This window comes from Dictyoglomus sp. NZ13-RE01, assembly GCA_002878375.1.
Classification (GTDB): Bacteria; Dictyoglomota; Dictyoglomia; order Dictyoglomales; family Dictyoglomaceae; genus NZ13-RE01.
The window spans coordinates 173014-230684 of record NIRF01000001.1; the positions used below are offsets into that span (position 1 = coordinate 173014).

The window sequence follows — 57671 nt, forward strand, 5'->3', positions numbered from 1 at the left end:
GTTATCTTTATTATACCTTGTACTAATAGTGATACATCAATTTTCTGATATACTTTTCCAATAGCAATTTGATGATTTGTTCCTATTAATATATTATCTCCTTCTGTATCAACTTCGAGAAGTTTTTTAGCTAAGCTATTTATAATACTTGAATGGGAGTCCTTTCTAATAATTATTACAGGATGAGAAGGAAAATGTTTATCCAATTCCTCAATTGTAATATTCCTATTTTCTATTACTCTCTGAAAATCAAACTCCTTTGCTATTATCCATTCTTTTTCTGGTAAACTATCTCTAATAGCCTCTAAAGCTTTTATTATTTCTTTAATCGATGTAAAATTGCTTAGATCAAGAGAAACTTCTGTAATAGCTGAATTTGCAAGATGTACGTGGGAATCTATAAAACCTGGTAAGCCAAAGTATTGAGAAAAATCTAATATATCAAAATTTTCGTTTATAGGAGGATCATGTAATCCAAGATCTACTATCTTACTTCCCTCAATTAGGACCCACTTTACTATTTCCTTATTCTTGTTTTGAGTATAAATATTATTTCCAATAACTAATAATTTATTTTTCATGGTAAAATTATATCATAAATTTTGACAAGACAAAAAATTTAAATTAAACTATGTTTGAAAGGAGAAAATGATGTTCAGGGAAACAAAACAGAGAAAAGTTATATTAGATATAATTAAAAATACAAAGGAACATCCAGATGCTTTGTGGGTATTCCAAAAAGCCCAGGAAATGGGCACAAAGATAAGCTTGGGCACCGTATACAGAACTTTAGAGCTTTTGGCAAAGGAAGGTAAGGCTAAAAAGTTTTATGATACCCATGCAGTGGCACGATACGATGGAGATGTTTCTCCACACCACCACTTAATATGTAAAGTTTGTGGGAAGATTATCGATTGGGAAAATAATGATTTAGATAAGATGATTTTAGAAATTGGTTCAAAAAGTAACTTTAAGGATATTTCTTATGAAGTAATAATATATGGTATTTGTCCAGAATGCCAAAGGAGAAATCAAAAATGAGTAAGAATAGTATTTTTATAATTTTATCTTTGTTATTACTTTTTATTTTGTTCTACAAAAGCTTTTGGCTTTCTATAGTAGGTGTTGTAATATTGGGTATAATGAACTATCTATATTTTAGGAAACCAAAAGATTATCCATTGCTAAATAAAGACTTTATTTATGATCCTACCACCAATTTAGTCTCCGCTATATATTTTAGGCATCATTTAACTGAAGATTTCCAAAAGGCAAAAAGAAATAATAAGCCTTTATCAATCTTAGTATTTGATATAGACCATTTCAAAGAAATAAACTTAAATTTAGGTTTTAGATTTGGCGATCTATTACTTTATGAGATCGCTCAAATTGTAACCTCCTGCTTGAGAACCTCTGATGTTCTCTCTTATTTTGGTGGAGATGAATTTGGAGTAATCTTAGCAGATATTGATAAAGAGAATGCTGTTAAGGTAGGAGAAAGAATTAGAAATAGGCTTACATCTTCCCCTCTAACTATATCTGTGGATGGAAGAGAAGAAAAAATTCATTTCACTATAAGTATGGGAGGGGCTACTTTAACTCCTGAAATGGAGACCCCTTTAGACCTTTTAGATAGAGCAAGACTTAATCTCGAAAAGGCAAGAAGACAGGGAGGAAACAACTTTATATTCGAATAAATGGAGTTAACATCCAAAGACACCGTATTTCTCGTAGAAGAATTCAAAAACTATATAAATTATCTACCTCTAATTGCTGATTTAATTGCATCTGATATTTACCTATATCAACCAGCGGTAGATATATCCGCAGGTATATTAGTAGCAGAAGCAAGACCGCGTGTTGTGCCACCTCTTTCTATACGTCAAGAAATTGGTAAAATTGTCTATTTTGAAGAGGACGAAGGATTAAGAGAGATATTTCAAAATAATAAGAGTACCTTTAAAAAGGCAGGAATTATGGTAGGAGGTTTTCCAGCAGAAGAAGAGATCATTGCACTAAAAAAGAGAACAAAAATTATAGGAGCAATAAAGATAATTCGTAATTTATTAATTCATAATGAATTTCCATATAATGTAAGGGCTTTCAAAGAATCTTCTTATTGGTTAATCAGATCTCTAATAAAAGGTGAGCTACAATGGAAAGAATATGTAGAGCCTATTAAGGAGCAGGAAAGTATTTTGATTTTAGATAGAGATGGAATTATATTATTTTCAAATCTACCTGGTATGAGGTTATTTAGAAGTTTAGGAGAAATAGGAAACATTTGGGGGAAGAAAATAAAAGATGAGTTTTTTCAAAAATATGTTGAGGAAAAAGGGAAAACGCTTTCTGCCTATGGAGAAGAGACTTACGAGGAAGTAGATGAGGAGAGAAGAATTTTTTATAAAAGAATTCTACCAATAACAAGGGATGGGAAAAATCCTTGGAGGTATTACTATATAATAAAAGAAATAACAGAGATTAAAGAAAAAGAGAAGGAACTAAGGTTTAAATCTGTATTGTTAAAGGAGATACATCATAGAGTAAAAAATAATCTACAGACAATAGCAAGTCTTTTAAGATTACAAATGAGAAGATTAGACTCTGAGCCAGCCCGATATATAATTCAGGAAAGCATAAATAGAATTAACAGTATTGCTTTAGTTCATGAATCTTTATCAAGGTTTGAAGAGGATAGAGTGAATATAATTGAAGTGGCGGAAAAACTTTTGCAAGCATTTAAACAAACCTATGCAGAACTTCCTTGCGAATTTCATTTTGTTAAAACAAGGAAAAACTTATTTTTATCATCTAAGTACGCAACATCCGCCAGTTTGATAATAAATGAGCTTTTGCAAAATGCAGTAAAGCATGGATTAAATAAGGATAAGAATGTGTCTATAATCTTGAAAATTGATGTAAATAATGATTATGTAACAATAGAGGTTGTAAATAAAGGAGAAAATTTATCAAACATAAGTACAGATACAAAAGGAAGCTTAGGATTACAATTAATACAACTTTTAACAGAAGAGGAACTAAAAGGGAAATTGGATATAATAATATTAGATGATAAGTTTAGAGTTAAAGTAACATTTCCAAGAATAGAAGGAGAGGAAAATGGCTAAGTATTATATATTAACTTATGGTTGTCAAATGAATAAGTCAGATTCAGAGAAATACGCAGGAGTATTTGAATCTATGGGGCATACACCTGCAGACTCCATAGAATCTGCGGATATTATTTTGTTAAATACATGTTCTGTTAGAAAAAAGGCAGAGGAAAAAGTAATTGGAAAGTTAGGAGAACTTAAAAAAATTAAAAAGAAAAATCCGAAGGTTATTATAGGTATTGCTGGATGCATGGCGCAAAGAGTAAAGGGTGAATTTATTGAGCAATTCCCATATGTAGATTTTATCCTTGGAAGTTATGCCTATACTAAACTTCCTGATGTTATTAAAAAATTAGAGGAAGATAAAAGACCTCAGGTTGCAGTAGAAGAGGAACCAATTCCTCAAGATATACCATGGTCCATGATAAGAAGAGAATCTTCTTTTCAAGCCTGGATCCCTATAATCTATGGTTGCAATAATTTTTGCACCTATTGTATTGTTCCATATCTTAGAGGTAGGGAAAAAAGCAGACCCTTAAACGATATTGTTGAAGAAGCAAAGAGCTTGGCAGATAAAGGAGTTGTTGAGATTACATTATTAGGACAAAATGTAGATTCTTATGGAAAGGATCTTGGGAATGTAGATTTAGCGGATCTCTTACAAGAGTTAAGCAAGATAGATGGAATAAAAAGGATTAGGTTTTTAACCTCTCATCCAAGAGATATGAGCTTAAAGCTAATAAAAACAGTTGCAGAGTTAGATAAGGTCTGTAAGCATTTCCATATACCACTTCAAGCTGGATCAGACCGAATCTTACAAAGAATGAATAGAGGCTACACATATGAACAGTATAAAAAACTTATAGAGACTATAAGAGAATTTATTCCATCTGCAGCGTTTTCTACCGATATTATTGTTGGATTTCCTGGAGAAGAGGAAGAAGACTTCCTAAAAACAAGAAAGGCTATAGAAGAACTTAGGTTTGATACTGTAAATCTTGCTATTTACTCAAAAAGACCAGGCACTTTGGCAGAAAAATTTGAGGATTACGTACCCTTAGAGAAGAAAAAGGAGTGGTTTGAAGAAATTGAGAATCTCCAAAGAAAAATAATTTTAGAGAAAAATCAAAGCATGGTGGGAACTTCCGTAATTGTTCTTGCAGAATCTATAAATCCGAAAAATAAAGAGGAATTGATGGGAAGAAGTGAAGGGTATAAATTAGTATTCTTCAAAGGAGATAAAAATAAAATTGGAAAGTTCTTTAAAGTTAGAATAACTAAGGCAGGACTCTGGTCGTTAAAAGGAGAAGTTATAGAGGAGTTGATGTAAGATGGAAAACATGACTCCTCTTTATAGGCAATATAAATCTATAAAGAGCAAATTTCCAGACTCTATATTACTTTTTAGATTAGGCGATTTTTATGAAGCCTTTGAAGAAGATGCCAAAATTGTTGCACAAGAATTAGATATTACATTAACTTCTAAAGAGATAGGAAAAGGACAGAGAATTCCAATGGCTGGAGTTCCATACCATGCAGTAGACAGCTATTTGGCAAAATTGGTAAACAAAAAGTATAAGGTGGCAATATGTGAGCAAATGGAAGACCCATCAAAAGCCAAAGGTCTTGTAAAGAGAGAAGTCGTTAGAATTATAACTCCAGGAACAGTCTTAGAAGAGACCATTTTAGATGAGAAAACTAACAATTATCTATCATGCTTATATAGTAAGAGTTCAAATAATATTGGTCTTTCCAGTATAGATATATCTACAGGAGAATTTATCTCAACTCAATGGATTGGAAATGATGCAGAAGAAATTATACTTTCAGAGCTAATTAGATTAAAACCTAAAGAAATTATATTAAATATAGATTTTTCAGAATATCATTACCAATTTTTAGAAGAGATTAAAAAAAGCCTTGATCCTAAGATTGTTTTAATTTCTGAGGAGTATTTTACAAATGCACCAGAGAATAATATAGAAATTGACTTTGATTATGAATTGGCTTTAAAAGCAACGTATGCAGTTTTAAATTACGTAAAAGATGTTATGTTTATAATACCAACCCATATAAAAAAAGTTACATATTATCAACCCCAACAGTACCTAATATTAGATAGCACAGCCATAAAACATTTGGAGCTTTTAGAAACTGTAAGAGAAGGACAAAGAAAGGGAAGTTTGCTATGGGTTTTGGACAAAACAAAAACCTCAATGGGATCAAGACTTTTAAAGAAATGGATCCTTCAACCATTATTAAATATATCTCTCATTAAAGATAGACAATCCGCAATAAAGGAATTTATAGAAAAAGAGAGTTTGAGAAGAGAGTTTGAAAATCTATTAGAATCCTTCCCTGATTTAGAAAGACTTAATTCAAGGATTAATTATAATACCGCATCACCGAAAGAATTGATTTCATTAAAGCAAGCTTTATCCTATCTATCTCCCATAAGAAAACTCATGGAAAAATTAGAATCTAAAAGATTAGTTGAAATGAAAAATGAGCTTCCTAATTTAGAATTTCTATATGAATTATTAGATAAAGCTATTGTAGATTCACCACCCTCTACATTAAAAGAAGGGGGATATATTAAAGATGGATTCTCTAAAGAGCTTGATGAGATTAGAGAAATATTGAAAAATAGTCAGAAATGGCTCATAGATCTGGAAAATAGAGAAAGAATTAAAACAGGAATAAAGTCCCTTAAAATAGGTTATAACCAAGTCTTTGGTTATTATATTGAAGTCACAAAGCCAAACTTAAATTTAGTCCCTGATTATTATATAAGAAAACAAACCTTGACGAATGCTGAAAGATTTATAACTCCTGAACTAAAGGAGTTGGAGAATGAAATCTTAAGAGCTCAAGAAAATGTACAAAAACTTGAGGAGGAGATTTTCAATAATATAAGACAAGAGGTTATTAAATACTCGAATGATATTATGAAATTAGCACAAATAGTCGCGGAAATAGATGTATACATCTCATTAGCAAAATGTGCCTTAGAATATGAATATATATGTCCTCAAATAACTAACGATTATGACATTATAATTAAAAAGGGAAGACATCCAGTTATTGAAAGAATGTTACCGCCTGGTGCCTTTGTACCAAATGATACTTACTTAACAAAAGATAAATTTATTAATTTGATAACTGGACCAAACATGGCAGGAAAATCAACATACATAAGACAAACCGCTCTAATTGTTATTATGGCTCAAATGGGCTCATTTATACCTGCAGAAGAAGCTAAAATAGGAGTTGTAGACAGAATATTTACGAGGATTGGAGCATGGGATGACATATCTTCTGGAGAAAGCACTTTCTTTGTAGAAATGAAGGAAGTAGGGAATATAATTAAGAATGCAAAAGAAAGAAGCCTAATAATTTTAGATGAAGTAGGAAGAGGGACAAGTACCTATGATGGTATAAGTATTGCTTGGGCTGTCGTGGAGTATATTCATAATAAAATAAAAGCAAAGACCCTTTTCGCTACTCACTATCATGAACTTACAGAACTTGAAAATGAACTAAAAGGATTAAAAAATTTAAGTGTTCTTGTACAGGAAAAGGGGAAAGAAGTCATCTTTTTACATAAGATTATAGAAAAGCCAGCAGATAAAAGTTATGGTATCTATGTGGCTCAACTTGCTGAACTTCCCACAGAAATTATTGAAAAAGCATATAAAATTTTGGGACAATTAGAAAAGAAGAGGGAAGCAAGTAAAAAAGAGATAGAGCAATTGCCACTTTTTAGTCTTTATGAGAATAAAAGCGCCATAGAGAAAATTAGAAAGGAAATAGAGGAGCTTGACATAAACAGTCTTACTCCTCTTGATGCCCTTTTAAAACTAAATCAATGGAAAGAGATCCTGAAAAACAATGGGTAAGATTCAAATTTTACCAGAAAATATAAGAAATAAGATTTCTGCAGGAGAAGTTGTAGAAAGACCAGTTTCTGTAGTAAAAGAACTGGTTGAAAATTCAATAGATGCAAAGGCAAAAAAGATAATAATAGAGGTAAATTCTGCAGGAGAAGAGTTAATTGCTGTTACAGACAATGGTGAGGGAATGACTGAGGATGATGCTATCCTTGCTATTAAACCTTTTGCTACAAGCAAGATAAAAACTGAAGAGGACTTAAATTATATAACTACCTTAGGTTTTAGAGGGGAAGCTCTTTCAAGCATTGCAAGTGTTTCAAAAATGGAACTTAGAACAAAAACAGAAAGTAGTCCTGGGGTATATCTTAGAATTGAGGGGGGAGAAATAAAAGATAGTAGACCATGGGAAGGAAAAGTAGGAACTTCTATTAGGGTTTATGACCTATTCTATAACGTTCCAGTAAGAAAGAAATTTCTTAAATCTCCCTTAACAGAGGGAAGATTAATACAGGAATTTATAGAAAGAATCTCTTTGGCTTATCCAGAAATATCTTTTCAGTTTTTTGATGATGGTAAAGAAAAGTTATTTACCTCAGGGAATAATAATGTAGAAGATGTTATTTTGGAAATATTTGGAAAAGAAGTTTTGGAGAATTTAATATTTTTTGAAAAAGAGGAAGGAAATTATAAAATTTATGGATATATATCAAAACCAGGCAAACTTGTTGCAGTTAGAGCTCAAGATATTATATTTCTTAACAGAAGAATAATTAGAAATATTTCAATATCACAAGCCATAAAGAGTGGATATAAACATAGATTAAGAGAAGATTTCTATCCCTTCTCCATAATAAATCTTTTCGTTCCATATGAAGAAGTAGACGTAAATGTTCATCCTACAAAAAGAGAGGTCAAATTCCATAATGAATCAAAAATAATGTCCTTTATATCAAGCTCTATACAAAATGCTTTAGAAAAATACGAAGAAAACTTAAGAAAAATTATTTTACCAAGTAAAGAAGTTAAGGAGGAAAAGGAAGAAATAAAGTTAGATTTCTCAAATAAATATGAAAGTCTGAGTCTTCCTCTTAAAGAATCAGCTACATATGTTGAAAAAACGCCTCATAGATTTTATTCATATTACGATATTAAAATTATTGGTCAAGCCTTCAATAATTACCTGATTTTGGAGTATAAAGATAAATTATTGATCATGGATCAACATGCAGCCCATGAGAGAATTCAATATGAGAATCTCAAAAAGCAAAAGAACACTATAAAAGGAAATGAAATCCTGTTTCCACTAATTATTAAAATCTCACAGATGGAAAAAAAGCTCTTAGAAGAAAAGAAAGAAGTTTTAGAAAAATTTGCCTTTTATTGGGAAGAATTCGGAAAAGATCATATAAGGATTATAAGTCTTCCCAAAGAGATCTCTAAATTGGACAATTACTCCATTGAGATGTTTTTTAGAGAATTAATAGAAGATTTGGGAGAGAAAAATTTGGAAGAGATGGAGGATAAATTAATAAAAACTATAGCCTGTCATAGTGCAATTAGAAGCGGTGAAATATTAATTGATGAAGAAATTTATGCTTTAATTAAAACTATTGTTGAAGAGAAAATACCCCTTGCTTGTCCTCATGGAAGACCAATAATTTGGGAAATAAGTAAAGAAGAATTAGAAAAAAAGTTTCATCGATGAAAATTCCCATAGCTGTAATATTAGGTCCCACAGGAGTAGGTAAGACAAAATTATCCATTAAATTAGCTCCAAAGCTAAGAGCTGAAATAGTTTCTGTGGACTCCATGCAAATTTATAAAGACATGAACATTGGTACCGCAAAGCCAACAGAGGAAGAAAGAAAAAAGATACCTCATCACTTAATTGACATTGTTCCTCCAGAATATCCCTTTACAGTAGCTGAATTTAAAAGTATTGCAGAAAAAACTATAGAGGATATTTTTTCAAGAAGAAAAATACCCCTTCTTGTAGGTGGTACAGCCTTATACTTTAAAGTGCTTTTTGGACATTTTTCTCTTCCTAATATACCTCCAGATTTCGAATTGAGAAAAAAATTGAGAGAAATTATTGAGAAAGAGGGAGAAGAAGTATTACATAAAAAACTCATGGAAATAGATCCTATAGCAGGAAGAAAAATTCATCCTCATGATCACAAAAGGATAATAAGGGCTCTTGAAGTATATCTAAAAACAGGAAAAACAATAAGTGAATTAGCAGGTTCAGAAAATGAGAAATATTTGGCAGTAAAAATAGGTCTTTTTATGCCAAAGGAGCTACACTATAAGATTTTGGAGGAAAGAATAGAAAAAATGATAGATTCGGGTTTAGTTGAAGAAGTAAGGAGTTTGTGGGAGAGAGGTATTGACGAAAATTTTGTCTCAATGCAAGGCATAGGTTACAAAGAAATATTAAAATACTTAAAAGGAATCTACACTCTTGAAGAAGCTAAGGCAGAGATAGTAAAAAGAACAAAACTTTTTGTAAAGAGACAATTCACATGGTTTAAAAAGGATAGCGAAATACATTGGATAGACGTCTCTAAACATGATGAGAATGAATTAGTTAATATGGTGTATGATATAATCATAAAAGAATGGAAGGAAAAAGGATTTGACTACTATAAATTTTGAAGAAAGGCGGTGTTATTAAATGTTTAAAAAAGCAAAAAGAATTGAGAACTTACCACCATATCTTTTTGCAAGAATTGATCAATTAAAAGAATCTGCAATCCAAAAAGGAATTGATGTTATAAGTTTAGGAATAGGAGACCCAGATAACCCAACTCCTCTTCCTGTTGTAGAAAAACTTTGCGAAGAAGCTCTAAAGCCAGAAAATCATAGATATCCTTCTTATGAGGGCTTATATGAATACAGAAAAGCTGTAGCGGATTGGTATAAATATAGATTTGATGTAGATTTGGATCCTAAGAAAGAAGTTTTATCGTTGATTGGATCAAAAGAAGGCTTAGTACATATGTTGTGGGGAGTAGTTGACGAGGGAGATATTGTACTTTGCCCTGATCCTGGATATCCTGTTTATAAAATTGCTACAATTCTATCTGGTGGTATTCCTTATTCCATACCATTGAAGGCAGAGAATAGATTTCTTCCAAAATGGGAAGATTTAGATAGCGAGATTGTTAAAAAAGCAAAAGCAATGTTTCTAAATTATCCAAGTAATCCAACGGGCGCAGTGATGGACTTAAAAGATTTAGAAACTGCAGTAGCTTTTGCAAAAGAAAATGATCTCATTATATTTTATGACAATGCCTATTCAGAGATAACCTTTGATGGTTTTGTTGCACCAAGCATTTTACAAGTAAAAGGGGCAAAGGATATTGCAGTTGAATTTGGCTCCTTATCAAAAACATTTAATATGACGGGTTGGAGGATTGGTTATGCAGTAGGAAATGCAGATTTAATATCTATATTATCAATAGTAAAGACCAATGTAGATTCTGGAGTTTTCCAGGCTATTCAATATGCAGGGATTAAAGCTCTAAATGAATTAAGAGATTTTCCTAAGGAAAGTTGCAAGATTTATCAAAAGAGAAGGGATATGGTTCTTTCTGCTTTTGAAGATCTGGGAGTTCCTATAATCCCACCTAAAGGAACTTTCTATGTGTGGGTACCTGTTCCCGAGGGCTTCACTTCTACTGATTTCTCCGCATTACTTCTTGAGGAAGTAGGAGTTTTAGTAGTACCAGGTATTGGATATGGAGATTATGGGGAAGGTTATATTAGAATTTCAACAACAATAAAGGAAGATAGATTAGTAACAGCTTTAGAGAGAATTAGAAACTTCTTAAGGAGGGACGATTGGAGATCGAAAAAGCCATCCTTGTTGCTAAAGTAGATGATTTTGAGGGATTAGAAGAATTAAAATTACTTTCACAGACAGCTGGAGCCAAAATTGAAGATATTGTTTTTTATAGAAAGGGATCTATAAATCCTGCGTATCTTATCAGTGAGGGAAAGGTAAAAGAACTTTCTGAAAAAGTTCTAAGATTACATTGCGACGTAGTTATATTTAATGAAGACCTAACTCCTACGCAACTTAGAAATTTAGAAAGGGAGATCCTATGCAAAATTGTTGACAGGACCACATTAATTTTAGATATTTTTGCACAGCATGCCCACACAAAGGAAGGAAAAATACAGGTGGAACTTGCTCAACTCGAGTATCTATTACCAAGACTTGTAGGGAGGGGGGAGGTCTTTTCCCGTTTAGGAGGAGGAATTGGTACAAGAGGTCCAGGAGAGACTAAACTTGAAATTGATAGGAGAAAAATAAGAGATAGAATCCATTTTTTGAAAAAAGAATTGGAGGAAGTTAAAAAGGAAAGAGATATTCAAAGAAAAAACAGAAAAGATATATATAAAGTTGCTCTTGTGGGATATACAAATGTTGGAAAGTCATCCTTATTCAATCTTCTAACAAAATCTAATGTAAAAGTAGAAAATAAACTTTTTGCTACATTAGATCCAACTGTAAGAAAAGTAAGATTGGAAAATAATTGGGAGTTTCTTGTAATTGATACGGTAGGGTTTATTAAAAATCTTCCACCTCCTTTAATGACTGCTTTTAGAGCAACATTAGAAGAGGTTGTATACGTTGATTTAATTGTACATGTAATAGATATATCTAATCCAAACTTTGAAAAACAAGTGGAAGTTGTTGAAAGTTTGCTTGAAGATATTGGAGTAGAAAATAAAACCATTATTAGAGCATACAATAAAATTGATTTACTATCAAAAGAGGAGTTGTCATTTCTTAAAAAGTCTTTAGATTTTAGACCAGGAGTTTTCATATCTGTACTTAAAAATATTGGTATTGATAAATTAAAAAACTTGATAGTAAAAAATCTTTTAAAAGGGACAAGACGCTATATTTTAAATATTAGTTATGATTCCTGGATAGACTTTCAGAAGTATTCAAATAGGATCTACATAGAGAAACAGGAATTTAACGAAAGAGAAGCTAAAGTAATAGCAAGGGTTCCTAAGGAATATAAAAAATATTGCAGTAAATATATAAAAAGGGAAGAAAAATTTGGAGTCTTTTAGGATGAGATCAAAGGTACTTTTATAGTAATAACTGTACCAATTCCAAGCTTGCTCCAAATTTTTAAAGAAAAGTTATCATTATATATTAATCTTAATCTTTCATAAGTATTAATTAATCCAATGTGTTCTGAAAAATCATTATTGCTATTAAGTCTAAAATTAATTTCTTCAAGCTTTTCTCTACTCATTCCAATACCATTATCTATTACTACTACTTTTAATGCGTTATTATCAATCTCCATTATTTTTATTTTGATGCCACACTTTCTCTCACTTGGTTTAATTCCATGATAAATAGCATTCTCTATTAATGGCTGAAAAAGGAGCTTCATTATCTTCTTATCTAATACACTCTCTTTGTATTGCCACTTAACATAAAACTTATCTTTGTATCTTGCTTTCGCTATATTTATATAACATTTTGTGTTTTCTATCTCCTCTTTAACTGAGATAAGGGTTTTAGGATTACTTAGAGAATATTTTAGGATGGTCGCTAAATTTTCAATCATTTCCGTTATCTCATTGGGTTCCCCGGTAAGGGCTAAGGTCTTCAAATATAAAAGCTCCAAAGTATTAAATAAAAAATGGGGATTCATTTGAGACTGCAAAGCTAATAATTCTAATGCTTGCAATTTCGTTTTTAAATAGTGCTGTTCTATAAAATTTCTCACAATATTATACATAATATAGCCATACTCATCATTTGGAGTTAAGGATACATCAGGTAATGACTTATTTGAAGTTGCTGAATTTATAATGTCAATAATCTTCTTTATACTTCCATAATTTATCTTTGCTATTACATATGAGGTAAAAAGTGCAACAATTAGAAATACTAATAGTAAAATTGAAATTAACTTCAATAGTTTTAAAGGGACATTATAAAGATATTTATTGGGAATTATTGAAAGATAGCTTATATTGTAAGCGTCAGATTTTAGTTCAGTTATCAAATAGTTTTTATTCTCTTTCACATACTTTGAATAAAGATCCTTTTCATCCTCATCTAAATTTGAGCATAGAATATTTTTGTTTTCATCTAACACAAAAATCACTTGTTCCGGAAAAAAAGTAGATAAATTAAGCAGATTTTTTATATAGTTCAAATACAGGTTAACCACAATAACACCTTCATCTACTTTTGAAAATGCGGGCTTTATTTTTCTATATAATGTTAAAACCTCAATTGGATTTTCTAAGAAATTATATGGGTTGATTCTTCTTCTTTCTATCCAAATTAACTCACTTTTATTATTTTTAAAATTCTTAAACCAATCTTTATCAAAGTAATTATCAACTTTAGTAATCCCATCAGGTGTAACTATAAAGTTTTGGTTAGAATTCTCGAAATATACATAAATAGAATATATATAGGGTTTTGAATAGGAAATTGAGTTTAATATACTTTTTATGCTCTCAAGCTCTAACACATCTTCCAACTTATATATGTTAGCATTTAGGATCCTTCTTAGTCTTAATGCAGTATCTTTGTTAATCCCAAATATCATATATAAATAATCAACTTCGTTTAGTATAAGCTCCAGGTTATTTTTATTTTGAGAAAGAAGAGTCAAAGCATTCTTATTGATCTCGTTTTTAATATATTGTTCAATCAAAACATAAGACAAAAACCCAAAAACAATGATAATAACAACTGGCAAAATAGATATTAAGGCAAAATTTTTTAAAAATATCTTACTTCTTTGTACTTTCATTTAAATGTGAAAATCCACTTGGCGATTTCCAAAATATTTCTTAAAAGCTCTTGTAAAGTTTTTTGGATTTTTATATCCTACCATTTCTCCTATCTCATATATTCTATATATTGGTATTTTCAAAAGCTCCATAGCCTTCTTCATCCTGATTTCCGTTAAGTAATCGGAAAAAGTTCTTCCTGTTTTTTGTTTGAATAATCTACTTAGGTAATATGGGTTCATATAAACTAATTTGGCAGCGGACTCTAAAGTAGCTTCTTTATAATTATGCTCAACATATTCTTTTACGATACCAATCACTTTATCTACATTATTCAAATCTGTTAGTTTGTTTTCTTCTAAGGAATTTGAATATTCTAATTTATTGGTTCTTTCATTATCAAGTTCTTTTTTAATAATTGTAAATATTTCTATGATCTCATTGTATCTTGCTGGTTTTGTTATATAATATCTTACACCGTATTTCATACCTTTTTGCGCATATTCAAATTCCTGATAACCACTAATAAAAACAACCTTCATAGGAAATTTATAGGTATATATAACATGTGCCAAATCAATTCCAGACATAAAAGGCATTTTAATATCGCAAAGAACCACATCTACAGAATTTTTCATTAAAAAATCCAGTGCCTGTTTTCCATTTTCAAAGAGACCTACAACTTTAAATCCAAGCTTTTCCCAAGGAAAACATTTACATAATCCTTCTCTTATTTCATTTTCATCTTCCACTATTATTAAACTGTACATACAATATTATTTTATCCCTTAATACCTGTGGTTGCTATACCTTCAACAAAGTATTTTTGAGCAGAGAAAAAGATCAATGTACATGGAATCAAAGAAATGACAGTCATTGCCATAATTTGATTCCAATTTACCTCTGTAGTACTATCAATACACATTCTTAGACCTAAAGAAACTGTATATTTGTCTACACTGTTAATATAAATAAGAGGATTTAGAAAATCATTCCATGTCCATATAAATTGAAATATAGCCATTGATATAATAGCAGTCTTAGAAAGAGGTACAATAATCCTTAATAATATTTGTAAAGAGTTACATCCATCTATTTTTGCAGCCTCTTCAACCTCTTTTGGAAGTGTTCTCATGAATTGGATCATCATAAACACAAAGAAGGGTGTTACAGCAAAAAGGGATGGTATAATAAAGGGTTTATAACTATTTAACCATCCGAAAGAATTGAAAAGTATATATCTTGGAACCAAATTTACAACATCAGGTAACATTAAAGTAGCAATTAAAACACCAAACATTACATTTTTCAATGGAAAGTTAAATCGTGAGAATCCATATGCAACAAAGGTAGATGAAATTATAGTAAATAAAACAGTAGGAATGACCAGAATAAATGAGTTCAACATAAATCTACCAAATGTATACTGACCAGTCCCTTGCCATCCTTTAATATAAGAGTCAGTTACAATTTCATGAGGAATTAAGCTAAAAGATGTAAAAATCTCTCTGTTTGGCTTAAAAGAAGCAGAAAATACCCATAGTAAAGGATAAATCATTAAAAAGCCAAATGTTGTTATAAAGAAATATTTTAAAAATAAAATAATTTTTTTCTTCATTCTAAAATCCTCCCTCTTCATATTCATAGTATGTCCAATACTGGGATGATTTAAAAATTAAAGCGGTAAAAATAAGTATAACAATAAATTGGATCCATGATAGGGCAGAGGCATATCCCATTCTAAAGTATCTAAAGGCATTGTCATATATATGCATACTTAGTAGATATGTTGAATTTACAGGTCCTCCTCCTGTAATAATAAAAGGTCCTGTAAATTCTTGGAATGCATTAATACTCTGCATCACTAAATTAAAAAAAAGAATAGGAGATACCATTGGTAAAGTTATCTTTGTAAAAATTTTAAACCTTGATGCTCCATCAACTAATGCTGAATCAATCAATTCGGAAGGAATCTCTTTGAGTCTTGCTAAAAATAGTACCATAGAGGAGCCAAATTGCCATACTGCTAATAAACTAACTGTAAATAATGCAATTTTTGGATCTCCAAGCCAACTTATTGGTCCTAAACCAAAAAATTTTAGAATGTTATTAATAACTCCATCTTTCATGAATAAAAACCTCCATATGAAAGAGACAGCTACGCTTCCTGCAAAAATAGATGGTAAATAATAAATTGTTCTATACATGCTTATTCCTTTAAGTTTCGAATTTAAAATAAGTGCAACAAAAAAAGCAAAAGCTAATTTTAAAGGTACAGTTATAACAACATACTTTAAAGAATTTAGAAGTGATTTAATAAACAGTTCATCCTTAGTAAAAATATAGATGAAATTATATAGACCATTAAATCTTGGGGGACGTATCATACTAAAATCAGAAAAAGAATAAACAAATGACATTATAAATGGATATAGTTTGAATATTAAAAAACCAATTATCCAAGGTAATACATATAAAAGACCAATCAATTGTTTTTTATTATATTTTTTCAAATTTATTCACCTCCAAGTTTTAAATAAGAGGGGAGCTACTTATGTAGCTCCCTTTTAATTAATTTTCAATTATTTTGTGGATTGTAGTCTCTTTATTTCAGCAAGTCTTTGCTCATATAGGGTTATTAATTTTTCAGCTGCCTGTGCAGGAGTAAGCTGTCTATATCCTAATTCTTGAATCACATCAGTAGAAATTTTCTCAATCTCTTGGTTTTGAGAAATAGCATTTTCCGGCTTTGCAGCTCTTTTCATGGCTTCATTAGTAACCTTTGATAAAACGGGGTCAATCTTATTTTCCTTTGAAAGGGCATATCTTGCTAAAGAACTTGCAGGTATTCCTCTCACATCTCCTAATATTAATGCAGCCTCCCTATCATTTAGTAGCCAATTAATAAACTTAACAGCTTCATTTACATATTTAGAATACTTATAAACTGCAAATAATTGGGAAGGTCTTACTACTATAGCAGTACTTTTTGCATTCTTATGAACTGGTGGAAGAGTTAAGGATAAGCTTGGAACAACTGCCTTATTTGCAGGATAGGTTGATGCCCAATTCCACAATATTCCAAGTTCTCCTTTTATCCACTTTGGATTTTGTTCTGGTTTACCATGAAAAGGAGCACTTTCCTCAAAAGGTTGAATACCTCCAACTTTAAATAGTTTGTCCATATATTCGAAAGCTTCTGTTAGAATATTCTTATCAAATCCTAAAGTATAGTCATCATTTATCCAATTACCACCGGTTTTTTGTAAAATATAAGCTTTTAGCATGTAGTAACAGACTGTAGGATCAAAGTTTAGTAAATAATAGTTTTTATCCATCTTATGAACTTTTTCTGCAGTTTCTAATAGATTATCCCAAGTCCAAACTGTATTTTCATTTATTCCAAATTTTTTGAAGAAATCTCTGTTATACTGTAAAACTGAGCAGTTAACACCTGTTGGAAGTCCTACTAATTTATCTCCTACATAACACCAATTATTTAAAAAGTTTTGATCAAAAGCTTTAATGTTTAATCCCTTAACAGTCTTTAAATCAACAAAGAAGTCTCCCTGGGCAAACAATTCGCCGAGCCAAGTAACATCAATTTGAACCACATCAGGTGCTGTTTTACCAACAAGTTGAGTTATTAATTTTTGCAAATATCCAGTTACTCCTCCATATTCTGCAGTTATTTTTACATAAGGATATTTCTTCATATATGCATCAATAGCAGATAATGTAGCTTTATGTCTTGCTTCGCCTCCCCACCACATAAACCTCAGATTTACCTGTTCTTTTGCTACTGCGTTACCATTGAAAAATATCAAAATAGAAATAATAAGGGAAAGGAAAAGAATAGAGGCTCTTTTTGATTTTTTAGACATAAAAATTCCTCCTCTCTCTATTTTTTAGGCTCCTATTTATAGCTTATATTAAGAGTGGAAGAGGAGAAAGGATTTGAATTTTACAAAAGGTATCAAAATTTTACTTTTTAATCATTATAATTTTGAAAATAATTCAACCATAAGTTTTCCGTTTGGTAGCATTCCTGTATCATTATTAAAAAATATGTATACTTTTTGAGGGGAAATTTTCTTTATTTTATTGACATATTCCTTAAGCTCTTCTTCTGAGTAAACATACGAATACCACTTTTCTTTTCCATGGAATCTTACATATAAAGAAGAGGTGGTTAAAATTAAATCATCTGGAAGGGTAGGGGCATTTACAGAAACAAAGGTTATTTTATTTTCTCTTAGTTTTTCATATATTTCTTCTTTGAACCAATCTTTATCCCTTGGTTCAAAAGCAAATCTTTCTCCTAATGAAGTGAACTTTGCAAAGTCAATAACCCTATCAAGATTTTCTGACCTAAAGCTTGGAGGCATTTGAAATAAATAAAAGTCAATAAAATTATCTAATGGTTCAAAATAACCTTTAAATTTTTGCCAATCTCCCTTTGCTTGTTCATTTAACTTATGTATATGAGTGATGGATCTATGAACTTTTATAACAAATCTTAATCTATCTCCAAATTTTGACCAAGATTTTATATAACTTTCAAAAGGAAAGCGATAAAACGTTGAATTCACCTCAACGGCATTAAAAGGTGTGTTATCAACATACCATTGAAGATTTTTCTTCGGATTCCAAAAGTAACTCCATCCAGAAGTGCCAATATAAACTTGCATATTTTAATTATAACATTTTTTGAAATAAATTTTTCCACTTTTCAACTTCCGATAATGTTTATTATGTTAAGTTATTATGTTAAGTTAAAATTAACTTAATAGTTATAATTTTTCTAACATTGTGGTATAATAGCTTAAAGGAAAGATTGGAAGGGGGAGCTTATAATATGAAAATCCATAAAAGAGAAAAAGGTGATTTATCCATTATAACTGCAATTACCTTTGCTTTTCTTTTGACTTCTTTAGTATTTTTATTTCTAACTTCTTCGGTAGAAGAGAATTTTTTTGTTAGAAGAGACCAGGCTAAAGATCAAGTAATGATAATTTAGCTAATAATATAGCTACTATTTACGATGCAACAAAACAAGTTGACCCTACCACCTCTTATACTATAATTTCTTATTCCTTTTCCTTAGCGTAATACACTACTAATTTAACTGGTATAACAACATGGGTCTCATATACCTATGTTTATACAATCACATCAAGAGGTTATAAGACATCCCCACCCCTTCTTTCTCTTACTATTACAACCTCTGGAAAAATTGAGGGAAGTGTATACATAGAAAATTTTGCAAGATTTGCACTTTTTACAAATATTCACTTAATGGAGGATGGTACAAGAGTTTGGTTTACGAGTAATACGAGATTTAATGGACCAGTTCATTCAAACGGTGAGCTTTCCTTTGCCTATACACCTACTTTCTTAGATGAAGTATCATCATATTCAACAACTGCATGGTTCTATAATAACGGTAATAATAAACGACTAAGTGCGGATAGTAATCCCCCTTATGACACCCCAATATTTGCAAAAGGATTTAAAAGAGGTGCAACATACATAAATATGCCTACTGTTACATATACCCAAGTTGCTGCTACTTTAGGTATGCCAAATGCAAATATACAAAACGATAATCAAATGTATCAAACAATAAGAAGTGCCTTAGGGTTACCCTCAGGAACAACCCCTCCACCTAATGGAATATACACTCAAACCATTTTAAATGGTGGAGGTATATTTGTACAAGGTGATGCATCAATTAATTTTGGTATAGATTCCCAAGGAAGAGCAGTTTATACAATTACACAAGGTTCTACAACATATGTATTCACCATAGATAGAGCCAATAATAGAACATATGTAAATACTGGTACAAATACCATTACAATTAATGCTATTCCTAATGGAATGATTTATGTAAACGGAAATATAACTGGAATTAGTGGATTGATTCAAAAGGATGAACAACTAACAGTCACTGCAAACGGTAGTATTACTATTACCAACGATATAATTTACCAAGAAATATCAGATCAAAGCTATTATAATACCTATACTTCTCTCACACAAACCCTTACTCAACAGGGTAGATATTACTCATCTGTATCATACAATCCTAATGCTCAAAATGTACTCGGATTATTGGCAAGAAGTGGAAATATTATAATTAATCCACCTCAAAATGTTGGAAATAATATTAAATATACTCATCCCTTTATAACTGCAGTTTTAATGGCTCCAAGTGGAGTTGTAAAAGTCCAAGATTATAATACAAGACCTGAGGCAGGACAGGTCCACCTATTAGGTGGAATAATATCAAACAGGTACGGTGCTTTTGGTACCTTTAGTGGTACTTCAAATAGTACAGGTTTTGGAAGAGATTTTTACTATGATTATCGCATGAGATCAGGTTTTTCTCCTCCCTACTTCCCAACTACAGGAAGAACGATGCTCCAAGAGGGGACAGTAAATAATCCAAAATGGCTAAATGTAGAAAAATGGGAGGAGAAATGGGAATAAAATGAGAAAGTTAAAACTTATAGATATAATTTTAATAATCCTTGCAATCATAATATTAGTTATTGCTTTTACGAATAAAGCTCCTAATAAAAGTAAAAAAATAGAGAGCATTAAAGTAGAGGAGGATTTAAATAAGGAATCTAATAATATAAATATTAATGATATTGAGGAGCCTAAAGAAGAACCACCAAAAACTTTAGATACTTATGAGGAAAGAGTAAAAAAGATGTATGAGCTCTTGCCTCTTTTAATTAAGGATTTAACAACTCAAAATCCAAGTTCAGAAGTAGTGGCAAAAAAAATTAAAATTAGGATATATTATGCAAACTCTCAAGGTGATTATGTTGATACAAATTTTCATAAAGAACCACCAGGCTCTGGATATATAAAAAGATTTGAAAATCCATTAGCAGAACTTTCGGAGGTTATTGAAAGACCATGGTAAAAAGGATAAAGGGAATCACTTTAGTTGAATTATTGATATCCATAACAGTATTTTCTATCTTACTTCTTATATTATCCCAAGTATGGATAAGCATACAGAGAGATACCTTTATTCAAAAGACTGATATTGAGCTTGAAAGGAGTCTATCAAACGTTATTACAAATTTAAGATCCTCTATTCAAAGGGCAATAGTAATATATACTCCTGGAATGACAATCTCTATTAATGATACATCAGGAAGCAAATACAGTGTAGGAAATTATTCTTTTGATACAAGTACCCAAGGAATTGTTTTAGTTTCTCCAATAACTAATAATAATTATAGATTTGATATTTTTGTAGTGAGATCAAGAACAGGCTCTCTTTATGATCCTGCAAATCCAAATGCAAAAATACTTTTATATTATTCAAAAGTAATTTCCTGGACCCCCAACTATAACCAAGGAAACATAACAAATTTTGTTAAAAACTTCACCTTTACATCCTCAGAATCTCCAAAGGTACTTGCGGATTACATAGCCAGTAATGGCTTTAAATACAAATACCTTTATTTAGATTCTCAATCAGGCACTTATAGCTTTTTTGAATTAACAAGTGCAACATATACTCCTGGAAAGAAGGTTCAGCAATTAGAAGTTAGTATAAAACTTCAAAAAAGGTGGGGACAATTTATAAGAGAAAAGAGCACTACTTTAAGATTTTCCCCAATTACATTTTAATATTAAATATTTTTCCTTTTTTATCTCTAAAAATGATCATACCTTTAGTTTCGTCAATCTTTTCTATTTTATAATCCCCTACTCTATCCCCTTCTCCACAAACAATGCTTTTGTCCTCATTTTTTGACTCTAATATAGCAAGCAAAGTTTTCTCACTTTTTAATATCCCCCTTAGATAATAAGGTAGTTCTTTTGACTCCTCCCTTTTTTCTATATAGATTACTCCCTCCTGCTTTAAGGTTGGTTTAGGTTCTTCTCTTGAAATCTCCTCTTTAACTAATGGCAAGAAAGGATTTGCTCTTCCTAATTTTAAACTTTTTATATCCACAAATTCACTTTCTACAAAGCTTGATAATGTACTATCTTTTTCTTTATCGGTTTTATCTTGGATGTAAGATACAGGTTTTGCTGGAATAGGTTCAATTTTGTATATAATTTCATCCTGTTTCAACAAGGTATAAGTATTTAAGGCTATTGATAAGGAAGAAGCTATTAATATTAGTCCACCCCAAACCTTTTGTCTCATTTTTATTCCCCCTCTAAAAGATAAATTTCAATTTTTCCTTGGAAGTTAAGAGTTCCATTATCATCCACAAGACTCATTCTATAATTTGTAAATCTTATAGGATAATTTTGTAGTTCTAAATCCTGAAAGAATGTCATAAAATCTTGATATTTTCCAATAAACTGGAAATTTACAGGTATCTTTTTAACCTTGAAGGGAAAAGATGGAGGAAGATCTTGAACCTCTACTCCCTCTTCAGGTGTAATTGAGAAGGACACTATATTATGCTTTTTAAGGAGAATAGAAAGCTCCTTAAGAAATATTGAAAAGCTTTTTTTATCAAAAATCCTTCTTCTACCTTCCAACATGAGATTTTCTCTTTCCTTTGAGAGCATGTTTAGAATATCTTTTAGTTTGCTAAGCTCCTCAATACTATTTGTTAACTCTAATCTCATTTCTTTTACCAAGCTTTCCTCCTTCTTAAGAGACGAATACGATGGATATAGAAAAAGTACTACGCCTAATATGAGGACTATAAAAAAAATCAAGACATCTATTCTTTCTCTCATTTAATCACTCCCACAATTCTAAAGTTTTGAATAGACTTATTTCCAATATTAACGAGGCTTGAATTTTGCAAATTAACATCCTTAAAAATTTTAGAGTAGGTTAATGCAATCATGAAATCCGCAACCCCTTCACTATCCAAACTATAACCCTCAAAAAGTATTTTATTATCATTGTTAAACTCTAAGTTTGAGAGCCAAACCTTAACTGGAGTTATTCTACTTAAATCTCTAAGAAAATATGATGGTGAGATAAGTCTATTTTCATCTAATTCCTTAATCCAATTTTCCAATCCTTTATTTAAAGAAATTCTCTCTTCTACAGTTTTTCTTAACCATCCTATCTCCGCTCTTCTCTCATTTAGATTCTGCTCTAAATATATTCTCTCCTTTTTAATATCTCTTATTCTGAGATTTAAATACATATTTCCAGAAAGAACAATTATCAAAGCCAAAGCTCCAGCCAAAACAGACCTTAATAAAACTTCCCTTTCAATTTTTAAACCTACTTTCTCCCTTCCAATAATATTAATAGTAGGAATTGATGGGATTTTTTGATTTGCCAAAAGCACTCCCATATTTCCCAGCCACAAATTCTGATTTACAGTTAAAGGAATATTAGAGAAGTTTTCGGAAAGGTAGGAACTTAAAGGGATAAATTTTTCCTCTTCCCCAATAACTATTATCTCATCCAGCAAAAAAGAAGTAGAAATATAAGTTTTTATTTCATCTATCCATGAAAGAAGAGTTGAATTTATTGGAGAGCTTTCTAAAAGAAGATCTGAAGTACCAATACTTAAATTGTATAAATTATACAAATTCCCTTTTTGGAAAAGATAAATATCTGTAACATCATTTCCTAAAAATATGATTGCAATATTCTTTGAGAAGTCATAATTTTCTAAGGTAAGTCCTCTTATAAAGGAAAGAGATGAAATTTCCATATACTTTAAGTTTAACGATAACCTTTCAGAAAGTTCTTTCCAAAATTTTACAATGGATTTTGGATAAGTTACAACCAATGCCTTTATTTTATCTTTTTCAGAAGGAAGGAGAGAAAAAGAAAGATCCATATCTTTTTCTCTAAAGGAGTAGAATTCCTCAAGCTCATCTATAATATTTTCTCTTAATTCCTTAATAGGCATGGTTGGAAATTCCATAACTCTCAACATGAAATCTTTCGTCTCTAAGGTTAAATATAAATCCTTCTCTTTTACATTATTTTTCTCCAACTCCTCTTTTATAATATTAGAGATCTTTTCGCCCTCTCCCCTACTTCCAAAATCTACAGAGAAAAGATCTATTGCAAAAGATTTTTCAATCTTGAAATTTTTCTTTTGAAAAGAACCTTCTAAAACTTTTATTCTTCCATTTGCAAAATGAAAGCTAAGCATCTTTACTCCTCACTCCATAAAGTTATATTAATAATATAAGGGGTATATGTTCCACTTCTTTGACCTTCTATTCTTAATGTTCTTGACCAAACACCTACTGTACCAGTAGATACAATTTCAAAAGTTGGAGAATACCAAAAAAAGGAGACAGTATATCTTCCTAAAGAACCTGTTTCAGTAACATTTGCTGATATAGTGAAGGAAGTAGGATTATCAGTCCAAATAGCACTACAAATACCAATCTCTGCTCCTCCCTCTGCAATATATAGAGCCTGTTTTTCTCCTATTTGGGCTCCCACCTTTCTTATATTTTGCTCCCAAATACTAAGAACCCCAGCCATAACTAAGCTGAGTATAACAAATATTAATAAAACTGCAATAATAATTTGACCTGATTTCATGGCGAAGGAGGTAGACAATAGACTGTAATTTGAGATACTCTATAATTTGTATATGTACAACTACCCCAATTTGATGGATCCTGAGATGCTCCTTCAATTGATTTCCTTAAAAGTGAGAAATAATCATTTCCAGAATGAAATCCTCCCCATGTGGAAGTATATTGAACTATATCTACAACTCTATTAATTGTATTTTTAACCTCAACAGTATCACCTTTATTATTTAGAATCGCCCCATTACTACCTAAACCATCACTATTCGTCTCAAGAACAATTGTATTATTTGGAATATTATAATGAGATGGAAGATTTGAACCATTAGCACCTATTAAGGCGCACCAACCAGGAGGAAGATTAAAACTTCCTGACCTTACACTACTTATTATATTCCCATTAACCTTCCAATTTTGTAGATTTATTGTATATGTTGTTCCATTATAAATTTTAATAAATTCCATATAAGCCTCCTTTGGATTATTACTATTTTTATCCTTTGGGGGAAGATCATACATAATTTCTGTAATAAATATAGAATAAGTGACGGGAACAATTTCTGATCTCATACTTATGTATGTAGAATATTTCTTTTCATTATCCATTACTACAGTAATAGATAAGGTTCTTATGGCGGATGCCAAGGTTGTATAGGTTCCTTGGGCATCAAGACCTACAAATCTTAGCTCTTTAATAGGTCCTGCCTGAATTTCATTATCTACAGTGAAATAATACTTTCCATTGTATAAAGTATAGGAATATGAAACAGAATCTCCTGATGAAAGATTCAAGGTTAAATACCCAAGGGTTTGAGTAGATGGACTTATATCTAATACTTGAGAGCCCTGTCTTATCTCCCTTGTTAATCTATCAAAAATGATCTGAACATTTGAAAGCCTTTCTTCCTCTTCAAACTTTGCATTATATATATCAAAAACCCTTGGAAGAATATTTACAAGGAGCAAAGCCAATAAAGCTAATATAGAGACAGCAGTGAGGATCTCAATAAATGTAAATCCCCTCTTCATTTTTATCTTCTCCTTGATATTATTGAAACAAGTATACTTCTCTCCTCACCGGAATCTAAAATACCATTATTATTTGTATCTTCCCCTACTTTAACTGTCACCTGTTTTAGCTTATCAGTTAACGTTGGATCAGGTAAAATCGTATAAGTTAACGTCGTATATGTTATTGAATATAAATAATTTGTCCAGCCCTCAGAAGAAAAATTTCCAGATAATGTAAAGCTTGCTGTCCAATTATTTATTATTGCCTTCCTATACTCTTCAAGCTTTTTTTCTGCCAAAATTAATGCTTGACTTTCTGCGGTTATTAATGAATCTTCTATTAATATATTTGAAATTCCCATCCAAAAATAAGTAAGAATTAAACTTAATAATAAAATAGAGACAAGAACTTCTATAAGGGTAAATCCCCTTTTCATGGGACATTTACCTCAATAAATCCTTTTTTGTTTACATTAATCCAAGAAGTATAAGTATTTAGAGTAATAGTTATGGTAACAGAATCTGTAAGATCTCCATCATTAAACTCTATTGTATTATCAGATGTAAAAATTCTTCCCTCTGTAAAAGTCCCTGAAAGTGTTCTTCCTAAATCATCCATAAAAGTATAAGATGTATAGACATTTGGAAGAAAAACATGGGGAATAAAAGTTAAAGTAGAAGTTGCATGAAGTAAAATAGATCTTTGCCTTACATATCTTAAATCTTCTTTAAGTTTATTTGTAAAATTTCTAATGAGAAGTAAATCATCAGAACTACTTCTAAAGGAAGTATAGGCAATAAAGAATACTACTACCAAAATTCCAACCGCAATTATCACTTCCAATAAAGTAAACCCATTTCTCATAGCTATATTTTAACAAATTTTAAAATTTAAATCAAAAAAATTGAAATTTTACTCAAACCCAACCTTTCCATTCCTATTAAATTTTATGATTCTTTTTCCAAGATATGTGGAGACTGTAATTTCTCCCTCAGGATATAAATTTCCATTTTCAAAATAAAAAGTGTAAGTATTTGTAGGGCTTGTTATTTTTATGCCAGAGGGAACAAGCTGGGGAAGAAGATATGATTTTTTGGAATTTTCTCCATAAATCCAATAATAAAGAGCGGATTTATATTTTGGTGAATATTCAAAGCTATAAACTATCTTTTCCTGCTTTAAAATAGAAAGCTCCAAGGCGTATCTTGCATTTATAATAATATCATGAGAAATAATAAAGGCTTGAGCTCTTAGAAGGATGAAAATATGAATAAGCATGTATAAAAGAAGAGTAAGGATAGATATTAGAATAATATAGATGATTACTCTATCAATCTTTTGGAGACTATCTTTTAAAATTTTTAATTTCTCTCTCAATTTTTTATCTAAAAATTTTTAAAAGAAAAAGCCCCGAAGGATTTCCTTCGGGGCAAGAATTTTTAAAAGTTTTATGGTTTGTAATAATCTAAACTATAAGAGTTTCCTGTTTTTGTATAGTTTAATATATGTGGATTATTTTCATCGGGAGTTATATTATTATCTACAGTATAATATTTATCATTATATGGACAACGAGGACGCTCTGCAAAATATGTAGTATCTTGCAAAAAAGCATTAAATGCAGCAGCATCTGCAGGATACGAACCGGTTTTATTTCTATAATACTCTAAACTAGTTTGAATAATAGCTATATTTGCTCTATGGGCGTTCTTCTTTGCATCATCAACTGCTTCAAAATATCTTGGTAGTGCAATTGCTGCTATTATTCCTAAAATAGCGATCACTACTAAAAGTTCTAATAGGGAGAATCCTTTGCTTCCCTTCACTTAATTCACCTCCTTTCTTTTAGAATTATTTTACTTTTCAAATTATATCACAAACTATTTCTTTTACAAAGAACTTTTCCTTCTTTTAAAATATTACTAAATAAAATCTTTTCTTCTTTTGTAATTACAATTATGTCCACTGCAATTTTTAATTGTTCTGAGAAGAATTTGAAATAGGGCTTAATCCTCAGAATAAAATCTTCCTCCTTCTTTTCCTTTTCAACTATTAATAAGTCCACATCAGAAAGCCCATGAAAGTCTCCTCTTGCAAGAGAGCCAAAGAGAATTATCTCATCAATATTGGGAAAAAGCTCCATTGCAGTTTTGCATGATTCTTCCAACTTTTTAAAAAGCTCTTCTTTATCTAAATAAATGGCTTTCACAGAACCTGATGATATTACTCGCCTCACTTATTGCCTCCTGAGCTTTTGATCTATTAAAATAATCTGCAGGTTTTCCAGATACAAAACCGTTTGGATATCTCGTTGAGATATAGAAGATATCTAAAAATTGGGCAGATTCTTTTATTTTTTCTGGTATCTCTATATGATCTTTTAAAAGTTCCAACATTTCTGTTAATGAATGTCCCCATAATTCATATCCAATTTTTAGACCTAAAGCTTTAATAATTTTTTCCGCTGATTGCTGGGCAGAAAAACATGCCCACTCATAAAAACCATTCTCCATATCCAACTTTGCTTTTTCTAAATCTCTAATACCTTGCTCATACCAGTCTTTCCATCTACTTTTCATCCATCTCTCACCTATCGTCTAAAGAGTCTTACCATATTAAACATGGGTAGGTACATAGAAAGAGCTATAAAGAATACAATTCCACCAAGAACCAGAGTGATGAGAGGCTCAATGAGAGAAGTCAATCTTTTTGTTTGATTGTCAAGCTCTCTTTGAGAAAATTTTGAGTATTCCTCAAGCATTTCATCCACTCTTCCACTTCTCTCCCCTACTCCAACCATTCTTACAAGCATAGGGGTAAACATCTCCTCCTCTGCCATTGCTTCAGAAAGACTCCTTCCTTCCATTATAGCTCTATAAATTCTTTTAAGTCCATCTGCAAAGTATAGGTTTCCTACAACATCCTGAAGAATTTCCAAGGAGTGGGTAACAAGAATTCCACTGGAAAGGAGAATGGCAAAAGTAGATGCAAATCTTGTTAAAATTAACTGTCTCCACATTTTACCAATTCTGGGTATGTTTAGCTTTTTCTCATCCCACCATCTTTTCACTTTTGGATTTGAAAGTAAAATTCTTGTAAGAATAAAAAGTCCTATAAAAATAATGAATAAAAATAGGATATTGTTTTTTACAAAGGCACTTATTCCTAAAAGCATTCTTGTGGGAAGTGGAAGAGGGACATTCATCCTTCCATAAATTCTTTGGAAGGTTGGAACTACAAAGGTTAAAAGAAAGATTACAACACCAATTGCAGCAATAATTACTATGGTAGGATAGGTTAATGCGGATTTTATTTTCTCTCTTAATTCATGCTGTGAGTCAAAATACCTTGCAAGTCTATCAAGCATTATGTCTAAGCTTCCTGTTACCTCTCCAGTCCTCACAAGACTTATAAAGATGTTTGGAAATACATTTGGAAATCTACTTAAAGCCTCAGAGAGACTTTCTCCACCATCTATACTTAACCTAACTTGTCTTAATACTTCCTTGAAATATTCGTTATCTGTTTGTTGGGCTAAAGTTATTAAAGCATCAGTTAATAATATTCCTGATCTTAAAAGGGTTGCAAATTGAGAGGTAAAAATTACAAGCTCTGGTAGAGTAACCTTTTTGCTAACAGTTAATGTTTTCCAAAATGAAGATTCTTTTTTTAATGATATTACATATAATCTCTGTCTTCTAATAAGTCTTCTTGCATCTCTCTCCGATTCTGCCTCAATAATACCTTTTAGTATTCTTCCTTGAGGGTCCTTCGCTGTATATTCAAAGCGAGGCAAAGCTAATCACCTTCCCAATAGATCACCCTCTTTGCCTCCTCAAAGGTAGTTATACCAGAAAGTACTTTTTCTCTTGCATTATAAAATAGAGTGCGCATTCCCTCCTCTTCCGCTCTCTCCTTCAATTCATCTAAGGATGCTCTTTTAACTATTAATTCCCTTATCCCTCTTGTAATTCTTAAAATTTCAAATACTCCAGTTCTTCCTGAAAACCCGGTATAATTACAAAGAACACATCCCTTTCCTCTATAAAGTTTTAATGGAGTGTCTAAAATTTTTGTTAATCTTAGCTCTTCAATCTCTTCCCTTTCCGCTATATACTCTTCCTTACAGGATAGACAAATAGTTCTTACCAATCTTTGGGCAACCACTCCAAGAAGGGATGATGCAATCAAGAAAGGCTCAACTCCCATTTGCATAAGACGAGCAATGGCGGAGACTGCATCATTGGCATGGAAGGTGGAAAGTACCAAATGACCAGTAAGAGCTGCCTCAATAGATGTATTCAAAGTTTCTGCATCTCTTATCTCACCCACCATAATAATGTTTGGGTCCAATCTTAAAATACTTCTAAGTCCTGTAGCAAAATCTATGTTTATTCTTGGCTGAACCTGTATTTGGTTTATTCCTGGAATTTCATATTCTACGGGATCCTCTAAAGTAATTATATTAACTGAAGGTTTATTTAATACATTCAATGCGGCGTATAAGGTTGTGGTTTTTCCAGAACCTGTAGGTCCTGTTACTAAAATAAGTCCAAATGGCTTAATTATAAGACTTTCAAAGATAGCAAGATCTTGAGGAGACATTCCCAATCTATCCAATTCTATTAAAACCTTAGTTTTATCTAAAAGTCTTATTACTACCATCTCACCATGGGATGCTCCAACACTTGCTACCCTTAGATCAAATATCTTATTCTCATATCTATATGTGGCTCTTCCATCTTGAGGTCTTCTTTTTTCTGCAATGTCCATTCCTGCCATAACCTTTATTCTACTTACTACCGCATCCTGAAGTTCCTTTGGGATGCTCATTATATCAAAGAGTATACCATCTATTCTGTATCTTACCTTCATATCCTTTTCTTGTGGGTCCAAATGAATATCACTTGCATTCCTTATTATAGCTTCGTTAATAATTGAGGAAACCAGTCTTACTACAGGTGCCTCCTCTATCTCTACAACAGGAGGAGCCTCAACAATGGTTTCTACAGGTCTTCTTGCTTGTAAGTTTTGGATTACCTCTTTTGTTGTTTTATCCAAGGAAAAAACTTGAGAGAGGATTTGATTAAATTCTCTCTCTGTAATTAAAAAGAGTTTTATTGGGGACCTAACAATTCTTCTTATCTCATTAAGGGCATTAGGGTCAAGAGGGGGAACAATAGCAACATGAATTAATCCCCCCTCTCTCTTTATAGGCAAAAATTTATACCTTCTCAAAAGATTCTCTGGATATGATGAGATGAGTTTTTCATCAATGGAGAGGGAAGAAAGGGGAATATATGGAATTTCACTCTGTAATTCTAAGACTTTTCCAATATCTTCAGGTTTTACATATCCTCTCTCAATAAGAATTTGACCAAGTCTTGCTCCTGTTTTTTTCTGCTCCTCAAGAGCTTTTTCCAATTGCTCCTTGGTTATCAATCCAAGCTCCAAAAGATATTCACCAAGAGGTTTTTTATCTTTCATACTATTTATTCAATTCTTCTTCTAAGAGGTTTTTAACAAGATCTAAACTCGCCCTTCCCTTTGTCTCTTTCATTACTTGACCTACTAAAAAGTTTATCACATTCTTTTTTCCTTTTCTATAATCTGATACAGCTTTTTCATTATTCTCAATCACCTTTTTAACTACATCTTTAATCATGTCTATATCACTTAAAGTCTTCAAGCCTTCCCTTTCTACAATTTTATCTGGGCTTTCTTTAGTTTCTAAATATTTTCTCAAGATTTCTTTTCCAACCGCCCTTGTTATCTCATTCTTGTCTACCATTAAAATAATCTTTATAAATTCCTCTGGCTCAATCTGTAAGTCTTTAAAGTTTAATTTTTGATCATTTAAATAACTCATAAGCTCAACAGTTATCCAATTACTTAAATTTTTTGCATTACTGTATAATTTAAGACATTTATCAAAAAAGTCACAAAGCTCCTTCTCTGATGTTATAATCTCTGCCTCCTGTGGGGTTAAAGAGAGAGTTCTTTGAAGGTATAACTTTCTTTCCAAAGGAAGGGGCGTAATACTCCTTTTTATATTCTCCAAAATCTCATTAGAGATTATCAAAGGAGGAATATCGGGCTCTGGAAAATATCTGTAATCTTCTGCCTCTTCCTTTCCCCTTAATGTAACAGTTATCTGTCTTTTTTCATCCCAGTGCCTTGTTTCTTGAACAACTTCTTTCCCCTCTTTTAACAAATTTATCTGTCTTTCTATCTCATATTCTAAAGCCTTTTCCAAAGAATAAAAGGAATTGACATTTTTAATTTCAGTCCTTGTACCTAAAACTCCTTTTTCAACCATAATGGATATATTTGCATCACATCTTAATGAACCCTTTTCCATATCTCCACTACTTACCTCTAAGTATCTCAGAATATTTCTAAGTTCTTGTAGAAATAATCTTGCTTCTTTTGCAGAATGAATATCTGGCTCTGTTACTATCTCCATTAATGGGATTCCACAACGATTTAAATCAACAAGACTATACTCCGCCTCTGCTAATCTATCTCCTTCACCTACATGAAGAAGCTTTCCAGTATCTTCTTCTAAATGAATCCTCTTTAACCTTACTCTCTTAATCTCCCCATCCATTTCAAATTCCACATATCCTCGCCTTGCTAAGGGAAGGTCATACTGGGAGATTTGATATCCCTTTGGTAGATCTGGATAAAAATAGTTTTTTCTATCAAATTTTGAAAAGGGTGCAATCTCACAATTTAGAGCAAGGGCAGTCTTTAAAACAAGCTCTACTGCCTTTTTATTGACTACGGGAAGAACTCCTGGCATTCCCATACAAACAGGACAGACTAATGTATTTGGAGGAGCATTCTCATGATCGGTACTACAAGAACAAAACATCTTTGATTTAGTTAAAAGTTGAGCATGGACTTCTAATCCAATAACCGGAAGATACATTATCTCATCTCCAAAATATTAGGATATTTTTCGGAAAAATCCATTAATCTTTGAAAAGCATAGGATATTTGTAAAAGTTTATCTTCAGAAAAGAAAGGACCCATAAATTGAAGTCCTACTGGCAAATTATCTTTAAATCCTGCAGGCACAGAGATTGCTGGAATTCCTGCAAGATTTACAGGAATAGTCATTATATCCGAAAGATACATCTGCAATGGATCTGTCAATCTCTCTCCTAATTTGAAGGGTAATGTTGGGCTTGTGGGAGAAATTATGATATCAACCTTTTTAAAGGCGGATTCAAACTCCTGACGAATAAGAGTTCTTACTTTTGTTGCTTTGAGATAATAGGCATCGTAATAACCTGCAGATAAGGCATAAGTCCCAAGAATAATTCTTCTCTTTACTTCACTTCCAAATCCCTCTCCCCTTGAAACTTTATAAAGAGATATTAAATCTTTTTGATCTTTACTCCTATATCCATAATGTATACCATCATATCTTGCAAGATTTGAGCTTGCCTCAGAGGTTGCAATTAGATAATATGTCGGCAATGCATACTCAACAGTTGGAAGAGAAATTTCTATTAATTCTGTCCCCATATCCTTTAGTACCCTTAGAGCTTCCTCTAAAACATTCAATACATCGCTTTCTACTCCCTTTTCCCACATTTCCTTTGGAACACCAATCTTCCAGCCTTTTACACTTTTTCCAAGGGAGTTCAAATAATTAGGTAAAGGATACGGAGAAGATGTTGAATCCTTTGGATCATGTCCTGCAATTACCTGAAGAATTAAAGCTAAATCTTCAACCTTTCTTGCAAAAGGACCAATCTGATCCAAAGAGGAAGCAAAGGCAACGAGTCCATATCTTGAAACTAAACCATAAGTTGGTTTTAGCCCTAATACTCCATTAAAGCTTGCTGGCTGTCTAATAGACCCTCCAGTGTCAGATCCCAAGGATAATAATGCTTCTCCTGTTGCAACTACTACAGCGGACCCTCCAGAAGACCCTCCAGGTACCCTCGTAAGATCCCATGGGTTTTTTGTGGGACCAAAAGCGGAATTTTCTGTGGATGAACCCATAGCAAATTCATCGAGATTTGTTTTTCCTATTATTATTGCACCTTTTTCCTTTAATCTTCTTACAACTTCTGCATCAAAAGGTGGTATAAAATTAGAAAGTATTTTTGATGCACACGTAGTCCTAAGATCTTTTGTTAATATATTATCTTTTATCGCAACAGGGATACCGTAAAGTAAATGTTCATCATTAAATTCAGTATTTTCTAATCTATTTACTTCCTTCTCTATATAATCAGAATTCACAGTAAGAAAAGCATGAACGTACGGTTCCCAACTTTCTATAGTTTTTAGGTAATACTCAACTACTTCCCTAATGCTTATCTCTTTCTTTTTATATAAATCTTGTAATTCCCTTATACTCTTAAACTTAATTTCTTTACTCATACTTTTTCCACTTTACTCTTCATTTTTTACAATTTTAGGCACCTTAAAGCATTCATTCTCAACCTCTGGAGCATTTAAAAGGATTAATTCTCTATCCATACTTTCTTTTACTTCATCATCTCTCCAAATATTATTAAGTGGTAAAACGTGAGCCATCGGCTCTACTTGAGAAGTATCTAACTCTTGTAGCTTTTGAAAATAATTCAATATTTCCTCCAATTGTTTAGAATAAATCTCTTCCTCTTCAGGAGTTAGAGCCAATCTCGCAAGATGAGCAGTTTTTCTCAATTGTTCAAGAAAACTTTTCATATTCATATTAGTATAAATGACAGGCGGTATAGTGTCCTGGTTGGACCTCCTTTAGTGTAGGCTCAACTTTCGAGCATATATCCATGGCATAAGGACATCTGGGATGAAATCTACATCCAGATGGTGGATTGACTGGGCTTGGAACATCACCTGTTAATATCACTCTCTTTCTTCTCTGGGCTACTTCAGGATCCGGAATTGGAACAGCGGAAAGCAAAGCCTGAGTATATGGATGAAGAGGATTATTGTATAAGTCTTCGTTGTTTGATATCTCCACTAATTTTCCTAAATACATAACTAAAATTCTATCGCATATATGCCTTATAACACTTAGATCATGAGAAATAAAAAGATATGTAAGTCCAAATTCTTTTTGTAAATCTTGCATTAGATTAATAATTTGAGCTCTAACAGATACATCAAGGGCGGAGGTTGGCTCATCCGCCACAATAAATTTTGGATTTAAGGCTAAAGCTCTTGCAATTCCTATCCTTTGCCTTTGTCCACCACTAAATTCATGAGGATAGCGGTTTGCATGATAAGGGGCTAAACCAACCAATTCTAATAATTCCTGAACTCTTTTTTCCTTTTCTTTATTGTTTTTTACAATTTTATGTACAACTAAGGGCTCTCCTATTATTTCGCTTACAGTCATCCTTGGATTTAGAGCGGAATATGGGTCCTGAAATATGATCTGCATATCTTTTCTTAATTTACGAAGGTCCTCTTGAGGTATGCTGGCAATATCCTGTCCCTCAAAGATTATCTTTCCATCAGTTGGTTCTAAAAGCCTTATTATCACTCTTGCTACTGTAGATTTACCACATCCAGACTCTCCAACAAGTCCTACAGTTTCTCCCTTTTTAATATAAAAGGATACATCATCTACCGCTTTAACATCACCAACATGCTTTGAAAATATTATTCCTCTTTTTATAGGGAAATATTTTTTTAAGTTTTTGACTTCTAATAGAATACTATCAGTATAATTATTCATTCTTTACCTCCTAATTTCCCTTGCATGAATACATCTTACATAATGACCCTTTTCTATTTCTACAAGATCTGGAATTTGCTCTAAGCATTCCTTTGTTCTGTAGGGACATCTTTCTGCATAGTAACAATAATTTGGTAATGCTATTAGGTCAGGAGGTTGACCTTCTATGGCATTGAGCCTTTCCTTTCTTATATCAAGACGTGGTACAGAATCTAAAAGCCCCATCGTATATGGATGGGCTGGATGCTTAAATATTGTATGTATATCTGCATACTCAACAACTTTTCCAGCATACATTACTAATATATTATCACAAGATTCAGCTGCAATTCCCATATCGTGGGTTATAAGAATGGTTGACATGTTGAATTCCTTTTTCAATTGCTTTATAAGTTCTAAAATCTGAGCTTGAATTGTAACATCAAGAGCTGTTGTGGGCTCGTCTGCAATCAGTATAGAAGGATTACAAGAAAGTGCCATAGCAATCATAACCCTCTGGCGCATTCCTCCACTGAATTGATGTGGATAATCATTTATCCTTTTATTAGCTTCTGGTATTCTTACCAATTCCAACATCTCAATGGCTTTTTTCTTTGCGGTCCTTTTATCTAATCCTTGATGAAGTACAATAGCTTCAATGATTTGATCTCCAATTGTAAAAACCGGATTTAAAGAAGTCATGGGGTCTTGGAATATCATTGATATTTTATTGCCACGAATCTGCCTCATCTCTTCCTCTGACCTTTTCAATAAATCTTCTCCCTGAAAAAGGATCTCTCCACCTACAATTTTCCCTGGTGGAGTCTGTATTAATCTCATAATAGAAAGGGCTGTAACACTCTTACCACATCCAGACTCTCCCAAAATTCCTAAGGACTCTCCTGGAGATAATTTAAAGCTTACATCATCAACTGCCTTAACAATACCTTCATCGGTAAAAAAGTAAGTAGAAAGATTTTTAACTTCCAATAAAACATCGTCCTTTGCCAATTTACAGTCCTCCCTTATAAATAAAATAAAGGTTGAGGGTTTTTCCTCAACCATATTATTTTCTGGTGCCGAGGCCGGGATTTGAACCCGGACGGGTTTTCACCCATAGCACCCTCAATGCTACGTGTCTGCCAAATTCCACCACCTCGGCAATTCATAATTGATTATAAAATCTATTTGAAAATTGTCAAGATTTTGAAGTTCTTTTTGTAGACTTTTCTAAAGTGGGAGGAGTCTCTTCCTTTTTCTCAATAGAGATATTATCTTCAAATCCCCATATTTTTCTTATTTCTCTTTCTATCTCATCTGCAATCTCAGGATGCTCTTTTAGGTAATTTTTAGCATTTTCTCTCCCCTGTCCAAGGCGTATATCTTTATAAATAAACCAGGTTCCGCTTTTTTCAATAATATTTGTCTCAACACCTGTATCTAAAATACAGCCTTCCCTTGAAATTCCCTCTCCATAAATAAGCTCAAACTCTCCTTCTTTAAAGGGAGGTGCGACTTTATTTTTCACTACTTTTATTTTAACCTTTGTACCTGTTACCTCTGATCCTTCTTTCATTGTCTCAGATTTCTTTACCTCAATTCTTACAGAAGCGTAAAATTTTAAAGCTCTACCACCAGGAGTTGTCTCAGGATTCCCAAAAAATACTCCTACCTTTTCCCTCAATTGATTAATAAAGATAGCAACTGTTTGAGATTTACTAATTACTCCTGTTAGCTTCCTTAAAGCTTGAGACATTAAACGAGCTTGTAAACCTATATAGGCATCTCCCATTTCACCTTCTAATTCTGCTCTTGGAACTAATGCAGCAACAGAGTCTATAACTATTACATCCACAGCTCCACTTCTCACAAGAATTTCTGCTATCTCTAAGGCTTGCTCACCAGTATCTGGTTGGGAGATGAGAAGATTATCTAAATTTACGCCTAATTTTTTAGCATAATTTGGATCCAAAGCATGTTCTGCATCAATAAAAGCTGCAACTCCCCCTAACTTTTGCGCAGATGCTATAATTTGCAATGCAACAGTAGTTTTTCCAGAACCTTCTGGTCCATAAAGCTCAATAATCCTTCCTCTTGGCACTCCTCCAACTCCTAAGGCATAGTCTAAGGTAAGGATTCCGGTAGGAATCACTGCTACTTGGAAGCGTTCTGTGCTTCCTAACCGCATTATAGCACCTTTACCAAACTGTTTCTCTATTTGGGAAATTGCAGACTCTAAATTTTTCTCCCTCTCCATTTTATATTCTCCTTATCTATTTTTCTAAAATAAGTTTAACAGCTTACAATTAATTTTGTCAATTTTTATTTTTAAACCATTCTACTTTATGTTCTTTCCCTTGAATCAACCTCTTTATATTAGGTATGTGACGAAATATAACAAAAATTGATGCAAATAAGACTACTATAAAGTACTCAATAGATGGCTTTTCAAAAATGGAAAGAAGAAAAGGATATATTATTGCTGAGATAATAGAACCCACAGATTTATATTTTGTTAAATAAACAATGGTAAAGGCTATAACTAAACATAAGAGAGTTGTTTTTGGAAATAACCAAAATAGAATACCTCCACTTACACCTACACTCCTTCCCCCTCTAAAATTTGCAAAAATAGGGCAAGAGTGTCCAACAATTGCGGAAATACAAGCAAGAATAATAAATACATTATTATTTTGCAGAAAGTATTGGGCTAAAGAAACAGTTAAAATACCTTTACCTACATCCATTATAGCGGTTATTAATGCTGGAATAGGACCTAAAACTCTCAATACATTTGTTGCCCCAAGATTTCCACTTCCATAATTTCTTATGTCAATATTCTTCCACAACTTACCAACAATTAGAGCGCTTGGAATTGAACCCAAAAGGTAACCAGCGATAATCATTAAAATTCCCTTTATCATTCTCTCCCTCTCACTTCAAATTTTAATGGGGTTCCTACAAAAGAAAACTTCCCTCTAATTTTATTCTCTAAAAAATTTATTACATTTTCTTTTACAAGTTCTGGATCATTTACAAAGATTACAAACTTTGGTGGAGATACATCTACCTGCGTAATATAGTAGATTTTTAATAGTTTTCCTTTTCTACTAAAGTTTACTTTATCTAAAATCTCTCTTAAAAATTGGTTCAAGGTAGAGGTTTGTACTCTCATATTCCTAACCTCATATAGTTTATCAACCCACGGGATAATCTTTTTCACATTATAGTTTCTTATAGCGGAGGTAAATATATATGGGAAATAATCAAAAGGAGTTAATTGAGTTTTTAATAACTTTTCTAATTCCCTCCTTTCTTGAAGAGATGGAATAAGGTCTGTTTTATTAAAAATTATTAGGCAAGATTTTCCTTGTTCCTCTATATAATGCAATATTCTTTTTTCTTGTTCTCTAATACCAATTGAAAGATCAATAACCATAAGAGCGATATCTATTTTTTTTATTGTTTGTAAAGTCTTTCTGACAGAAAGTTCTTCAAGCCCCTCCTCAACTCTTGCAGGTCTTCTTAATCCAGGAGTATCAACAATAAGATAATTTTTGCTATTATAATTCCATAAAATATCAACAGCATCACGAGTAGTGCCTGGTATCTCACTTACTATGCTTCTTTCCATACCAATAAGTGCATTAAGGAGAGACGATTTTCCACTATTTGGTCTTCCCACAAAGGCAAATTTAATAATTTTTTCCTCTTCTTTGTAAGTGTAAGTATTAGGAATATACTCTAAGATCTTCGCTAAAAGCTCATCTATATTTTCTTTGTGTAATGCAGATATTGGTATGATGGTGTCAAAACCAAGAGATGTAAATTCAGCAATTTTATCCTCCCTATCTATTTTGCCTTCCATTTTATTAACAACTAAGATAACTTTTTTATTTGTTTTTCTTAAAATATCAACAAATTCATAATCTAAGCTGGTTAATCCTTCCTTACCATCCACAATAAATAAAAGTAGATCACTTGATTCTATTACATTCATTATTCTCTCATGAATTATATCTTGTAGGGAATCAGATATGCCCCATCCTGCGGAATCTACGAGATAGAATGTTTTTCCTTCATATTCACATAAATGTACCAATGGATCTCGGGTAACTCCTGGGATATCTGCAGTTATAGCCTTCTTCTCCCCAGAGAGTCTATTAAATAGTGTGGATTTTCCAACATTTGGTCTTCCCAATATGCTTACAAGGGGTATATCCTTATTTAACGATAAGAAATCTCTAAAGGATACCATTCTCTCAACCTTTCTATTACCTCTTTTATAATATCATCAGGAGTCGAAGTACCACTTATTATACCAACAACTTTGTTATTATCAAACCAATCCTTTCTCAATTCTTCTACATTTTCTATATGATAAGTAGTGGTATTTTTAGAAGAAATTTGAAAAAGACGTTTCGTATTTGCACTATTTTTTCCACCTAAAACCAGCATGACATGCACTTCTTTGGAAATTTCCTCCGCCTTTTTCTGTCTTTCTTCCACCTCAGGACATATAGTATTAAAAATTCTTATTTCCTTTGGAAAATCTAAAATATAATATATCAATTCTTTCACTTCTTCCCAATTTTGAGTAGTCTGTGAAACAATTCCAACCCTTCTTAAATTTTTAACAATATCAAGATCATCTTTATTTTGTACCACAAAGCCATTTCCTTTAGCATAACTTAATATACCTTTCACTTCTGGGTGCTTTTTTTCCCCAATAATAATTACACTATATTTATTATTAACCAAAAATTCCACTATCTTTTGGACCTTTTTAACTAATGGACAAGTTGCGTCAAATATTTCATTTCCTAAACTCTTATACTCCTCAACCTCATACCAAGGAAGGCCATGAGCTCTAATAAGTAATGTTTTATTTTTTGGCTTCTCCTGAGAACTCCAAAGTTTAATATTTTCCCTTTCAAGTTCCTCAATTACTTTTGGATTATGCACTAATGCACCTAAGGTATAAACCTCATCTCTATTCTTCTTTATATCTAAAGCTAAATTTATAGATCGCCTAACACCAGAGCAAAATCCAAACGGTTTAATTACATAAACAATCATGATATTAAGTTTGAAATAGCTTCTTTAATCTTATTATTTAACTTAATTATATCATCCTTTGTTGGTTTTAATATCTTATCAACTTTAATGGGTTTACCAATTTTAACTAAAACTTTGTAGTTCAAATTTGGCAAAATTTTACCTCTTTTCCAAACCTTATCCGTACCTATGATCCCCATAGGAACAATAGTAAGACCATATTGCATGGCAAGAACAGATGCACCTGCCTTAAGAGGAAGAAGTCCTTTCTCGGGATTTTCATTTCTTGTCCCTTCAGGGAAAATTACCAAGATATTTTTATCTTCTATTAATCTTTTTATTCTTTTCCAAGAGTCCTTTTTAAAATCTTTTCTATCTACATCAATACCTCCAAGCCACCTAATAAGTGGCCTTGTAAGAGGAAATTTAAAAATTTCCTGTTTAGCTAAATAATAAAGCCTAAAATCATAAATAGCACCTATAATAAATGGATCTAATAGACTTAGATGGTTTGCTACTATTAAATACGGTGGATCAGGTAGGTTTTCTATATTTTTTACTTCATATTTCCATATCAACTTCAACAAAAATCTTACAGTTCTTGCTATAAGTCTATAAAAAAACTTAGATACTCTATCTTTCATTTTTCCATCACCAGAAGTGTATTTATTGTTTCCATCAATCGTCTTGTGAATTCTTCCTCCTCTATCTTACTTCTCCCATAGGAGTAATACATGGGCTCTCCAAAAACCACTTTAATTTTTCCTCTCATTTTAGGTATCCTTCTTTCGGGAGGCCATATCTTATCTGCACCAACTATGGCAGTTGGTATAATAGGGGCATTTGTTTTTGAGGCAAAGTAAGCTACTCCTCTCTTTGCTGATTCTATTTTTTTGTGACTTCCAATGCGAGTACCCTCAGGAAATATTAAGAGCAGATTTCCATTTTTTAAAATCTCAAGGGCAGTTTTTATAGTAGATTTATCTGGATGCTCTCTATCTACAGGAATTCCCCCTAAATATCTTGCAAACCTTCCAAATATGGGATACTTAAACCTTTCTATTTTTCCCAAGGCTTTTATAGGGCGTGGAATAGCTGAAGCAATAACAATAACATCTAAGCTACTTCTATGATTTGGAGCAATAATAGCTGGACCTTCCTTAGGAATATTCTCAATTCCCTTTATCTCAAACTTATAGAATATCCTGAGGAGTATTCTAAATATGGTAGCTAATTCTTTATATACAAATATTTGAAAACTATACTTCTTCTTTCTCATAAGGAATTCCATCTGCCGCTGGAGGAATAGCTCTTCCTACTGCTCCTGCAAGTACCAACATTGTTAAGACGTATGGTATCATTTGAATAAATTGGGTGGGAATTCCTACACCTTCTATTCTCATTCTTACAGCCTCAGCTAAACCAAAAAGAAAACATGCAAAAAGGGAACCAAAAGGAGTCCATTTACCAAAAATCATGGCAGCTAATGCAATATAACCTCTTCCAACAGTCATTGTCTCCACAAAGACTCTTGCATGTTCTAAGGATAAGAAAGCCCCACCTAAACCACCTAAAAATCCACTTATCAGTACTCCAATATATCTATATAGATAAACATTTACTCCTAAGGTATCTGCAGCTTGGGGATTTTCTCCAACTGATCTTAATCTTAAACCAAAAACGGTTTTGAAAAGTATGAAGTGTGATAATATTACAAACAAGAACATAATTACTATCAAAGGAGAAAGATCGGAAAAGATTTTTCCAATCCCAGGAATGGAAGAAAGAATAGGAATAGACCATGGTTTAAGCCCTTCTAAATGGGGAGAAGATCCAGCAGCCTTAAATATCAACCTTGAAAGGAAGGTTGTTCCTCCTGTTGCTAACATATTTAATGCAACTCCACTTATTATCTGGTTCACTCTAAAATTAATAGAAACTATTGCATGGATAAGAGAAAATAAAACTCCTGAGATACCAGCCATAAATATTGCAAACCATGGATTATTAAAAAAGTAGACGAAAACTGCTGCAGAAAAGGCACCAACAAGCATTATTCCTTCCAAAGCTATATTAACAACACCACTCCTCTCAGAATAGACACCACCTAAGGAGGCAAAGGCAAGTGGTGTTGTCATTCTTATTGCTGAAGCAATTGTTTCCCAGGAAAAGATGGACATCAACATTTTATTTCTTCCTCCTTCTTTTAATAAATCTTGATAATACTTCATTCCCTACAGCAACTGTAATTATTATAATGGCTTGAAGAATTGAGATTATTTCCCTGGGGATATGAGTAAATACATCCATACCAATCGCCATTCTATCTAAAGCACCGAATAAAAGAGCAGAGAAAAATATTCCCACAGGATGGTTTTTACCTAATAAAGCAACAGCAATTCCAGTAAATCCAATACCATGGGTAAAGTTATCCAAAAATCTATGTCTATACCCCAATACATCGTTAATACTTGTTAATCCTGCTATTGCTCCACTTAGTAGCATTGTCAATAAAATGGTTCTTGATATCACAATTCCTCCATTTTCAGCTGCAAGTGGATTGCTTCCAATAGCTCTTATCTCGTAGCCTAATCTGGTTCTCCATAATAAAAGATATACAAGAATCAACATTAAGATGCTTATAAGCAAAGATGCATTTAAAGGATTACTTTCTGGTATATTTATACCAATACTTTGGAAAAGTACACCTAATCTTGGAAGGGTAGCTGAAGGGGGAAGTTCAGATGTTTGAGGCAGAGGATATCTTACCCCTGTCTCCCTTACCACATTAATTACTAAATAATTAGTTAATGCATAGGCTATCCAGTTCATCATAATTGTATTTATAACTTCATGCACGCCTAATTTTGCTCTTAATATTCCTGGAATAAAAGCCCAGATCATTCCTCCAATTGCAGCAAATAATAAAACTATTGGTAAATGAATAAACCAAGGCATCTTTGGTAGATAGAGCCCTACAACAGCGGACAACATTCCTCCAACTAAAATTTGTCCTTCAACTCCAATATTAAACAATCCACCCTTAAAAGCTACTGCAACAGCAAGTCCAGCAAGAATTAAAGAGGTAGCATTAAAAAGAACATATCCCCATCCTACAGGATTTCCCAATGCAAAACCTATAACCTCTGGATATATTTTTAAAGGATTAAATCCTAATGCTAAAATTACAAACCCCCCTAAAATTAAAGCTAATATAATTGAAATTGCTGGACTTAAAATATTCCAAAGTAAATCTTTAAGAAAAGATCCTACTCTCAACTTAAAGCCTCCTTTGCCAATTCTTTTCTCTTTACTCCCATCATATAATAACCTATCTCTTTTTCATCAGTTTCTTTTGTGTAAAAGGCTCCAACAATCTCACCATTGTACATAACAAGAATCCTATCGCTAAGATTAAATATTTCATCTAAATCGGAAGAAATAAGCAGGATAGCTTTTCCTTGATCTCTTAATCTGGCAAGCAATGAATGAACAAACTCAGTAGCACCAATATCCAATCCTCTTGTAGGCTGTGCAGCAATTAGTAAATAAGGTGAAGTACTCATTTCTCGACCTGCTACAATTTTTTGTTGGTTTCCACCTGATAAATTCCTAATAGGTATTTTTAAATTAGGGGTTGCAACATTGTATTCCTTTACTATGCTATCCGCATGATCAAAAATTTTTTTGTAATCTAAAAGCAATCCTTTAGAAAATTTCGGTAAATGATGAAGACCTAATATACAATTTTCTGCTACCGAAAAATCAAGAATTAATCCCCTCTTATGTCTATCCTCAGGTATATGACCAAGAATTGCTCTCCTCTCTAAAACAGAACTTTTTGTAAAATCCTTTCCCTTAATTAAAATTTTACCTTTTTCAACAGGTAATAAACCAACAATAGCCTCAATTAATTCTGTTTGTCCATTTCCTTCTACCCCAGCGATTCCAACAATCTCCCCTTCTCTAACATTAAAACTTACATTCTTTACAGCTAAAAGCCCTCTTCTGCTTTTTACAGATAGGTTTTCTACCCTTAAGATTTCGCTTCCGGGATTATATGGTCCCTTGCTCGTCTGCAAAAAGATTTCCCTACCAACCATTAATTGAGCTAATTCCTGTTTATTTGTATCTTTTGTATTCAATGTTTTTACTACTTTTCCTCTACGCATTACTGTTACTCTATGGGAAATTTCAAGCACTTCATTTAATTTATGAGAAATGAAAATTATTGTTTTTCCTTGCTCGTTTAGTTTTCTAAGATTATAAAAAAGCTCCTCTACCTCTTGAGGAGCAAGTACAGCTGTAGGCTCATCAAGAATCAAAATGTCCGCTCCTCTATAGAGAAGCTTTAAAATTTCAACTCTCTGGGCTTGCCCCACAGACAGATTTTCAACTTTTTCATTAGGATCAATCTTAAATCCAATGCTATTTGAAATTTCATTTATCTTCTCAATAGCCTTCTTATAATCTAAAGTAATATTATTTTTAGGTTCTGCTCCAAGAATAATATTCTCAGCAACAGTAAAATTAGGTATAAGCATAAAATGTTGATGCACCATTCCAATTCCAAGAGAAATTGCAATCCTTGGCTCATTTATTTGAACTTGTTTCCCTTTTACAAATATTTTTCCTCTATCAGGTCTATATAGACCATAGAGTATTTTCATTAGTGTAGATTTACCAGCTCCATTTTCACCAACAATTGCATGGATCTCTTTGTTATAAATAGATAAGCTAACATGATCATTCGCTATAACTCCAGGAAAGGTTTTTACTATTTCTTCCATTCTAATTATCTCTTCCACTTTCTATCCTCCCCAAATAAAGTTCCCCCTGCCTTTTTAGACAGGGGGAACTTTATAATTTTTTACTTCTTCAAATATTTTGCCTTAAACTCTTCAAAAGTCTTATCATCGTATGGAACAACAATCTTTCCTGCAATGATAGAAGATTTAAGAGCATCAACTCTACCCTTTACATTACTTGGGATTAATGGTTTTGTATATTCATCATACTCGTAGTCCACACCTTTATTAGCTAATCCAAAATACTTTCTTCCGCCTTTGAACTTTCCTTCTACAACATCCTTAATTGTTAAGAATACTGCTTCGTCCACTCTCTTTAACATACTTGTAATAATTCTTCCAGGAGCTATCCAGGCTTGAGGAGAATCTACTCCAATAGCATATTTTCCAGTTTCTTTTGCTGCTTCAAATACTCCTTCTCCTGATGCGCCAGATGCATGATAAATTATGTCTGCACCTTGTTTATATTGTGCTAAAGCAAGCTCTTTACCTTTTACTGGATCCTTGAAGGCTTCTCCAGTAACACCTATGTAGTTAATTAGAACCTTTACTTTTGGATTTACATACATTGCACCAGCTTTATATCCTACTTCGAATTTATGAATTAATGGAATATCCATTCCTCCTACAAATCCTATGACATTTGTTTTAGTTAATAAGCCAGCAATTGCTCCAACTAAAAATGAGCCTTCATGCTCGTTGAATAACAGGGAAGCTACATTAGGAAGGTCTCCTACATCACCATCAACAATAGCAAATTTAACATTTGGAAATTCCTTAGCAGTCTTAATTATAGCATCAGTAAATAAGAATCCTACACCAACTACTAAATCATAGTTTTGCTCAGCTAATGTTCTCAATAACTCTTCTCTGTTTGCACCTCCAGGTCCTGGCTCCATATCTTTTCCTTCAACCTTTAGTAATTTAATTGCTTTCTGTAATCCTGCATAAGCAGCATCATTGAATGATTTATCTCCTCTTCCCCCAACATCATAAACTATTCCAATCCTAACCTTCTTTTGAGCATAAGTGGGAGATAAAGCTAAAATTACTAAGGATAAAATTAATATAGCAATCAAGCAACGACGCATATTAACACCTCCTAAGAAATAATTAATAATTATTGATAGCAAAGATTTTTTAAGATAGATTTTTTAATTTTTTATATCACCTCCTTTTAACACTTTCTTAGGTTTTCCTTCTCCTTGTGATGCTACATATCCTTTTTCCTCTAATATATCTAAAATTCGTGCTGCTCTATTATAACCTATTCTAAATCTTCTTTGAATATATGAAGTTGATATTATTTTTCTACCTTCTAATAGTTCAATTACTTGAGGAAGAAGAGGATCTTCTGAAAGATCATCAATTTTTTCTTCCTCTTTCTTGGTAACATCTAAGTTTAATGATGAATCAAGCCCAGAATAAATATCTGATAAATAGTTAACAACTTTTTTTATTTCCATTTCTTCTATAAAGGGAGCCTGCAATCTTATAGGTGTAGTACTCATTATAGGAAGGTATAACATATCTCCCTTTCCTAATAATTTTTCAGCCCCATTATCATCTATAATTATTCTGGAGTCAACCTGAGATGATACAGCAAAAGCTATTCTGGATGGAATATTTGCTTTAATTAATCCAGTTATAACATCTACAGATGGTCTTTGCGTAGCAACAACCAAATGAATCCCACCTGCTCTTGCCTTTTGAGCTAATCTGCATATCATATCTTCTATTTCTTTGGGCGCAACCATCATTAAATCATTCAATTCGTCTATTATTATCACTACATATGGCAAATTTTCTCTTGTTTTATTAAGCCCTTTATTGTTATATTCATCAATATTTCGTACCTCTTCTTCTGCAAAGATTTTATATCTTCTCTCCATCTCATATATCGCCCATTTCAAAACTGAAGAAGCCTCACTGTATTCTGTTATTACTGGATACCATAAATACTTTTTATAAAGTCTGTTATACATGGATAGTTCAACTCTTTTTGGGTCTATCATTAAAAATTTCAAATTATAGGGCTCATGCTTATAAAGAAGACTAATTATCAATGTATTTATAAACATGCTCTTACCAGAGCCTGTAGTTCCCGCAATTAAAAGATGAAGCATATCCGCCAAGTTTCCTACTTGAGGCTTTCCTGCCAAATCTTTACCTAAAGCAATAGGTAAAGAATAGTTTGTATTCTGAAAAGCTTTGCTTTCTAAAATCTCTCTCAAATATACTTTTGAAGGTTTTTTTCTTGGAACTTCAATTCCTACCAAAGATTTCCCAGGGACTGGGGTCTCAAACCTGATACTTGGAACTGCTAAAGCCAAAGCTAAATCATTAGATAAGCTTAATATTTTACTAACTCTAACTCCAGGAGCTATTGAGATATCAAATCTAATTACTGATGGACCTACGTGATACTCCTCAACCTTTGATTCTATTTTGAAATTTTTAAGAGTTTCCTCTATCTTTCTTGCCAACTTTTCCAAATCTTCCTCTTCATCTCTTGCACCTACATTAGGAGAGAGTAAATCCAAAGGTGGTGGAAAGGTTTTTTTAATTTGAACATCTGTTTTGTTAGTAGTAAATTGTAAATTAGCAGAATACGATTCCTCTTTTGTTTCCTGCTTTATAACTTTGGGTTTTCCTATCTCTCTTCTTACTTCTTTAGTTCTTTTTATTTTTTTAGGAATTTGGGCTCTTGAAAATAAAGAAAAATTATAGAGGCTAAGAAATAACAAGAATAAAGAGAGCAAGAGAATTCCAGAAACTCCCAAGTAGTTATAAAAGAATCTTTTTAGAAAAAGAGAGACAAATCCCCCAAATCTTTGTAAGTCATCTATAAAAAGAAAGAGGGAAACGAATAGAAATATACTGAAGAATAAAGAGGTAAGAGCTATAATATCCTTTCTTTTTACTTCCTTTTTAAAAAGATAGTAAACTATTATGCTTTCAAATAAAAGGAATACCAAATTATAAATGCCAAAAGTATTTTTAAGAAAAGATACCAAAACTCTCCCAAATTTTCCTCCCCCTTGAGGAAAAATCCAAGAAAGAATTACAAATAGATTAAAAAAAATTATTCCTATGCCTACAGCAATTCTTTCTGGCATATTATATTTCCCATAGTATGGGAATTAAAATTGGTTTTCTTCTAATTTCTTGATAGAAAAAGTTTTCTAACGTCTCTTTTAATAGAGTCTTTTTGTCTACTTTACTCTTATTATTTTTTGCAAGATCTTGGAAAAGTTTAATTACTTTTTGCCTTGCCATTTCGAATAGATCATCGGACTCTTTCTCAAAAACAAAACCTTTTGAGATAATTTCTGGTCCCTCTAATATTAACCCTGTACTTTGATCTAATAATAAAGATACTACCACAACACCATCTTCTGCAAGTTTTCTTCTCTCTTTTAGAACAATATTACCAACATCTCCAACTCCTAATCCATCCACATAAACATTGCCTGCATCCACTTTATCCACAATTGTCATTTTATCCCCAGTCAATTCAAGGACATATCCATTTTCTAATATCTTAATATTTTCTTGAGGATATCCTAAACTTTGAGCCAATTTTTTAAAAATTACCAAATGTCTATACTCTCCATGATATGGAATCAAGAACTTAGGCTTTAATATATTTATAAGCATTTTAATCTCCTCTTGTGCTGCGTGTCCTGATACATGAACCCCTGCGCTTTCTCCATATATTACCTCTAATCCCTTTCTAAATAGTTGATCTACAAGCCTTGAGACCATAACTTCATTTCCTGGAATAGGGGTTGTGGCTAAAACCACAGTATCTGTAGGGTTTAAAGCTAATTGCTTATAAGAATTATTAGTAAGAAGAACAAGGGCAGAGTAAGGCTCTCCTTGACTTCCTGTAGAAAGTACTAATACTTTTTCAGGAGACAAATGATTTACATCTCTTATGTTTATAATCATTTCATCAGGAAGATGAAGATAGCCAAGTTTTCTCGCTACCTCAATATTATTTATCAAACTTTTCCCTGCAATAGCAATTTTTCTATGATACTTCATTGCAACATCAATTGCTTGTTGTATTCTATGGAAATTAGATGCAAAAGTAACTAAAAATATCCTTCCTTTTGCTTGGCTAAATATGTTTTCAAAAGTTCCTTTAACAGTACTTTCAGAAGGAGTGATTCCTGCTTGCTCCACATTTGTTGTATCACATATTAAAGCTAAAACCCCTCTCCCTCTAAGCTCAGCAAGCTTTGAAAAATCTGTTGGCTTTCCATCAATAGGATTTTGGTCTAACTTAAAGTCACCACTTAAAACAATTAATCCAACCTCTGTTTCTATTGCATACCCCACTGAATCAGGTATGCTATGGGTCTGTCTAAAGGATTCTATAACAAATGAGCCTATTTTAAATCTCTCTCCTACCACTATACTATGCAGATTTGCCCTAATACTATATTCTTCCAATTTCCTTTCAACTAAGCCGAGAGTTAATGGTGTACCATAAACAGGCACATTCAAATCTTTTAAAATATAGGGAAGAGCTCCAATATGATCCTCATGTCCATGAGTTAATAATATACCTCTAACCTTTTCCTTCTGAGACAAAAGGTAAGAGATGTCAGGAATTACAAAATCTATCCCTAACATTTCATCAGTTGGAAACATTAATCCTGCATCAATAACTAAAATCTCATCATTCTGTTGAATGATGAGCATATTCTTTCCTATTTCCCCTAATCCACCTAAAGGAATTATTCTTATTTTGTTCTCATTTTTACTCATTTATGCTAAATCCAAACTCCTTTAATCTTTTTATAAGTTCTTGTCTATTCTTTTCATCAATTGGAGGTAATGGGAGACGACAATTTCCTACATTGTAGCCTAATAATTTTAAAGCTTCTTTTAAAGGAATGGGATTTGTCGTTAAAAATAGTGCCCTAAAAATTGGAAATAATTTTAGATGAATCTCATATGCTCTATTTACTTCTCCAGAGAAATATGCATTTATCATTTCCTTTATTTCTTTACCAACAATGTGGGATGCAACACTAACAACACCATCCCCTCCCACACTTAATAATGGTAAAGTTATAGAATCATCTCCACTATAAAGTAAAAAAGGTTTTGGTATTAGTCTTCTTATTTCTGATATCTGGTTTAAATCGCCACTTGCTTCCTTCACTCCAACTATATTTGAAAAATCTTTTGCCAATTTATATAAAGTTTCTGGAAGTATATTCACAGCAGTTCTTGATGGTATATTATAAATAATTATAGGAAGTGAAGTGGAGTCTGCAATTGCGCCAAAATGCTTATATAACCCATCTTGTGGGGGTTTATTATAATAAGGTGCTGTAGCTAAAATCCCATCTACTCCAATCTTTTCTGCCTCTTTTGTTAACTCAACAGACTCCTTTGTACAGTAGTTTGTGGTACCTGCTATAACTTTTACTCTTCCTTTTGCACAGAATTTAACTCTTTCATAAAGTTGAAGCTTTTCTTCCCTTGATAATGTGGGTGCTTCACCGGTAGTCCCAGTTACTAAAATACTGTCCGATCCATCATTTATTAATTTTTCAACTAATCTGTCAACCTCTTTCCAATTTATTTCACCATTTTCGTCAAAAGGGGTAACCATAGCTGTTATCAATCTTCCAAAAGACATGCTATTCACCCTCTTCTAAAATAGTTTCTAAACCATAAAAGAAACCTGTTCTTTTATATACTTCTCTGATCCCAAGTAATACACCAGGAATATAGCAATCCCTACTAATCGCATCATGCCTAATGGTTAATATTTGCCCAACTCCACCAAATATTATCTCTTGATGGGCAACCAAACCAGGAAGTCTTACACTATGTATATTCACACTGTCTACTTTTCCACCTCTTACATTAGGTATTTTTTCTATTTTAGTTGCATCAAAATGAGACAAATTTCTCTTTTTCAGCTCTTCCGCTAATATCTCCGCAGTGAGTAATGCTGTTCCAGAAGGTGCATCTATTTTCTCATTATGATGAAGTTCAACTATTTCTACGTCTGGAAAATATTTTACTAATTCCTTAGCCATCTTAATCATTAATACTGCTCCCAAAGCAAAGTTTGGTGCAATTAAAACTGCAGATTTCTTTTCTTCAGTTTTTCTTTTTATATCTTCTATCATATCCTTTGAAAGTCCTGTAGTACCTATCACAGCCTTTTTACCTAAGTTTAGAACATATAATACATTCCTATATGCTGATTCAGCATTTGTAAAGTCTACAATAAGATCAAATTCTTCTGAAACATCCTCTATTTTTTCCCTAACTGGTATATTTAAATTTTCAACTCCAATAACCTTACCATATTCAATACCTGCACCTTTAGGGTCCACTGCTGATACCAATTGGATATCATTTGATAAAGCAATTGCTTTACCTATAACTGTACCCATTTTCCCCAAGGCTCCACAAAGAACAGCTTTTATCATAAAATCTCACCTCTTTCTATTATATTTTTTAAACGTTTATTAACAGGACCTACAATAGTTAAAGAAAATGGTCTATAAAAAATAGACTCTACTGTATCCAACACATCAATAAGCTTTACTCTTCTTATATTCTTAATAGTATCAATAAAAGGAATAATCTTATCATAAATTAAGATAGAATCTAAATAATAATATAAACGATATTTAGGAGATTCCATACTCATTAGAAAGTTGTATATGCTTTGTCTTTTTGCAATATCCAATTCTTCTTTACTTATTCCATTGCTTTTTATTTTATCCAATTCTTTTTTAAGAGAGAATAAAGTTTCTTCTAAAAATCTCTCACTTGTTGCTGTATAAACAGAAAAAATACTAATATCCTTAAAGTTTATTCCCTGACTCTCAACATTGTAAACTAAACCTTTCTTTTCTCTTAATTCCTGAAATAAACGTGAGCTTAATCCACCGCCTAAAATAATTGATAAAAGATAAAGAGAAAACTTTTTTACATCTTTTGGATTATAACCCTCAGTACCATAAAGAATATGTACTTGTTCAAACTTCTCCTCAACAACAGTTTTATTAGGATTAAATTTAGGATTTTCTTCTACTTTTTCAATATCGATTTTTCTATTTATGAAAACTCTCTCAAGAATACTGCTTACTTTTTTTAGAGATAAGTCCCCACTGATAGCAATAATCATATTATCAGGAGTATAGTTTTTATAAAAATAGTCCAACAATCTTTCTATAGTGATAGACTCAACAGTTTTTTCTGTCCCTAAAATCTCTCTTGCTAATGGGTGACCATTGAGTGAACTTTTTAAAAACAAGTCCAAAACAATTTCCTCGGGAGAATCTTTATACATTCTAATCTCTTCTTTTACTACTTCTTTTTCTAAGGTTAAATCTTTTTCTGTAAAATCTGGGTTTTGAATAATTTCAGAAAGGAGATTAATTCCTCTAACAAAATGAGATCTCAAAAGTTTTAAAGTGAAATAGGTTCCTTCTCTTGTAGTAAAAGCATCTACTTCTCCACCAAGTCTATCTATTTCTAAATGGATATTTCTACTTTTCTTGTGATTACTTTTAAATAGAAGATGTTCTAATAAGTGGGTAATGCCATGCTCATCTTCTTTTTCATCTCGGGAACCAACATTAACATACAGAATAATATCTACACTTTTTCTATTGGGGGTATGTTCAAATATTAATTTAAGACCATTGTCTAAAGTTAAAAACTGCGGGTTCATCAAATATCACGTCTTGTTAAGCTAATCCTCCCTTGTGGATCAATAGATTCCACTTTAATTAAAATCTCATCCCCTAAATTTACCTCTTCTCTTACCTGTTTCTTCCCTTGATTTACAGTCTTATATTTTGATATATGAAGTAAGCCTATTTTACCTGGTAGAATTTCTATAAAAGCCCCATAATCTGTTACCCTAACCACCTTGCCTAAGAAAACATCACCCTCTTTAATATCCTTTGTATAATCTTGGACCATTTGAGCTGCTTTTTCCGCTGATTCCATATTAGGGGCAGAAATTATTACTAAACCTTCTGGTTTTATGCTAATTTCGGTTTTTGTTTCTTCAATTATCTTTTTAATATTTTTCCCACTTGGACCAATCAAATCTCCTATCTTAGATGGATTAATTTCCACAACCTTAATTCTTGGAGCGTAAGGAGATATCTCAGGTCTTGGAGCAGAAATCACACTATCCATAATATCTAAAATTTTCAATCGAGCTTCTCTTGCCTGATAAACAGTTTTTTTAATAATCTCATAAGTTAATCCATCTACCTTAATATCTAACTGTACAGCAGTTATTCCATTTCTTGTACCAGCTATCTTAAAATCCATACCTCCTAAAGCATCCTCTAAACCCTGTATATCTGTTAAAATTTCAAACTCTTCACCATCTTTTATTAATCCCATTGCCACTCCTGCAACAGATGTTTTAATCGGCACACCTGCGTCCATTAAAGCCAAACTACTACCGCACACACTTGCCATAGAAGTTGAACCATTTGAGGATAAAACCTCTGAGACTAATCTAATGGTATATGGAAAATCTTCCTCCTTAGGTATTAATGGAAGTAGAGCCCTTTCTGCTAAAGCACCATGTCCAATTTCTCTTCTTCCAGGACCTCTCAATGGTTTGACTTCACCAACAGAGTACGGCGGGAAATTGTAATGATGCATATATCTCTTAGGAGGGCTTTCAATTACACTTTCTATGATTTGTTCTTCTCCAGCTCCTAAGGTGGCTACTGTTAAAACCTGAGTTTCTCCTCTTTGGAATAATGCTGAACCATGTACTCTTGGTAATACTCCTACACTACAACTTACAGGTCTGATTTCATCAAGTTTTCTTCCGTCTACCCTTCTTTTCTCCTTTAAAACTAATCTTTTGATGAGATTTTTTGCTATTTCATTTATGATTTCATCTACCTGCTTAACTTTCTCTCCATATAAGGGCTCTAAATACTTTGCTATATTTTTCTTTAGATCTTCTAATGCTTTTTGTCTCTCAGACTTACTTGGTGTTAGAATAGCATTCAAAATTTGTTCTTCGGTAGTAAGCTTCAATACATCATTCTTTAATTCTTCATCAATTACATATGGAGTATAAGGGAATGGTGAAGGATTTATCTTCTCTAAAATTTCCTCTTGAATCTTAATGGATGCCTGTAAAGCTTCATGACCCCTTATAACTCCCTCAATGAAAATATCTTCAGGAACTTCTACCCCGTCACCTTCCATCATAAAAACTCTATCTTTTGTACCTGCTACAACTAAATTAAGTAGAAGGTTCGGGAAGATGTCCGCTGTTGGATTTATATACCAATCTTTACCATCCCATCCAACACGAACAGCACCTACCGGACCATTAAAAGGAAGTCCTGCCAACATTATTGCACATGAAGCCCCAATAATTCCTGGCACATCAGGATAGTTTAATTGATCCACTGCCAAAACAGTTACTATTATCTGAACCTCATGTCTGAAATCCTTGGAAAAAAGTGGTCTCAAGGGTCTATCAATAAGTCTTGCCATTAAAATCTCGGTTTCTGAAGGCTTTCCTTCCCTCTTTAAAAATCCTCCAGGAATTTTACCAGCAGCATAAAGTTTTTCAATATATTCAACAGTGAGTGGGAAAAAGTCAATATCTTCCCTTGGCTCCTCAGAGGCAACAACAGTAACAAGGAGCACTGTTTCTCCATATCTGATAAGGACGGAGCCTGTTGCCTGCCAAGCAACTTTTCCAATCTCAATTATTAGATCTCTTCCAGCAAATTCCTGCTTAAAAGTATAAGATTCCCGCATAATTATCTTCTCAAACCTAACTCTTGTATCAACTTTTTATATCTTTCTGCATCTTTTTCTTGCAAGTAATTTAGCAACTTTCTTCTTTTACCAATCATCTTAAGAAGCCCCACACGAGAATGATAGTCCTTCTTATGGACCTTTAAATGCTCCGTTAGTTTCCTAATCTTTTCTGTTAACAAAGCAATCTGTACTTCAGGAGATCCTGAATCATTCTCGTTGATTCTAAATTTTTCAATTATTCTTCTTTTTTCTTCCTTTGTTAGAGCCATTCTGTTACCTCCTTCTTTATTCCAAAAAATCGCCTATAGCGATGGTAACCCATCACTATAGGTTAATAATATTTTAGCACACAAATAAACTTTTTCCAATATTATTTCAATTGATTCTTTGCTTCTTCAATAATTGCCAGTTCTTTTTTCAATATTTCTTCTACTTTTATTAATAAAGATAAAGCATACTTTTCTGCCTCTCTTTTTATCTCTTCTGCCTCCTTTTCTGCTCTCTGCGTTATAGTATTCTCATTTAAAAGATAATCCGCTTTCTCTCTTGCTATTTTAACTATAGCTTCAGCTTCCTTTTTTGCTTCGTCTATTATCTCATCTTTATTTTTCAAAATCTCATTTGCCTCTATTATTTCATTAGGCAGAATATGGTCTAATTCATTAATAAGTGATTTTAATCTGTCATAATCAATGATTACTCTATCTATTATAGGTATTACAAAACTTTTTTCCAATAATTTCTTCAATTCACTTATAAGCTCAATAGATCTATTTAACATCTTTCCCTCTAAATTTTTTATAAAGGCTTTTCGCAACTATATCAGGAACCAAGTCTTTTATACATCCCCCAAATCTTGCTATCTCTTTTACCATACTTGAGCTTAGGTATGCATATTTTGCATCAGTTATCAAAAAAACAGTCTCACATTCAGGATATAATTTTTTATTAGCTAAAGCCTGCTGAAACTCATATTCAAAATCTGATACTGCCCTCAACCCTCTAATTATAACCTTTGCATCAACCTTCTTCAAATATTCTACCAATAGTCCATCAAAATAATCTACTTTGACATTTTCTATATCTTTTACGCTTTCTCTTAGCATTTCCAACCTTTCTTCTAATGTGAAAAAGGGCTTTTTTGCTACATTTTGAGCTACAGCAACAATAAGCTCATCGTAGATTTTAGCTCCTCTTCTTATAATATCTAAATGACCATTTGTAACAGGATCAAAACTACCTGGATAAACTGCTCTTCTAAGCATATAAAAATTTTACTCCATTTTGTAATAACTGAAAAGAGTCTCACCAAAAATTTTTTTATTAATTAAATTCAATTTATCAACCCTCTCAGGAAGATCAATTTTCTTATGATGTTCAACAACTATGATTCCACTACTCTTTAACCATTTGTTTATACTTAACAACTCTAAGACATCCTTTATTTTAGGTCCCAATTCGTATGGGGGATCCATAAAGATTACATCAAAGGATTCTAAGGGATTTTTAGAAAGAAATTTAAACACATCAAAATTATACACTTCTACCCTACCCTCTAAACCTAATCTTTTTGCATTAATTTTTAAAAGTTTTACTGCAGGTAGGTAGTTCTCGACAAAAACAACCTTTTTAGCTCCCATACTTAGAGCCTCAAAACCTATAATGCCTGATCCCGCAAATAATTCTAAAAAAAGAGAATCCTGAATGAATGATCTAAGAGTATTAAACAGAGACATTCTTACCATTTCCATGGTAGGTCTATATTTTTTACCCTTCAAAGTTTGTATAGTTTTACCCTTTAATTCACCATGCAGAATTTTTATCTCATGGGGCAAGGATCTTTACCTTTTTATTTTCAATATTTTTTCTCAAAGGAGAATATTCTTCTTTCTCTAAATTTGGATCTTCATTTAAAATCTCAAAGGCTTCTTTTCTTGCGATTTCAAGAATTCTAAGATCCCTTGTTAAATCAGTAAGTTTTAAATCTGGAAGCCCATGCTGTTTTGTTCCAAGAAATTCACCAGGACCACGTAACTCCAAATCCTTGTTAGCAATAACAAATCCATCATTTGTCTTAACAAAGATTCCCAATCTCTCTTTTACATCTTCAGAGCTTAGATTTGCTATAAGAAAACACAAAGATTGAGTCTCACCTCTTCCTATTCTACCTCTCAATTGATGAAGTTGGGCAAGTCCAAACCTATGAGCATCCTCTATAACCATAACCGATGCATTAGGAACATCTACACCTACCTCAATAACTGTAGTAGCCACTAATATTTGAATTTTTCCCTGTCTAAATTCTTCCATGATCCTAACTCTCTCTTCCCTTGGCACAAGTCCATGGATTAATCCAATATTAAAATTTGGGAAAAACTTTTTCAGTCTTTCATAAATTTTTGTGGCAGATTCTGCCTCTATCTTTTCTGATTCTTCTATTGTTGGACAAACCACATAAGCCTGTTTTCCAGCCAAAATTTCCTTTCCAAGTAGTTCATAAACCTTCTTCCTTTCGGAAGAAGAGAATAAATATGTACTTACTGGTTTTCTTCCAGGTGGTAACATATCAATAACTGAAACATCAAGCTCACCATATATGGTTAAGGCTAAGGTTCTTGGAATAGGAGTTGCGGTCATGACTAATAGATGTGGATTATCTCCCTTTTCCCATAATTGAGTCCTTTGTATAACTCCAAACTTGTGTTGCTCATCAATGATAACTAAAGCTAATTTTTTGAATTTTACTTCCTCCTGAATTAAAGCATGGGTACCTATGACAATAGGTAAAGTACCATTTCTTAAAGATTCCAGTATATATCTTCTTTCTTTTTTTGATGTACTGCCTGTTAAAAGAGCAATCTCTATACCATATTTCATAAACATAGGGAACAACCTATTATAATGCTGTTCTGCCAAAATTTCTGTTGGTGCCATATAGGCGGATTGATACCCATTCTCTACTGCAAGTAGCATAGCAAGTGCAGCGACTAT

The 57671-nt window shown here is 32.3% G+C and carries 57 protein-coding genes, 1 tRNA gene and 1 pseudogene (2 of these 59 only partly in view); 12 read left to right on the forward strand and 47 right to left on the reverse strand.

The features are described from left to right. Positions 1-581, reverse strand: the 5' portion of a protein-coding gene (locus CBR30_00900) for an amidohydrolase (protein PMQ02245.1). The gene continues 916 nt to the left of window position 1, outside the view; the window shows 581 of its 1497 coding nt (coding positions 1-581); it begins with the start codon at positions 579-581; its stop codon lies beyond the left edge, outside the window. Positions 582-651: 70 nt separating this feature from the next. On the opposite strand from CBR30_00900, the gene CBR30_00905 reads away from it, so the two are divergent. From CBR30_00905 to hflX, 9 genes are read left to right on the forward strand one after another with little or no spacing between them, the layout of a single operon-like run. Beyond that, complete coding sequence (locus tag CBR30_00905) at positions 652-1041, forward strand: transcriptional repressor (GenBank protein PMQ02246.1); 390 nt, start codon at positions 652-654, stop codon at positions 1039-1041. Next, entirely contained in the window at positions 1017-1697 is a 681-nt protein-coding gene (locus tag CBR30_00910; GenBank protein ID PMQ02247.1) for a hypothetical protein, read from the forward strand. The genes CBR30_00905 and CBR30_00910 overlap by 25 nt, the downstream gene beginning before the upstream one ends. Next, positions 1698-3128, forward strand: a complete 1431-nt coding sequence (locus CBR30_00915; protein ID PMQ02248.1) for an ethanolamine utilization protein — start codon at positions 1698-1700, stop codon at positions 3126-3128. Then, positions 3121-4443: a tRNA (N6-isopentenyl adenosine(37)-C2)-methylthiotransferase MiaB gene (miaB, locus tag CBR30_00920; protein ID PMQ02249.1), complete on the forward strand. Its 1323-nt coding sequence runs from the start codon at positions 3121-3123 to the stop codon at positions 4441-4443. The genes CBR30_00915 and miaB overlap by 8 nt, the downstream gene beginning before the upstream one ends. 1 nt (position 4444) lies before the next feature. After that, the gene (locus CBR30_00925; protein ID PMQ02250.1) at positions 4445-7012 is read left to right on the forward strand and encodes a DNA mismatch repair protein MutS; all 2568 of its coding nucleotides are present in this window, start codon (positions 4445-4447) and stop codon (positions 7010-7012) included. Beyond that, positions 7005-8711 (forward strand): DNA mismatch repair protein MutL, encoded by a 1707-nt coding sequence (locus CBR30_00930; protein PMQ02251.1) that lies wholly within the window; start codon positions 7005-7007, stop codon positions 8709-8711. Before CBR30_00925 ends, CBR30_00930 begins: the two co-directional genes overlap by 8 nt. Continuing rightward, positions 8708-9661 carry a tRNA (adenosine(37)-N6)-dimethylallyltransferase MiaA gene (locus CBR30_00935; GenBank protein PMQ02252.1) on the forward strand — a complete coding sequence of 318 codons (954 nt, stop codon included), beginning with the start codon at positions 8708-8710 and terminating at the stop codon, positions 9659-9661. The genes CBR30_00930 and CBR30_00935 overlap by 4 nt, the downstream gene beginning before the upstream one ends. Before the next feature lie 19 nt (positions 9662-9680). Next, the gene (locus CBR30_00940) at positions 9681-10886 is read left to right on the forward strand and encodes an LL-diaminopimelate aminotransferase (GenBank protein ID PMQ02253.1); all 1206 of its coding nucleotides are present in this window, start codon (positions 9681-9683) and stop codon (positions 10884-10886) included. Next, positions 10850-12097 (forward strand): GTPase HflX, encoded by a 1248-nt coding sequence (hflX, locus tag CBR30_00945; protein PMQ02254.1) that lies wholly within the window; start codon positions 10850-10852, stop codon positions 12095-12097. The genes CBR30_00940 and hflX overlap by 37 nt, the downstream gene beginning before the upstream one ends. Here the strand turns inward: hflX and CBR30_00950 are convergent. The 6 genes from CBR30_00950 to CBR30_00975 all read right to left on the reverse strand — a co-directional run bounded on the left by CBR30_00950 (position 12094) and on the right by CBR30_00975 (position 18483). Further along, on the reverse strand, positions 12094-13812 hold the full coding sequence (locus CBR30_00950; protein ID PMQ02255.1) for a histidine kinase: 1719 nt from the start codon (positions 13810-13812) through the stop codon (positions 12094-12096). The genes hflX and CBR30_00950 overlap by 4 nt on opposite strands. Next, the gene (locus tag CBR30_00955; protein ID PMQ02256.1) at positions 13813-14562 is read right to left on the reverse strand and encodes a DNA-binding response regulator; all 750 of its coding nucleotides are present in this window, start codon (positions 14560-14562) and stop codon (positions 13813-13815) included. An 11-nt stretch (positions 14563-14573) separates the two neighbouring features. Beyond that, a complete protein-coding gene (locus CBR30_00960) occupies positions 14574-15431 on the reverse strand; it encodes a sugar ABC transporter permease (GenBank protein ID PMQ02257.1) in 858 nt (285 codons plus the stop codon). After that, on the reverse strand, positions 15412-16212 hold the full coding sequence (locus CBR30_00965; protein PMQ02540.1) for an ABC transporter permease: 801 nt from the start codon (positions 16210-16212) through the stop codon (positions 15412-15414). The genes CBR30_00960 and CBR30_00965 overlap by 20 nt, the downstream gene beginning before the upstream one ends. Positions 16213-16374: 162 nt before the next feature. Then, positions 16375-17676, reverse strand: a complete 1302-nt coding sequence (locus CBR30_00970; protein ID PMQ02258.1) for an ABC transporter substrate-binding protein — start codon at positions 17674-17676, stop codon at positions 16375-16377. 114 nt (positions 17677-17790) lie between these two features. Next, positions 17791-18483: a hypothetical protein gene (locus CBR30_00975; protein PMQ02259.1), complete on the reverse strand. Its 693-nt coding sequence runs from the start codon at positions 18481-18483 to the stop codon at positions 17791-17793. Between the two features lie 167 nt (positions 18484-18650). Between CBR30_00975 and CBR30_00980 the strand changes: the two are divergent. From CBR30_00980 to CBR30_00990, 3 genes and pseudogenes are all read left to right on the forward strand, one after another. After that, positions 18651-20287 (forward strand): annotated as a pseudogene (locus CBR30_00980) (DUF4900 domain-containing protein). A 1-nt stretch (position 20288) separates the two neighbouring features. Further along, positions 20289-20732, forward strand: coding sequence for a hypothetical protein (locus tag CBR30_00985; protein ID PMQ02260.1), 444 nt, complete (start codon positions 20289-20291; stop codon positions 20730-20732). Next, positions 20726-21451, forward strand: a complete 726-nt coding sequence (locus tag CBR30_00990) for a hypothetical protein (GenBank protein ID PMQ02261.1) — start codon at positions 20726-20728, stop codon at positions 21449-21451. The genes CBR30_00985 and CBR30_00990 overlap by 7 nt, the downstream gene beginning before the upstream one ends. Here CBR30_00990 and CBR30_00995 read toward each other — a convergent pair. From CBR30_00995 to CBR30_01190, 40 genes are all read right to left on the reverse strand, one after another. Continuing rightward, the gene (locus tag CBR30_00995; GenBank protein ID PMQ02262.1) at positions 21441-21977 is read right to left on the reverse strand and encodes a hypothetical protein; all 537 of its coding nucleotides are present in this window, start codon (positions 21975-21977) and stop codon (positions 21441-21443) included. The two genes, CBR30_00990 and CBR30_00995, sit on opposite strands and share 11 nt — an antisense overlap. Before the next feature lie 2 nt (positions 21978-21979). Then, a complete protein-coding gene (locus CBR30_01000) occupies positions 21980-22525 on the reverse strand; it encodes a hypothetical protein (GenBank protein PMQ02263.1) in 546 nt (181 codons plus the stop codon). Then, the gene (locus tag CBR30_01005; protein ID PMQ02264.1) at positions 22522-23916 is read right to left on the reverse strand and encodes a hypothetical protein; all 1395 of its coding nucleotides are present in this window, start codon (positions 23914-23916) and stop codon (positions 22522-22524) included. The genes CBR30_01000 and CBR30_01005 overlap by 4 nt, the downstream gene beginning before the upstream one ends. A gap of 2 nt (positions 23917-23918) precedes the next feature. Next, on the reverse strand, positions 23919-24317 hold the full coding sequence (locus CBR30_01010; protein PMQ02265.1) for a hypothetical protein: 399 nt from the start codon (positions 24315-24317) through the stop codon (positions 23919-23921). After that, the gene (locus tag CBR30_01015) at positions 24314-25339 is read right to left on the reverse strand and encodes a hypothetical protein (GenBank protein PMQ02266.1); all 1026 of its coding nucleotides are present in this window, start codon (positions 25337-25339) and stop codon (positions 24314-24316) included. The genes CBR30_01010 and CBR30_01015 overlap by 4 nt, the downstream gene beginning before the upstream one ends. Positions 25340-25341: 2 nt before the next feature. Then, positions 25342-25758, reverse strand: coding sequence for a prepilin-type cleavage/methylation domain-containing protein (locus CBR30_01020; GenBank protein ID PMQ02267.1), 417 nt, complete (start codon positions 25756-25758; stop codon positions 25342-25344). Next, complete coding sequence (locus CBR30_01025) at positions 25755-26186, reverse strand: prepilin-type cleavage/methylation domain-containing protein (GenBank protein ID PMQ02268.1); 432 nt, start codon at positions 26184-26186, stop codon at positions 25755-25757. Before CBR30_01025 ends, CBR30_01020 begins: the two co-directional genes overlap by 4 nt. Before the next feature lie 48 nt (positions 26187-26234). Further along, positions 26235-26681 carry a hypothetical protein gene (locus CBR30_01030; GenBank protein PMQ02541.1) on the reverse strand — a complete coding sequence of 149 codons (447 nt, stop codon included), beginning with the start codon at positions 26679-26681 and terminating at the stop codon, positions 26235-26237. An 89-nt stretch (positions 26682-26770) separates the two neighbouring features. After that, the gene (locus tag CBR30_01035) at positions 26771-27148 is read right to left on the reverse strand and encodes a prepilin-type cleavage/methylation domain-containing protein (GenBank protein PMQ02269.1); all 378 of its coding nucleotides are present in this window, start codon (positions 27146-27148) and stop codon (positions 26771-26773) included. A gap of 47 nt (positions 27149-27195) precedes the next feature. After that, a complete protein-coding gene (locus CBR30_01040) occupies positions 27196-27531 on the reverse strand; it encodes a DNA polymerase III subunit beta (protein PMQ02270.1) in 336 nt (111 codons plus the stop codon). Next, positions 27509-27901: a DNA-binding protein gene (locus CBR30_01045; protein ID PMQ02271.1), complete on the reverse strand. Its 393-nt coding sequence runs from the start codon at positions 27899-27901 to the stop codon at positions 27509-27511. The genes CBR30_01040 and CBR30_01045 overlap by 23 nt, the downstream gene beginning before the upstream one ends. Positions 27902-27912: 11 nt before the next feature. Next, on the reverse strand, positions 27913-29118 hold the full coding sequence (locus CBR30_01050; protein PMQ02272.1) for a general secretion pathway protein GspF: 1206 nt from the start codon (positions 29116-29118) through the stop codon (positions 27913-27915). Between the two features lie 2 nt (positions 29119-29120). Continuing rightward, positions 29121-30809, reverse strand: a complete 1689-nt coding sequence (locus CBR30_01055) for a pilus assembly protein PilB (GenBank protein ID PMQ02273.1) — start codon at positions 30807-30809, stop codon at positions 29121-29123. Position 30810: 1 nt separating this feature from the next. After that, entirely contained in the window at positions 30811-32256 is a 1446-nt protein-coding gene (locus CBR30_01060; protein ID PMQ02274.1) for an Asp-tRNA(Asn)/Glu-tRNA(Gln) amidotransferase GatCAB subunit B, read from the reverse strand. After that, on the reverse strand, positions 32256-33725 hold the full coding sequence (locus tag CBR30_01065; GenBank protein ID PMQ02275.1) for an Asp-tRNA(Asn)/Glu-tRNA(Gln) amidotransferase GatCAB subunit A: 1470 nt from the start codon (positions 33723-33725) through the stop codon (positions 32256-32258). Before CBR30_01065 ends, CBR30_01060 begins: the two co-directional genes overlap by 1 nt. 12 nt (positions 33726-33737) lie before the next feature. After that, a complete protein-coding gene (locus CBR30_01070; protein ID PMQ02542.1) occupies positions 33738-34034 on the reverse strand; it encodes an Asp-tRNA(Asn)/Glu-tRNA(Gln) amidotransferase GatCAB subunit C in 297 nt (98 codons plus the stop codon). 7 nt (positions 34035-34041) lie between these two features. Continuing rightward, positions 34042-35031, reverse strand: a complete 990-nt coding sequence (locus CBR30_01075) for a peptide ABC transporter substrate-binding protein (protein ID PMQ02276.1) — start codon at positions 35029-35031, stop codon at positions 34042-34044. 3 nt (positions 35032-35034) lie between these two features. Beyond that, the gene (locus CBR30_01080; GenBank protein PMQ02277.1) at positions 35035-36075 is read right to left on the reverse strand and encodes a peptide ABC transporter ATP-binding protein; all 1041 of its coding nucleotides are present in this window, start codon (positions 36073-36075) and stop codon (positions 35035-35037) included. 9 nt (positions 36076-36084) lie between these two features. Next, positions 36085-36172: transfer RNA gene (locus CBR30_01085), tRNA-Leu, on the reverse strand. Between the two features lie 36 nt (positions 36173-36208). Then, on the reverse strand, positions 36209-37267 hold the full coding sequence (gene recA, locus CBR30_01090; protein ID PMQ02278.1) for a recombinase RecA: 1059 nt from the start codon (positions 37265-37267) through the stop codon (positions 36209-36211). Between the two features lie 58 nt (positions 37268-37325). Continuing rightward, entirely contained in the window at positions 37326-37934 is a 609-nt protein-coding gene (gene plsY, locus CBR30_01095) for an acyl-phosphate glycerol 3-phosphate acyltransferase (GenBank protein PMQ02279.1), read from the reverse strand. Continuing rightward, a complete protein-coding gene (locus tag CBR30_01100) occupies positions 37931-39268 on the reverse strand; it encodes a ribosome biogenesis GTPase Der (protein ID PMQ02280.1) in 1338 nt (445 codons plus the stop codon). Before CBR30_01100 ends, plsY begins: the two co-directional genes overlap by 4 nt. After that, the gene (gene ispH / locus CBR30_01105; GenBank protein PMQ02281.1) at positions 39238-40089 is read right to left on the reverse strand and encodes a 4-hydroxy-3-methylbut-2-enyl diphosphate reductase; all 852 of its coding nucleotides are present in this window, start codon (positions 40087-40089) and stop codon (positions 39238-39240) included. The genes CBR30_01100 and ispH overlap by 31 nt, the downstream gene beginning before the upstream one ends. Beyond that, a complete protein-coding gene (locus tag CBR30_01110) occupies positions 40086-40712 on the reverse strand; it encodes a 1-acyl-sn-glycerol-3-phosphate acyltransferase (GenBank protein ID PMQ02282.1) in 627 nt (208 codons plus the stop codon). The genes ispH and CBR30_01110 overlap by 4 nt, the downstream gene beginning before the upstream one ends. Further along, positions 40709-41347, reverse strand: a complete 639-nt coding sequence (locus tag CBR30_01115) for a 1-acyl-sn-glycerol-3-phosphate acyltransferase (GenBank protein PMQ02544.1) — start codon at positions 41345-41347, stop codon at positions 40709-40711. Before CBR30_01115 ends, CBR30_01110 begins: the two co-directional genes overlap by 4 nt. Further along, positions 41328-42254 carry a branched-chain amino acid ABC transporter permease gene (locus CBR30_01120; protein PMQ02543.1) on the reverse strand — a complete coding sequence of 309 codons (927 nt, stop codon included), beginning with the start codon at positions 42252-42254 and terminating at the stop codon, positions 41328-41330. The genes CBR30_01115 and CBR30_01120 overlap by 20 nt, the downstream gene beginning before the upstream one ends. A 1-nt stretch (position 42255) precedes the next feature. Beyond that, positions 42256-43347, reverse strand: a complete 1092-nt coding sequence (locus CBR30_01125; protein PMQ02283.1) for a sugar ABC transporter permease — start codon at positions 43345-43347, stop codon at positions 42256-42258. Continuing rightward, the gene (locus CBR30_01130; GenBank protein PMQ02284.1) at positions 43344-44876 is read right to left on the reverse strand and encodes an ABC transporter ATP-binding protein; all 1533 of its coding nucleotides are present in this window, start codon (positions 44874-44876) and stop codon (positions 43344-43346) included. The genes CBR30_01125 and CBR30_01130 overlap by 4 nt, the downstream gene beginning before the upstream one ends. 62 nt (positions 44877-44938) lie before the next feature. Further along, the gene (locus CBR30_01135) at positions 44939-45967 is read right to left on the reverse strand and encodes a BMP family ABC transporter substrate-binding protein (GenBank protein PMQ02285.1); all 1029 of its coding nucleotides are present in this window, start codon (positions 45965-45967) and stop codon (positions 44939-44941) included. Between the two features lie 63 nt (positions 45968-46030). Beyond that, complete coding sequence (locus CBR30_01140) at positions 46031-47995, reverse strand: cell division protein FtsK (GenBank protein ID PMQ02286.1); 1965 nt, start codon at positions 47993-47995, stop codon at positions 46031-46033. Between the two features lies 1 nt (position 47996). Continuing rightward, complete coding sequence (locus CBR30_01145; protein ID PMQ02287.1) at positions 47997-49655, reverse strand: ribonuclease J; 1659 nt, start codon at positions 49653-49655, stop codon at positions 47997-47999. Beyond that, complete coding sequence (locus tag CBR30_01150; GenBank protein PMQ02288.1) at positions 49648-50538, reverse strand: 4-hydroxy-tetrahydrodipicolinate synthase; 891 nt, start codon at positions 50536-50538, stop codon at positions 49648-49650. The genes CBR30_01145 and CBR30_01150 overlap by 8 nt, the downstream gene beginning before the upstream one ends. A gap of 1 nt (position 50539) precedes the next feature. Then, on the reverse strand, positions 50540-51343 hold the full coding sequence (locus tag CBR30_01155; protein PMQ02289.1) for a 4-hydroxy-tetrahydrodipicolinate reductase: 804 nt from the start codon (positions 51341-51343) through the stop codon (positions 50540-50542). Then, positions 51340-52596 carry a peptidase M16 gene (locus tag CBR30_01160; GenBank protein PMQ02290.1) on the reverse strand — a complete coding sequence of 419 codons (1257 nt, stop codon included), beginning with the start codon at positions 52594-52596 and terminating at the stop codon, positions 51340-51342. The genes CBR30_01155 and CBR30_01160 overlap by 4 nt, the downstream gene beginning before the upstream one ends. Next, on the reverse strand, positions 52596-54677 hold the full coding sequence (locus CBR30_01165; protein PMQ02291.1) for a polyribonucleotide nucleotidyltransferase: 2082 nt from the start codon (positions 54675-54677) through the stop codon (positions 52596-52598). Before CBR30_01165 ends, CBR30_01160 begins: the two co-directional genes overlap by 1 nt. Positions 54678-54679: 2 nt before the next feature. Next, positions 54680-54949, reverse strand: coding sequence for a 30S ribosomal protein S15 (locus tag CBR30_01170; protein ID PMQ02292.1), 270 nt, complete (start codon positions 54947-54949; stop codon positions 54680-54682). A 101-nt stretch (positions 54950-55050) separates the two neighbouring features. Continuing rightward, complete coding sequence (locus tag CBR30_01175; GenBank protein PMQ02293.1) at positions 55051-55461, reverse strand: ATPase; 411 nt, start codon at positions 55459-55461, stop codon at positions 55051-55053. Next, positions 55451-55945, reverse strand: coding sequence for a pantetheine-phosphate adenylyltransferase (locus CBR30_01180; protein ID PMQ02294.1), 495 nt, complete (start codon positions 55943-55945; stop codon positions 55451-55453). Before CBR30_01180 ends, CBR30_01175 begins: the two co-directional genes overlap by 11 nt. 9 nt (positions 55946-55954) lie before the next feature. Further along, positions 55955-56515 (reverse strand): 16S rRNA (guanine(966)-N(2))-methyltransferase RsmD, encoded by a 561-nt coding sequence (gene rsmD / locus CBR30_01185; protein PMQ02295.1) that lies wholly within the window; start codon positions 56513-56515, stop codon positions 55955-55957. Then, a protein-coding gene (locus CBR30_01190; protein PMQ02296.1) for an ATP-dependent DNA helicase RecG crosses the window boundary here: on the reverse strand, positions 56505-57671 show its final stretch. 1170 nt of this gene lie beyond the right edge of the window; only the last 1167 of its 2337 coding nucleotides appear in the window; the start codon falls outside the window, past its right edge; the stop codon is at positions 56505-56507. The genes rsmD and CBR30_01190 overlap by 11 nt, the downstream gene beginning before the upstream one ends.

What these genes read in the sequence shown, in the direction of transcription:
- CBR30_00905 (PMQ02246.1), top strand. Translation starts at nt 652, where the DNA reads ATGTTCAGGGAAACAAAACAGAGAAAAGTTATATTAGATATAATTAAA.
- CBR30_00915 (PMQ02248.1), top strand. Translation starts at nt 1,698, where the DNA reads ATGGAGTTAACATCCAAAGACACCGTATTTCTCGTAGAAGAATTCAAA.
- CBR30_01020 (PMQ02267.1), bottom strand. Translation starts at nt 25,758, where the DNA reads ATGAAAAGGGGATTTACCCTTATAGAAGTTCTTGTCTCTATTTTATTA.
- CBR30_01045 (PMQ02271.1), bottom strand. Translation starts at nt 27,901, where the DNA reads ATGAAAAGTAGATGGAAAGACTGGTATGAGCAAGGTATTAGAGATTTA.
- CBR30_00995 (PMQ02262.1), bottom strand. Translation starts at nt 21,977, where the DNA reads ATGAGACAAAAGGTTTGGGGTGGACTAATATTAATAGCTTCTTCCTTA.
- CBR30_01005 (PMQ02264.1), bottom strand. Translation starts at nt 23,916, where the DNA reads ATGCTTAGCTTTCATTTTGCAAATGGAAGAATAAAAGTTTTAGAAGGT.
- CBR30_00950 (PMQ02255.1), bottom strand. Translation starts at nt 13,812, where the DNA reads ATGAAAGTACAAAGAAGTAAGATATTTTTAAAAAATTTTGCCTTAATA.
- CBR30_01150 (PMQ02288.1), bottom strand. Translation starts at nt 50,538, where the DNA reads ATGTCTTTTGGAAGATTGATAACAGCTATGGTTACCCCTTTTGACGAA.
- CBR30_01160 (PMQ02290.1), bottom strand. Translation starts at nt 52,596, where the DNA reads ATGAACCCGCAGTTTTTAACTTTAGACAATGGTCTTAAATTAATATTT.
- CBR30_01060 (PMQ02274.1), bottom strand. Translation starts at nt 32,256, where the DNA reads ATGTATCTTCCGGTTATTGGATTAGAAGTCCATGCTCAACTTTTAACT.
- CBR30_01025 (PMQ02268.1), bottom strand. Translation starts at nt 26,186, where the DNA reads ATGAGAAATGGGTTTACTTTATTGGAAGTGATAATTGCGGTTGGAATT.
- ispH (PMQ02281.1), bottom strand. Translation starts at nt 40,089, where the DNA reads ATGATTGTTTATGTAATTAAACCGTTTGGATTTTGCTCTGGTGTTAGG.
- CBR30_01165 (PMQ02291.1), bottom strand. Translation starts at nt 54,677, where the DNA reads ATGCGGGAATCTTATACTTTTAAGCAGGAATTTGCTGGAAGAGATCTA.
- CBR30_01015 (PMQ02266.1), bottom strand. Translation starts at nt 25,339, where the DNA reads ATGAAGAGGGGATTTACATTTATTGAGATCCTCACTGCTGTCTCTATA.
- CBR30_01170 (PMQ02292.1), bottom strand. Translation starts at nt 54,949, where the DNA reads ATGGCTCTAACAAAGGAAGAAAAAAGAAGAATAATTGAAAAATTTAGA.
- CBR30_00930 (PMQ02251.1), top strand. Translation starts at nt 7,005, where the DNA reads ATGGGTAAGATTCAAATTTTACCAGAAAATATAAGAAATAAGATTTCT.
- CBR30_00960 (PMQ02257.1), bottom strand. Translation starts at nt 15,431, where the DNA reads ATGAAGAGGGAGGATTTTAGAATGAAGAAAAAAATTATTTTATTTTTA.
- CBR30_01065 (PMQ02275.1), bottom strand. Translation starts at nt 33,725, where the DNA reads ATGAGTAAAGAAATTAAGTTTAAGAGTATAAGGGAATTACAAGATTTA.
- CBR30_01000 (PMQ02263.1), bottom strand. Translation starts at nt 22,525, where the DNA reads ATGAGAGAAAGAATAGATGTCTTGATTTTTTTTATAGTCCTCATATTA.
- plsY (PMQ02279.1), bottom strand. Translation starts at nt 37,934, where the DNA reads ATGATAAAGGGAATTTTAATGATTATCGCTGGTTACCTTTTGGGTTCA.
- CBR30_01140 (PMQ02286.1), bottom strand. Translation starts at nt 47,995, where the DNA reads ATGCCAGAAAGAATTGCTGTAGGCATAGGAATAATTTTTTTTAATCTA.
- CBR30_01155 (PMQ02289.1), bottom strand. Translation starts at nt 51,343, where the DNA reads ATGATAAAAGCTGTTCTTTGTGGAGCCTTGGGGAAAATGGGTACAGTT.
- CBR30_00925 (PMQ02250.1), top strand. Translation starts at nt 4,445, where the DNA reads ATGGAAAACATGACTCCTCTTTATAGGCAATATAAATCTATAAAGAGC.
- CBR30_01180 (PMQ02294.1), bottom strand. Translation starts at nt 55,945, where the DNA reads ATGCTTAGAAGAGCAGTTTATCCAGGTAGTTTTGATCCTGTTACAAAT.
- CBR30_00955 (PMQ02256.1), bottom strand. Translation starts at nt 14,562, where the DNA reads ATGTACAGTTTAATAATAGTGGAAGATGAAAATGAAATAAGAGAAGGA.
- CBR30_01145 (PMQ02287.1), bottom strand. Translation starts at nt 49,655, where the DNA reads ATGAGTAAAAATGAGAACAAAATAAGAATAATTCCTTTAGGTGGATTA.
- CBR30_00965 (PMQ02540.1), bottom strand. Translation starts at nt 16,212, where the DNA reads ATGTCATTTGTTTATTCTTTTTCTGATTTTAGTATGATACGTCCCCCA.
- CBR30_00940 (PMQ02253.1), top strand. Translation starts at nt 9,681, where the DNA reads ATGTTTAAAAAAGCAAAAAGAATTGAGAACTTACCACCATATCTTTTT.
- CBR30_00985 (PMQ02260.1), top strand. Translation starts at nt 20,289, where the DNA reads ATGAGAAAGTTAAAACTTATAGATATAATTTTAATAATCCTTGCAATC.
- CBR30_01120 (PMQ02543.1), bottom strand. Translation starts at nt 42,254, where the DNA reads ATGTTGATGTCCATCTTTTCCTGGGAAACAATTGCTTCAGCAATAAGA.
- CBR30_01070 (PMQ02542.1), bottom strand. Translation starts at nt 34,034, where the DNA reads ATGAAAAGTTTTCTTGAACAATTGAGAAAAACTGCTCATCTTGCGAGA.
- CBR30_01080 (PMQ02277.1), bottom strand. Translation starts at nt 36,075, where the DNA reads ATGGTTGAGGAAAAACCCTCAACCTTTATTTTATTTATAAGGGAGGAC.
- CBR30_01075 (PMQ02276.1), bottom strand. Translation starts at nt 35,031, where the DNA reads ATGAATAATTATACTGATAGTATTCTATTAGAAGTCAAAAACTTAAAA.
- CBR30_00975 (PMQ02259.1), bottom strand. Translation starts at nt 18,483, where the DNA reads ATGCAAGTTTATATTGGCACTTCTGGATGGAGTTACTTTTGGAATCCG.
- CBR30_00910 (PMQ02247.1), top strand. Translation starts at nt 1,017, where the DNA reads ATGCCAAAGGAGAAATCAAAAATGAGTAAGAATAGTATTTTTATAATT.
- CBR30_01100 (PMQ02280.1), bottom strand. Translation starts at nt 39,268, where the DNA reads ATGGTATCCTTTAGAGATTTCTTATCGTTAAATAAGGATATACCCCTT.
- CBR30_01110 (PMQ02282.1), bottom strand. Translation starts at nt 40,712, where the DNA reads ATGAAAGATAGAGTATCTAAGTTTTTTTATAGACTTATAGCAAGAACT.
- CBR30_01175 (PMQ02293.1), bottom strand. Translation starts at nt 55,461, where the DNA reads ATGTTAAATAGATCTATTGAGCTTATAAGTGAATTGAAGAAATTATTG.
- CBR30_01055 (PMQ02273.1), bottom strand. Translation starts at nt 30,809, where the DNA reads ATGAAAGATAAAAAACCTCTTGGTGAATATCTTTTGGAGCTTGGATTG.
- CBR30_00970 (PMQ02258.1), bottom strand. Translation starts at nt 17,676, where the DNA reads ATGTCTAAAAAATCAAAAAGAGCCTCTATTCTTTTCCTTTCCCTTATT.
- CBR30_01135 (PMQ02285.1), bottom strand. Translation starts at nt 45,967, where the DNA reads ATGCGTCGTTGCTTGATTGCTATATTAATTTTATCCTTAGTAATTTTA.
- CBR30_01010 (PMQ02265.1), bottom strand. Translation starts at nt 24,317, where the DNA reads ATGAAATCAGGTCAAATTATTATTGCAGTTTTATTAATATTTGTTATA.
- CBR30_00935 (PMQ02252.1), top strand. Translation starts at nt 8,708, where the DNA reads ATGAAAATTCCCATAGCTGTAATATTAGGTCCCACAGGAGTAGGTAAG.
- miaB (PMQ02249.1), top strand. Translation starts at nt 3,121, where the DNA reads ATGGCTAAGTATTATATATTAACTTATGGTTGTCAAATGAATAAGTCA.
- CBR30_01115 (PMQ02544.1), bottom strand. Translation starts at nt 41,347, where the DNA reads ATGAGAAAGAAGAAGTATAGTTTTCAAATATTTGTATATAAAGAATTA.
- recA (PMQ02278.1), bottom strand. Translation starts at nt 37,267, where the DNA reads ATGGAGAGGGAGAAAAATTTAGAGTCTGCAATTTCCCAAATAGAGAAA.
- CBR30_00990 (PMQ02261.1), top strand. Translation starts at nt 20,726, where the DNA reads ATGGTAAAAAGGATAAAGGGAATCACTTTAGTTGAATTATTGATATCC.